This window comes from Corynebacterium sp. TAE3-ERU2, assembly GCF_019209955.1.
Taxonomy (GTDB): Bacteria; Actinomycetota; Actinomycetes; order Mycobacteriales; family Mycobacteriaceae; genus Corynebacterium; species Corynebacterium megadyptis.
Window position 1 is genome coordinate 173,014 of the sequence record NZ_JAHUTL010000006.1, and the last position, 57,671, is coordinate 230,684.

Annotated in this window: 50 protein-coding genes and 1 other RNA gene (1 of these 51 running past the window's edge); 38 read left to right on the top strand and 13 right to left on the bottom strand. The window is 59.6% G+C overall.

All coding sequences use genetic code 11. From position 1 onward, the window contains the following. The 6 genes from KRX12_RS09620 to KRX12_RS09645 all read right to left on the bottom strand — a co-directional run. Nucleotides 1-394, bottom strand: partial view of an ABC transporter ATP-binding protein gene (locus KRX12_RS09620; protein ID WP_218366476.1) — the 5' portion only. It extends 1,055 nt beyond the left edge of the window; 394 of the gene's 1,449 nt are visible here — the first part of the coding sequence; it begins with the start codon at nt 392-394; the stop codon falls past the left edge of the window. After that, nucleotides 391-1,116, bottom strand: a complete 726-nt coding sequence (locus tag KRX12_RS09625) for an energy-coupling factor transporter transmembrane component T (protein WP_218366477.1) — start codon at nt 1,114-1,116, stop codon at nt 391-393. Before KRX12_RS09625 ends, KRX12_RS09620 begins: the two co-directional genes overlap by 4 nt. After that, a complete protein-coding gene (locus KRX12_RS09630) occupies nt 1,113-1,676 on the bottom strand; it encodes an MptD family putative ECF transporter S component (protein ID WP_218366478.1) in 564 nt (187 codons plus the stop codon). Before KRX12_RS09630 ends, KRX12_RS09625 begins: the two co-directional genes overlap by 4 nt. Nucleotides 1,677-2,124: 448 nt before the next feature. Then, a complete protein-coding gene (locus KRX12_RS09635; RefSeq protein ID WP_255550201.1) occupies nt 2,125-3,849 on the bottom strand; it encodes an ABC transporter ATP-binding protein in 1,725 nt (574 codons plus the stop codon). Between the two features lie 56 nt (nt 3,850-3,905). After that, nucleotides 3,906-5,657, bottom strand: coding sequence for an ABC transporter ATP-binding protein (locus KRX12_RS09640; RefSeq protein ID WP_218366479.1), 1,752 nt, complete (start codon nt 5,655-5,657; stop codon nt 3,906-3,908). Nucleotides 5,658-6,129: 472 nt separating this feature from the next. Next, complete coding sequence (locus KRX12_RS09645; RefSeq protein ID WP_218366480.1) at nt 6,130-6,687, bottom strand: MptD family putative ECF transporter S component; 558 nt, start codon at nt 6,685-6,687, stop codon at nt 6,130-6,132. Nucleotides 6,688-7,057: 370 nt separating this feature from the next. Between KRX12_RS09645 and KRX12_RS09650 the strand changes: the two genes are divergently transcribed. The 6 genes from KRX12_RS09650 to KRX12_RS09675 all read left to right on the top strand — a co-directional run bounded on the left by KRX12_RS09650 (nt 7,058) and on the right by KRX12_RS09675 (nt 12,826). Next, nucleotides 7,058-7,660 carry a nitroreductase family protein gene (locus KRX12_RS09650; protein WP_218365187.1) on the top strand — a complete coding sequence of 201 codons (603 nt, stop codon included), beginning with the start codon at nt 7,058-7,060 and terminating at the stop codon, nt 7,658-7,660. Between the two features lie 806 nt (nt 7,661-8,466). Then, on the top strand, nt 8,467-8,697 hold the full coding sequence (locus tag KRX12_RS09655) for a hypothetical protein (protein WP_218365186.1): 231 nt from the start codon (nt 8,467-8,469) through the stop codon (nt 8,695-8,697). Between the two features lie 342 nt (nt 8,698-9,039). Further along, nucleotides 9,040-10,536 carry a methylmalonyl-CoA carboxytransferase subunit 5S gene (locus tag KRX12_RS09660; RefSeq protein ID WP_218365185.1) on the top strand — a complete coding sequence of 499 codons (1,497 nt, stop codon included), beginning with the start codon at nt 9,040-9,042 and terminating at the stop codon, nt 10,534-10,536. 45 nt (nt 10,537-10,581) lie between these two features. Next, nucleotides 10,582-12,144, top strand: a complete 1,563-nt coding sequence (locus tag KRX12_RS09665; RefSeq protein ID WP_218365184.1) for an acyl-CoA carboxylase subunit beta — start codon at nt 10,582-10,584, stop codon at nt 12,142-12,144. 35 nt (nt 12,145-12,179) lie between these two features. Beyond that, a complete protein-coding gene (locus tag KRX12_RS09670; protein WP_151550211.1) occupies nt 12,180-12,440 on the top strand; it encodes a hypothetical protein in 261 nt (86 codons plus the stop codon). 26 nt (nt 12,441-12,466) lie between these two features. After that, nucleotides 12,467-12,826, top strand: coding sequence for a biotin/lipoyl-containing protein (locus tag KRX12_RS09675; protein ID WP_151550212.1), 360 nt, complete (start codon nt 12,467-12,469; stop codon nt 12,824-12,826). A gap of 97 nt (nt 12,827-12,923) precedes the next feature. On the opposite strand, the gene hisN is transcribed toward KRX12_RS09675, so the two are convergent. Next, nucleotides 12,924-13,709, bottom strand: coding sequence for a histidinol-phosphatase (hisN, locus tag KRX12_RS09680; RefSeq protein WP_218366481.1), 786 nt, complete (start codon nt 13,707-13,709; stop codon nt 12,924-12,926). Between the two features lie 34 nt (nt 13,710-13,743). After that, a complete protein-coding gene (locus KRX12_RS09685) occupies nt 13,744-14,586 on the bottom strand; it encodes an inositol monophosphatase family protein (RefSeq protein WP_218366482.1) in 843 nt (280 codons plus the stop codon). A 107-nt stretch (nt 14,587-14,693) separates the two neighbouring features. Here KRX12_RS09685 and prfB point away from each other — a divergent pair, with 107 nt between their 5' ends. From prfB to KRX12_RS09735, 10 genes are all read left to right on the top strand, one after another. Beyond that, entirely contained in the window at nt 14,694-15,800 is a 1,107-nt protein-coding gene (gene prfB, locus KRX12_RS09690; protein ID WP_218365181.1) for a peptide chain release factor 2, read from the top strand. 129 nt (nt 15,801-15,929) lie between these two features. Further along, nucleotides 15,930-16,619 carry a cell division ATP-binding protein FtsE gene (gene ftsE / locus KRX12_RS09695; protein ID WP_218365180.1) on the top strand — a complete coding sequence of 230 codons (690 nt, stop codon included), beginning with the start codon at nt 15,930-15,932 and terminating at the stop codon, nt 16,617-16,619. Nucleotides 16,620-16,649: 30 nt separating this feature from the next. After that, complete coding sequence (ftsX, locus tag KRX12_RS09700; protein WP_151530431.1) at nt 16,650-17,552, top strand: permease-like cell division protein FtsX; 903 nt, start codon at nt 16,650-16,652, stop codon at nt 17,550-17,552. 425 nt (nt 17,553-17,977) lie between these two features. Continuing rightward, nucleotides 17,978-18,994, top strand: coding sequence for a siderophore ABC transporter substrate-binding protein (locus tag KRX12_RS09705; protein WP_218365179.1), 1,017 nt, complete (start codon nt 17,978-17,980; stop codon nt 18,992-18,994). A gap of 121 nt (nt 18,995-19,115) precedes the next feature. Beyond that, the gene (locus KRX12_RS09710) at nt 19,116-20,114 is read left to right on the top strand and encodes an ABC transporter permease (RefSeq protein ID WP_218365178.1); all 999 of its coding nucleotides are present in this window, start codon (nt 19,116-19,118) and stop codon (nt 20,112-20,114) included. Next, a complete protein-coding gene (locus KRX12_RS09715) occupies nt 20,115-21,191 on the top strand; it encodes an iron chelate uptake ABC transporter family permease subunit (RefSeq protein WP_218365177.1) in 1,077 nt (358 codons plus the stop codon). Next, nucleotides 21,188-21,943, top strand: a complete 756-nt coding sequence (locus KRX12_RS09720) for an ABC transporter ATP-binding protein (RefSeq protein WP_218365176.1) — start codon at nt 21,188-21,190, stop codon at nt 21,941-21,943. Before KRX12_RS09715 ends, KRX12_RS09720 begins: the two co-directional genes overlap by 4 nt. Nucleotides 21,944-22,012: 69 nt before the next feature. Further along, on the top strand, nt 22,013-22,513 hold the full coding sequence (smpB, locus tag KRX12_RS09725; protein ID WP_218365175.1) for an SsrA-binding protein SmpB: 501 nt from the start codon (nt 22,013-22,015) through the stop codon (nt 22,511-22,513). 119 nt (nt 22,514-22,632) lie between these two features. Then, nucleotides 22,633-23,018: a transfer-messenger RNA gene (gene ssrA, locus KRX12_RS09730) on the top strand. A gap of 206 nt (nt 23,019-23,224) precedes the next feature. Further along, nucleotides 23,225-24,388, top strand: a complete 1,164-nt coding sequence (locus tag KRX12_RS09735) for a tyrosine-type recombinase/integrase (protein ID WP_218366483.1) — start codon at nt 23,225-23,227, stop codon at nt 24,386-24,388. Here the strand turns inward: KRX12_RS09735 and KRX12_RS09740 are convergent. The 4 genes from KRX12_RS09740 to KRX12_RS09755 all read right to left on the bottom strand — a co-directional run bounded on the left by KRX12_RS09740 (nt 24,385) and on the right by KRX12_RS09755 (nt 27,342). Next, complete coding sequence (locus tag KRX12_RS09740; protein ID WP_218366484.1) at nt 24,385-25,374, bottom strand: hypothetical protein; 990 nt, start codon at nt 25,372-25,374, stop codon at nt 24,385-24,387. The genes KRX12_RS09735 and KRX12_RS09740 overlap by 4 nt on opposite strands. Further along, nucleotides 25,367-25,831 carry a hypothetical protein gene (locus KRX12_RS09745; protein WP_218366485.1) on the bottom strand — a complete coding sequence of 155 codons (465 nt, stop codon included), beginning with the start codon at nt 25,829-25,831 and terminating at the stop codon, nt 25,367-25,369. The genes KRX12_RS09740 and KRX12_RS09745 overlap by 8 nt, the downstream gene beginning before the upstream one ends. Before the next feature lie 580 nt (nt 25,832-26,411). Beyond that, nucleotides 26,412-26,801 (bottom strand): ImmA/IrrE family metallo-endopeptidase, encoded by a 390-nt coding sequence (locus tag KRX12_RS09750; protein WP_218366486.1) that lies wholly within the window; start codon nt 26,799-26,801, stop codon nt 26,412-26,414. Next, the gene (locus KRX12_RS09755; RefSeq protein WP_218366487.1) at nt 26,785-27,342 is read right to left on the bottom strand and encodes a hypothetical protein; all 558 of its coding nucleotides are present in this window, start codon (nt 27,340-27,342) and stop codon (nt 26,785-26,787) included. Before KRX12_RS09755 ends, KRX12_RS09750 begins: the two co-directional genes overlap by 17 nt. A 155-nt stretch (nt 27,343-27,497) precedes the next feature. Between KRX12_RS09755 and KRX12_RS09760 the strand changes: the two genes are divergently transcribed. After that, entirely contained in the window at nt 27,498-27,725 is a 228-nt protein-coding gene (locus KRX12_RS09760) for a helix-turn-helix transcriptional regulator (RefSeq protein ID WP_218366488.1), read from the top strand. A 434-nt stretch (nt 27,726-28,159) separates the two neighbouring features. After that, nucleotides 28,160-28,594: a hypothetical protein gene (locus KRX12_RS09765; protein ID WP_218366489.1), complete on the top strand. Its 435-nt coding sequence runs from the start codon at nt 28,160-28,162 to the stop codon at nt 28,592-28,594. Between the two features lie 484 nt (nt 28,595-29,078). On the opposite strand, the gene KRX12_RS09770 is transcribed toward KRX12_RS09765, so the two are convergent. After that, entirely contained in the window at nt 29,079-29,420 is a 342-nt protein-coding gene (locus KRX12_RS09770; RefSeq protein WP_218366490.1) for a hypothetical protein, read from the bottom strand. A 459-nt stretch (nt 29,421-29,879) separates the two neighbouring features. Here KRX12_RS09770 and KRX12_RS09775 point away from each other — a divergent pair, with 459 nt between their 5' ends. The 20 genes from KRX12_RS09775 (at nt 29,880) to KRX12_RS09875 (ending at nt 57,466) form a co-directional block, all read left to right on the top strand. Next, a complete protein-coding gene (locus tag KRX12_RS09775) occupies nt 29,880-30,242 on the top strand; it encodes a hypothetical protein (protein ID WP_218366491.1) in 363 nt (120 codons plus the stop codon). A 246-nt stretch (nt 30,243-30,488) separates the two neighbouring features. Next, complete coding sequence (locus KRX12_RS09780) at nt 30,489-30,926, top strand: hypothetical protein (RefSeq protein ID WP_218366492.1); 438 nt, start codon at nt 30,489-30,491, stop codon at nt 30,924-30,926. After that, complete coding sequence (locus KRX12_RS09785; RefSeq protein WP_218366493.1) at nt 30,923-31,201, top strand: hypothetical protein; 279 nt, start codon at nt 30,923-30,925, stop codon at nt 31,199-31,201. The genes KRX12_RS09780 and KRX12_RS09785 overlap by 4 nt, the downstream gene beginning before the upstream one ends. A 782-nt stretch (nt 31,202-31,983) precedes the next feature. After that, complete coding sequence (locus tag KRX12_RS09790; protein ID WP_218366494.1) at nt 31,984-32,775, top strand: hypothetical protein; 792 nt, start codon at nt 31,984-31,986, stop codon at nt 32,773-32,775. Between the two features lie 4,165 nt (nt 32,776-36,940). Continuing rightward, entirely contained in the window at nt 36,941-38,434 is a 1,494-nt protein-coding gene (locus KRX12_RS09800) for a hypothetical protein (RefSeq protein WP_370625578.1), read from the top strand. After that, nucleotides 38,431-39,849: a phage portal protein gene (locus KRX12_RS09805; protein ID WP_370625579.1), complete on the top strand. Its 1,419-nt coding sequence runs from the start codon at nt 38,431-38,433 to the stop codon at nt 39,847-39,849. The genes KRX12_RS09800 and KRX12_RS09805 overlap by 4 nt, the downstream gene beginning before the upstream one ends. Continuing rightward, complete coding sequence (locus KRX12_RS09810) at nt 39,821-41,128, top strand: EndoU domain-containing protein (protein WP_218366497.1); 1,308 nt, start codon at nt 39,821-39,823, stop codon at nt 41,126-41,128. The genes KRX12_RS09805 and KRX12_RS09810 overlap by 29 nt, the downstream gene beginning before the upstream one ends. A 28-nt stretch (nt 41,129-41,156) precedes the next feature. Next, nucleotides 41,157-41,441 carry a hypothetical protein gene (locus KRX12_RS09815; protein ID WP_218366498.1) on the top strand — a complete coding sequence of 95 codons (285 nt, stop codon included), beginning with the start codon at nt 41,157-41,159 and terminating at the stop codon, nt 41,439-41,441. A 170-nt stretch (nt 41,442-41,611) separates the two neighbouring features. Then, nucleotides 41,612-42,130 (top strand): hypothetical protein, encoded by a 519-nt coding sequence (locus KRX12_RS09820; protein ID WP_218366499.1) that lies wholly within the window; start codon nt 41,612-41,614, stop codon nt 42,128-42,130. A gap of 80 nt (nt 42,131-42,210) precedes the next feature. After that, complete coding sequence (locus tag KRX12_RS09825) at nt 42,211-43,134, top strand: phage major capsid protein (RefSeq protein ID WP_218366500.1); 924 nt, start codon at nt 42,211-42,213, stop codon at nt 43,132-43,134. Between the two features lie 72 nt (nt 43,135-43,206). Next, nucleotides 43,207-43,677: a hypothetical protein gene (locus KRX12_RS09830; protein ID WP_218366501.1), complete on the top strand. Its 471-nt coding sequence runs from the start codon at nt 43,207-43,209 to the stop codon at nt 43,675-43,677. Continuing rightward, nucleotides 43,674-44,042 carry a hypothetical protein gene (locus KRX12_RS09835; RefSeq protein WP_218366502.1) on the top strand — a complete coding sequence of 123 codons (369 nt, stop codon included), beginning with the start codon at nt 43,674-43,676 and terminating at the stop codon, nt 44,040-44,042. Before KRX12_RS09830 ends, KRX12_RS09835 begins: the two co-directional genes overlap by 4 nt. 748 nt (nt 44,043-44,790) lie before the next feature. Next, nucleotides 44,791-45,417, top strand: a complete 627-nt coding sequence (locus KRX12_RS09840; protein ID WP_218366503.1) for a hypothetical protein — start codon at nt 44,791-44,793, stop codon at nt 45,415-45,417. Nucleotides 45,418-45,510: 93 nt separating this feature from the next. Next, entirely contained in the window at nt 45,511-45,867 is a 357-nt protein-coding gene (locus KRX12_RS09845; protein ID WP_218366504.1) for a hypothetical protein, read from the top strand. A gap of 275 nt (nt 45,868-46,142) precedes the next feature. After that, nucleotides 46,143-51,605, top strand: a complete 5,463-nt coding sequence (locus KRX12_RS09850; protein ID WP_218366505.1) for a tape measure protein — start codon at nt 46,143-46,145, stop codon at nt 51,603-51,605. 387 nt (nt 51,606-51,992) lie between these two features. Continuing rightward, nucleotides 51,993-52,799 carry a hypothetical protein gene (locus tag KRX12_RS09855; protein WP_218366506.1) on the top strand — a complete coding sequence of 269 codons (807 nt, stop codon included), beginning with the start codon at nt 51,993-51,995 and terminating at the stop codon, nt 52,797-52,799. Between the two features lie 3 nt (nt 52,800-52,802). Continuing rightward, on the top strand, nt 52,803-54,464 hold the full coding sequence (locus KRX12_RS09860; RefSeq protein ID WP_218366507.1) for a phage tail protein: 1,662 nt from the start codon (nt 52,803-52,805) through the stop codon (nt 54,462-54,464). Nucleotides 54,465-54,475: 11 nt separating this feature from the next. Next, nucleotides 54,476-54,736 (top strand): DUF2744 domain-containing protein, encoded by a 261-nt coding sequence (locus tag KRX12_RS09865; protein ID WP_218366508.1) that lies wholly within the window; start codon nt 54,476-54,478, stop codon nt 54,734-54,736. 58 nt (nt 54,737-54,794) lie between these two features. Further along, nucleotides 54,795-55,475, top strand: coding sequence for a hypothetical protein (locus tag KRX12_RS09870; protein ID WP_218366509.1), 681 nt, complete (start codon nt 54,795-54,797; stop codon nt 55,473-55,475). Further along, nucleotides 55,475-57,466, top strand: a complete 1,992-nt coding sequence (locus KRX12_RS09875) for a hypothetical protein (protein ID WP_218366510.1) — start codon at nt 55,475-55,477, stop codon at nt 57,464-57,466. Before KRX12_RS09870 ends, KRX12_RS09875 begins: the two co-directional genes overlap by 1 nt. Nucleotides 57,467-57,671 lie beyond the last annotated feature (205 nt).

Consider the following 57,671-nt stretch of genomic DNA (forward strand, 5'->3'; position numbering starts at 1 on the left):
CCGCCGCGCGAATGCGGGCGATGGTGTCCTCGGCCGGAATCCCGAGGTTTTCATTGCCGAAGGCCAGCTCGCTGGTGACCTCGTCGGTGAAGAACTGGGTGCGCGGGTTCTGGAACACCGTGGCGGAGGTGAGCAGCGCATCGTGCAGCGGCTGGTTGGGCACATCGGTGTCGGCCACCGTGACCGTGCCGGTGAGCGTGCCGGGATGGAAATTGGGTACCAGCCCATTAAGAAGGCGTAGCCCGGTGGTTTTTCCCGAACCGGAGGCGCCGCATAGCACTGTGAGCGTGCCAGCTTCGGCGCTGAAGGTGATATCGCTCAGGCCATGCTCGGTGAGTTCACCGTTGGTGCCGAAGGTGTAGCGGAAATGAACGTCCGCGACGCTGATAGTCATAGCGGCAGCTCCCAATCGCTTTGGGCAAGGATGATCAGTGCAATAACGGCGACGATGAGGACGGCGTCGACGGGGCGGAAGCGCGGTTGCATGATGGAGGTCGGCTTGCGCGGCCCGCCGAGGCCACGAATCATGGCCGCGGCCGCGAGCTCATCGCCGGCGCGGACCACAGTGGTCAGCAGGGGGATGACGATAAGTTCCGCGGTACGTAGGGGGTGGGCCATCATGGACCAGCCGGTGGGGCGGATGCCGCGCAGCGTCATCGCATCGACGACGGCGCGCGCCTCGGTGGCGATAACGGGGAACATGCGAAAGACCACTGCCAGCGGCACCACCAGGAAATTCGGTGCGTGTAGCCGCTTGAGGGCATCGATGAGCTCGGTGGGGCGGATAGAAGATACAGCCCAGTAGGCAGCGGCGATGACCAGGCCGAATCTCGATAACCAGTATCCGATACCGGAGAGCAACGCCAGGGTGGTGGAGGCGCCGGCGTTGATGATGAGCTCGTAGCCGAAGACGAAGAACAGCCAGAAGATGAGGAACCCGAAGAAGGGTTTCGGTCGCCGCAGTGTCGCTAGTGCCGTGAATACGATGACCGCGGCGGCGATCTCTACTGTTCTCGTCGTCGCCCCCAGCACTAGTGCGTTGATTGTGATGAGCGTCAGCAGCACAGTTCGCGGGTCGGGACGAGACAGCGGCCGCGGTTCGGGGATGGGGGTCATGCCAGGCCAGCGCGCTGAAAATTACGGTGGCTGAGGCGTTGCCCGAGCAGGCCGCCGAGGACACCGACGATGAACATGCCGATAGCCCAGATGAGCAGCACGGGGCCGTTGAGCACAGCGGAGATGGAGTCGGCGTACTCCGGGTTCATCCGCTCTGCGACATCAGCCCAAAACTCGTCGCTGTTGAAAATAACGGGTAGCCAGCCAATGACCAGCCAGATGCTGAACACGCCGTAGGCTAAGGGGAAATTCTTCGTGGCCTTGAGGATCGCATCGGCGGCAAGCCCCAGCAGCGGGGCGAGGATGAGCATGGCCCACCAGTTGCCGAATGCGACGAAAAGGATACTGGTGATGAGCGCCAGCAGGGTCAGTGCACCGAATTTCGGTACTCGGGAGGCGTATACAGCCACAACCATACCGTTGGCCAGAATGCCAATGAGGATGCCGATGAACATGAACGCCGGACCGGCTAATTCGATCATGCCGGTGAGCAAGACAACCGCGATATACAACGCGGTGAATATGCCGACGTTGATGAAATCACGGGTTGTGAACTTCATGAGTCCTACCTTAGGGAATAGTTAGTGGAACCTACCCTAACTATTGTTGCTCTTCGTGCAGGGGTGTCAAGCGTGGCTTGAGTCGTGGTGGTGGGGGTGTGTGGGTCTCTGGTGAATTTCCGCGCGTGGCGAGGTGTGCTTGTCGCGTGTCGTAGTCGATGAGCAGGGAGAATGCTATGTTGATGGCGTGGCGCGTTCGGCGAGTGTGCGAGTGCTCACGGGCTCGGGTGAGTCCCTATAACGGGGGCGTGGGACATCAGACGCCGAGCCTGCCGTGCCGCGGGCGGCCGCTGCATCCTCAGCGGCGCCGAGCGAGTGGGGTGGGGCCTGCATAGTGTGACGTGCCCTCTTATAGTCTCGGTACAACCGTGTAGTAGCAGAACCACGGCACACATCGGCGGTGCCGACATGTGCCGTGGTGTAGTTACTCCGGCGTCCTGGGTGTTGTTTAGCTTTGGGTGGTGATGCTCCAGCCGGAGGCGGCTTCGCGGCGGTTCCAGAAGCGGCGGTAGGGGCCGTTGGCTGCGTAGAGTTCGGTGTGGGTGCCGTGTTCGGCGATGTGGCCGTCGTCGCTGAGTACGATGATGTGGTCTGCTTCGCGTACGGTGTCGAGTTTGTGTGCGATGACGAGTATTGTTGCTTCGTCGCGGAGCTTGTCGACGCTGGCGACGATGTTGGCTTCGTTTTCTGCGTCTAGGGCGCTGGTTGCTTCGTCGAGGAGCACGATGGGTGCTTTTTTGAGCAGGGCGCGGGCGACCGAGACGCGTTGCCGTTCGCCGCCGGAGAGAGACCGGCCGCCTTCACCGACACGGGAATCCCAGCCTTGGGGCAAATGTTCGGCGATAGTGGTGACGCCGGCGAGTTCGCCAGCGGCGCGGACTTCTTCGTCGGAAGCGTCGGGGCGGCCGACGCGGATATTTTCCATCAGGGTGTCGTCGAAGAGGTAGACGTCCTGGAACACCATGGACAGTTGCTGCATGAGCTGCTCGGTGGTCTGTTCGCGTACATCGACGCCACCAACGCGAACGACACCGGAATTAACGTCCCAGAAGCGAGAGATCAGCCGAGCGATAGTGGTTTTGCCGGAGCCGGATGGGCCGACGATGGCAACCATGTGGTGGCGGGGGACGGAGAAACTGATATCGCGCAGAACAGGCTGGTCGGCGTTGTAACCGAAGCTCACATCGGAGAACTCAACAGTACCGGGTGCCGTGATCGTCGCGGGCTGTGCAGGCTCCGGTAGCCGGGGAGCATCCATAATGGCGCTGGCCTGGTTCATAGGGGCGCGAATTGCGTCCATGCCGATGAAGAGATTGCCCAGTTCGGACAGGATCTGGGAGTAGCGCAGGGTCAAACCGATAATCGCGAGGGTTTGCAAGGGGGTGAGGGTGCTATCGATGGCGAGTTTCGCTGTACCAGTCACAATCAGTACTACGAGCAGCTGCATCATCACGCCACTCATAGCGATCGGGATGAGGCTCACCCACAGCTCCCGATTCCGAGCCTTGTCATTCTCGCGGCCGGATTGAATCAGCGGCTCGAAATTATCGGCTCGGCCGGCGGCGCGCAATGCCGGCTGGCAGGCAGAAAATTCTACAATGCGGTGAGACAAATCCTGTGTGGAAGGGACAACCTTTTCCGAGGCTTTCCGCTTAATCGATTGCGCGATGACCAACACCACGCACGTCACAAGCGCAATAACAGTGAGTGTCAGACCGAGGCCAGGATTCCACAACCAGGAACCAGCAACAATGACCACCAGCGTTGCAGCACTGGTGGCAATCTGACTGGTCATATGCGCCTGCAGCTCACCGATGAGCAAAAAGCCATCGCTGACTAGTTGCGATAGGCCGCCGGTGCGGGAGCTGCGGAACCAACCCAGTGGCAACGAGGCAAGAGCATTGCCCAGCCGGTGGTGCAGATTCCTGATCAGGTCCAAGGCCGAGTCATAGCCGGTACGCGTAGTGACGTATCGCAACACGGCACTGACGACTGCCGATATAGCCAGAACGAGCAGCCAGCCCGTCGTTTCTAAGCCCCATTCGGCCTGCCCAGTGGCCAGTGACAGAGTCAGTGGGAGGAGTGTCAGTAGAGCCACACCATCGATGACGCCAATGATGAGGGATAGTATGAGATGTCGGCGCTTCAGGGCCTGGCCTTCAGCCGTGAACATACTCCGTGAGTCCTTCAGCAGGAATGGGTCCTGCATAGTGGCGCGTAGTGATGTATTCATCGGGCGGAAACCTCCATCAGCTCAGCAACGGACTGCGGAGTGACGTCATCACCGCGCAGGACCTTATTAATACGACCAGCAGTCAAGTGAACCACCATGTCTGCTCCTTGTACCGACTCCGGCTTGTGGCCAATCACCAGCACCGTGCGACCGACAACCAAACGGTTCAACGCGGCTTGGATTTCGGCCTCGCAATCGGGGTCGGTTGCCGCGGTCGCCTCATCGAGAATGAGGATCGGGGCGTCGGCGAGCAATGCCCGGGCGATGGCGATGCGCTGGCGCTGGCCACCCGAAAGCCGGCTCGAGCCGCCCACGATAGTGTCTAGCCCATCGGGGAGCTCGCGGATATCCTCGGCGAGCTGGGCATCTGCAGCGGCCTGCCAGATATCGTCCTCGCTCGCATCTGGTCGGGCCAGAGCGATATTGCCGCGGATGCTCAGTTCTGGAAGCTGAGGATCCTGCAGCACGAAGGCCACGTGCTTATACAGAGTGTCGGCGGGAATGGAGCGAATATCGGCTCCGCCGATACTCACTGTGCCCTCGGTGGGGTCTTGGAAGCGCGCAACCATTGTCGCCAGGGTGGATTTACCCGATCCGGACGGGCCAACTAGGGCGGTAACGGTCTGTGGCTCGAGGGTGAGGTTGATATCGGAGAGTGCAGTATGTTCGCCATAGGCGAAGGACACTCCGGAGAACTGCACGGTGCTATCTGCCGGTGTTTCCGCATGCTCAGGAGCTGGCAGGGTCGGGCCACTAAGAACTTCGCTAATGCGTAGTGCCGCGTTCCCGGCGAGCTGATACGCCCACATGGACCGGCCCATAACCTGAATCGCCAAAGGCACAACTACAGCAATCAAGCTAGTCGCTAGAACATCGGCTGGGTTGACATAGCCAGCGTGGACCAAGGCAGCGCCGCCACCGAGATTGACCATAAGCAATACAGGGATGGCGATAACGGATTCAGCCAGAGCACCGATCCGCAGCATTGGCCCCACCCAGGCGTAATAGAACTCAGCGAATTTATCGGCCGCAGTTCGATAGCGGGAGTGCGCCTGACCGACTCTGCCGAAGGCCTTAACGACGCTAATGCCATCGGCGAACTCCACCGCGGTGGCCGAGACATCGCCGAGGTAGTTGTCCATTTCGGCGGTTTTTTCACCCATAGTGGACATCATTCGCATCTGCATCGCCGCATAGATTGGCACAGTGGCGATGGACAGTAGGCCCAAGCGCCAGTCCACAATGAAGGCGTAGACGATAAGCGCCAGTGGAGCGATAGCGGCAACAGTTTGTTCCACTGGAGAGTGGGCAACCAGCTGGTGCAGCGTCTTCACATCGTCTTGCACTGCCTTGCGAATACGCCCCGAGGTGCGCTCGCTAAACCACGACAGAGGGGCGGCCGAAATACGGTGGATGATTCTTTCGCGCAAGACCTGGTTGAGTTTGAGATCTGCAAAGTGTGTGACGGTCAATGCCACCATATATATGGCCAGCTGGGTCAAGAAGGTGCCGATGAGCACCATCACGATGGTATTGACACGGTCCGGGTCGGGTGTGGTGCCTGCGGCGTAGGCCGGAAGCAGCTCCTCACCGAGTCGCACCAAGGCGACATAGGGTGCGACTCCGAGAATTGCGGATATCGCAGCCAAAATCCTAGCCGTCATAATGCGGCCTTTGACCGGTTCGAGTAGTTCATTCAGGGATTTTTTGCCAGCGGCGCGTTTATCGGCGCCGGGGGATTCAGCCATGGTGCGGTCCTTAAATGGTTATCTCAATCTTTGGGTGTAGGGAATATGAATGGCGTAGGCTGCGCGTCTCTCGGTGTGCTCGTCGTCGCCCTCATAGTTCACGGGGGTGATGATGCCGAGTGCTAGCACTTCGGTTCGAGTGTTGCTGCTCTGTCGGGCCGGCCCACTGGACATTACGGCGGCTGAGGCTCTGGCCGAGCAGACTGCCGAGGACAAGGGCGGTGGGATCGGCACAACCGAGTTCCTTTGCGCTACGACGTCAACCACACGCTCCTCGCTGCTGGCAATGGTCAGCAGCGAGGTCCAGCAGTGCGGCGAGGGTGGGCATGGCTCAGCGGTTATCGCATGCGGGCAGAGCGTGTTGGTGATGAGCACCAGGAGGGTGCATGCACTGAATTTCGGTACGTGAAAGACGTGTCGCCAGAGGACAACGCGGTGAATATGCCGACGTTGATGAAGTCTCTGGTGGTCATTAGGCGAGTCCTGCTCGTTGGAAGTTGCGCTTATTGAGTTTCTTGCCGAGCAGGCCGCCGGCGTAGCCGAGGATGAAGAGCATGATGAACCAGATGGCTACGACCCAGTTGGTGAATAGTTCACGCATCTGCTCGGTGTATTCGGCGCCCATCTGTTCGGTGAGTTCGGCGTAGTAGGTGTCGGCGTTGACGATGGCGGGCACGAGGGGGCTGATGAACCACAGAGTGAAGATGGCGTAGGCGAGTGGGAAGTTTTTGTTCTTGAGGAGGTCGGCGGCGAGGCCGAGTAGCACCATGACTATTGCGATGCCCCACCAGTGGCCGGTGGCGATGAATAGGAGGGCGTTGATGAGGCCGAGGAGGGCTAGTGCGCCGACTTTCGGGACGCGGGTGGAGTAGAGGGCGATGACTGCGCCATCGATGAGGATGGAGAGGGTCCAGCCGACGAACATGAATGCGGGGCCGAAGAAGCCGATCATGCCGATGGCGAAGACGACGACGAAGTAGAGGGCAGAGAAGATGCCGACGTTGATGAAATCACGGGTTGTGAACTTCATGAGTCCTACCTTAGGGAATAGTTAGTGGAACCTACCCTAACTATTGTTGCTCTTCGTAGGGGGGTGTCAAGGTTGGCTTGAGGTGTGGTGATGGGGGAGTGGGAGTCTTTGGTGAATCCGCTCGCGTGGCGAGGTGTGCGTGTGGTGTGTCGTAGTCGATGAGCAGGGAGAATGCTGTGTTCATGGCGTGGGGCGCGCTGCGAGTGTGCGAGTGCTCACGGGCTCGGGTGAGTCCCTATAACGGGGGCGCGGGGCGGCAGAGGGTGAGCCTATCGTGCCGCGGGGACGTGGCTCGGAAGGGCCTCCACCCCAGTCCCGCGTACACGGCGAGGGCATGGAATAACAGCTGATTCTCACTGTTGTAGGGGGCATGGATAACACGTCTTCTCTCGTTCATAATTTGATTGCACAACGCCGCACCGTTCGCGCCTATGCGGACACCCCAATCCCTGACGCTGTGCTGGATCGGGTTGTGTCCTCGACGCTCGAAGCGCCGAGTGCGTTCAACCTGCAGTTGCGCGATGTTGTGGTGGTCACTGATCCCGAGCTGCGTCAGGCGCTCACGGATTCCTCGGGCCAGCAGCAATTTGCGGATGCCCCGGCGGTGCTCATCTTCGTGGGCCGCACGGAGATGTGGCCAGAGGATGCCGAGGAAATCCTCGGCGCAAAGGCGGACTATGTGCGCGGCTACAAGCAACAACAATCGGCGGGGCAGCGTCGACAAGCTGCGATTATCGACGCCACCCTCGCGGCCGGCACCGCCTTGCTGGCGGCACAGGCGGAAGGGCTGGCCACCAACCCCACCACCGGGTGGAACGATGAGGCGGTCAAGGAGATCATCGGCCTTGGTGGGCGAGACGATCGCAGCGTTGCGGTGATCGTGGCGATGGGATACCCCGACCCGCAGGCCGAGGTGCCGGCCCATCCTGGGCGCAAGGCGGACCGGCGAGTGGACAATAGCTACGCCCGCTAGCGCGCACTGGGGCAGCGGCGAGCTCCCCCCTGAATTTCTCGATTAAAACGCACAGTTATTTTTTCTTTGCCGCTCTCTCTAGCGTCACGTATTTCGCTAGAGAGGGCGGTGTTTGTAATTCTCAGCACCTGCGTGAACTCTTCGCGGTGGTGGCTAGGTGCGGCCTGTGTCGAATGGTGTTTTCTCGGCCGAGGGTCTCGCGCGACGCGCTGCCTGAGCGTCTTCCCATAGGGCCGGAGGAGGGGTGCAGATGCCAGCGGCTGCGAATGTGTCCGAAAAAAATCCGCAGCGAGGCTAACGCCGAATCTGAGGTAACCCTTTCTCGCCGCGATAGGGGACAAGACAACAAAGTTCGTCCCGAATATCTAGTGACTTATAGGTAGGAACCTGCAGCTAAGGGGCGTGGTAGAAGCATCATCAGTCGCTCACACGGGAACGGGGTGTTTTATCGAGCGGGCGCGCAAAGGCGATGCCTGGCGGAGTTATAGGCGGCTTCAGAGGAGGTTTCTGAGTGAACTTTAGGGGTGTGGGGGTAGCAAAAGGGGGTGGTTTCTGAGGTTGCCCTATCTCGACCCGCTGGAGCGGTGTGGCGGCGGACGGCTGGCGCTGCTACGCCGGAAATCCTCGCTTTAGCTGGAGGATCCTTAAAACATTTCCTAGAGAAACTAGATTTCTACTCGAAGAAAACTGAGATGAACTGGTGGTTAACGCTAGGAAAGTTATTGCAATCGTTTTGTCTGTCTCTTAGGGTTTGGTGTGTACGTAAACAGCAGTCACGCGGTGGCTACGACAAGAGGAGACGGTGTATGTCTTTCGTTCTTCAGATCCAGGAAATCGTTGAGGGGCCGATCAAGGACCTGTACGTAGAGGTCGGCAGCTCCCTGCCCACCTTCGCCCCGAACTTCGTGCCCGAGCAGGTCGACTTCGCTGAGGGCCAGTTCTCCAGCGAGTGGTTCAACGGCCAGACCTTCTCCTCCGACTGGGGTTCTGACGAGCTCATCAGCCTGGGCAACTTCAACATTGCCGGCACCGAGTAAAGCTTCTTAGGCTTTATATATTCCCCGATCCGCGCGTGAGCGCGGGTCGGGGTTTGTGCGTTTGGGGGAGTTTAATCTACGCTACCGTAACCTGAACATTGTTCAGAGGTAGGAGATTGCTCACACATAGATGGGTGTCTGTGGGGGCGCCCATGTATTCAAAGACGTGGGATGAATGTCCGGTTTTGTGGGGTAGGCTGTGTTTTACTCACTACTGGGGTGAGGGTGGGGGTATTGCAGGCAATCTTCCCTGTGTCAATGTGGGTTTCTTGCGCTATCGTGTCCGATCATTCGTGGGCTGTGATCTGCGCTGGGGCGTTAATCCCACTAGGGTGAAGCAGTATGAGCCCACATAAGATCGGCGTAACCGAAGTCGCTTTCCGCGACGCGCACCAAAGCCTGTTTGCAACTCGTTTGGCCATGGAAGACATGGTCGATGTCTGCGAGGAGATGGACCAGGCAGGCTTCTGGAGCGTGGAGTGCTGGGGCGGCGCAACCTATGACGCCTGCATTCGATTCCTGAACGAAGACCCGTGGGAGCGCCTGCGCACCTTCCGCAAGCTGCTGCCCAACTCACGCCTGCAGATGCTGCTGCGCGGTCAGAACCTCCTCGGCTACCGCCACTACGAGGACACCGTGGTGGATAAGTTCGTGGAGAAGTCCGCAGAAAATGGCATGGATGTCTTCCGCGTCTTCGATGCGTTGAATGACCCGCGCAACCTCGAGCACGCCATGCAGGCCGTGAAGAACGTGGACAAGCACGCCCAGGGCACCATCTGCTACACCGTATCCCCGCTGCATGACGTGGAGGGCTACATCAAGCAGGCTGGTCGGCTGCTGGACATGGGTGCTGATTCCATTGCGCTGAAGGATATGGCCGCTCTGCTCAAGCCCCAGCCGGCCTATGACATCATCCGCGGTATCAAGGAGACCTACGGCGAGGACACGCAGATCAACGTGCACTGCCACTCCACCACGGGCGTCACCATGGTCACCCTGATGAAGGCCATTGAGGCCGGCGCCGATGTCGTGGACACCGCCATCTCCTCGATGTCTCTCGGCCCGGGCCACAACCCCACCGAGTCTCTCGTGGAGATGCTCGAGGGCACCGACTACGAGACCGATCTGGACATGGACAAGCTCATTACTATCCGTGACCACTTCAAGAAGGTGCGCCCGAAGTACAAGGAGTTCGAGTCCAAGACTCTGGTGGACACCAACATCTTCCTCTCTCAGATCCCCGGCGGCATGCTCTCCAACATGGAGTCCCAGCTCACCGCCCAGGGTGCGGGCGACCGCATCGATGAGGTGATGGAGGAAGTGCCGCGCGTGCGCAAAGACGCCGGCTTCCCGCCGCTGGTCACCCCCTCCTCTCAGATCGTCGGCACCCAAGCCGTGTTCAACGTGCTCATGGGTCGCTACAAGGTACTAACCGCCGAGTTTGCCGATCTCATGCTCGGTTACTACGGCGAGTGCATCGGCGAGCGTAACCCCGAGCTGATCAAGCAGGCCGAGGAGCAGACCAAGAAGGAGCCCATCACCTGCCGTCCGGCCGATCTGCTCGAGCCGGAGTGGGACCAGCTCACCAGCGCTGCCGAGGAGCTCGATGGCTTCAACGGCACCGACGAGGATGTTCTCACCAACGCACTGTTCCCGTCCGTGGCACCGGGCTTCTTCAAGACCCGCCACGAGGGCCCGAAGAACGTGGGCAAGACCGAGGAACAGATGAAGAAGGAAGCAGAGGCCGCCTCCGGCTCTGCCAACGCCGTGCGGGAACCCATCAGCTACCGCGTCACCGTGGGTGGCCGCAGCGAAACCGTCAAGGTGGAGCCCGCCTAAACGCGGGCCACGTAGAAACATACGAGAAGAGGAAAGCAGTAGACAATGGCTGACACTCACGAGCCAACAATGCAAGAACGCCTCGACCACCTTGCCGAGGAACGCGAGCGCGTCTCTCAAGGTGGAGGAGCGGACCGTCTCGACAAGCAGCACCAGCGCGGCAAGCTCACCGCCCGCGAGCGCGTAGAAAAGCTGCTGGATCCGGGCACCTTCCAGGAAACCGGCATGTTTGCCAAGCACCGCACCACCCACTTCGGGATGGATAAGGCCAATGCCCCGGCCGATGGTGTGGTCACCGGTACCGGCGTGGTCTTTGATCGCCTAGTGCACGTTGCCTCCCAGGACTTCACCGTCATGGGTGGCTCCGCTGGCGAAACCCAATCCAATAAGGTGGCCCAGACCATGCGCGAAGCTGGTGTGACGGGCACGCCCTTCGTGTTCATCAACGATTCCGGCGGAGCCCGTGTGCAGGAGGGTATCGATTCCCTCTCCGGCTACGGCAAGGTCTTCTACGAGAACGTCTCCCTGTCCGGCCTCGTGCCGCAGGTGTCCATCATTGCCGGCCCCTGCGCCGGCGGTGCCGCCTACTCGCCGGCCCTGACGGACTTCATCATCCAGACCCGCAAGGCCAATATGTTCATCACCGGCCCCGGTGTGATTAAGTCGGTCACCGGTGAGGATGTCACCGCGGAGCAGCTCGGCGGCCCCGATGCCCATATGGCTAAGGCCGGCAATATTCACTTCGTCGCCGACGATGATGAGCAGGCCATTCTCATCGCGCAGAAGCTGCTGAGCTTCCTGCCGCAGAACAACACCGAAGAGCCGCCGATCGTCGATCCCGACCCCGTGGTGGAGCCCGACGAGTCGCTGCGCGATATCGTCCCCGTCGAAGGCAAGAAGGGCTACGATGTGCGCGAGGTAATCGCCCGCATCGTGGACCATGGAGACTTCCTCGAGGTCCAAGAGGGCTTCGCCCGCAACATGGTGGTGGGCTTTGGCCGCATGGTGGGCCGCACCGTCGGCATCATCGCCAACCAGCCCAATGTGGTCTCCGGCGTGCTGGACATCAACTCCTCCGATAAGGGCTCCAGCTTCATCCGCTTCTGCAACGCCTTCAACATCCCGCTGGTCACCCTCGTGGACGTGCCCGGCTTCATGCCCGGCGTGGCCCAGGAGCACGGTGGCATCATTCGCCACGGCGCGAAGATGCTCTACGCCTACTCCGCCGCATCGGTGCCGAAGGTCACGGTGGTGCTGCGCAAGTCCTATGGTGGCGCCCACCTGGCCATGTGCTCGAAGGACCTGGGCGCAGACCGCGTCTTCGCCTGGCCCACCGCGGAAATCGCGGTGATGGGTGCCGAGGGCGCGGTGAACGTGGTCTTCCGCAAGGAGATCGCCAATGCCGAGGACCCCGAGGCTAAGCGCGAGGAGATGGTGGCCGAGTACAAGCGCACCTTCTCCACCCCGTATATGGCCGCCTCCCGCGGCTTGGTGGATGACATCATCGACCCGGCTGATACCCGTGCGGTCATCGCCAATGCGCTCGAGATGCTCCGCAATAAGCGCGTCACCCGCCCGTTCAAGAAGCACGGCCTGGGGCCGGCCTAAGCCGCCGCCGAGAACGCAGCGAGGGAGAAATAAGTATGAAACCGAAAAGCAATGACGAGCTCTACCAGCTCATCCAAAAGCTCAACACTCGCGTGAGTCTGCTCGAGGATGAGGTCAAGGAGCTCCGGGCTCGCTCGGATCAGGACATTCCTGAGGATGTGCTCTTTGCCATCAGCGCGGCCGTGTCGGCCTATATGGGCAATAAGGGCAAGGTCAAGGCTGTGCGTTTCCAGCGGCACCGCACCTGGGCACACCAAGGCCGCCAGATCATCCAGACCCGCTCCACTCACCTGTAGATCAAGTTGTTAAAGGTATAAGCATCATGAAACTGAAAGTTACCGTCAACGGCATCGCCTACAGCGTGGACGTTGAGGTTGAAGAAGACAAGCGCACCCTCGGCCCGATCGTGTTCGGCGGCAGCTCCTCGCCGTCCACCGAACCGGCCACCGCCTCCGTGCAGGGTGTCTCCGCTAATGCCGTCGTGGCGCCGCTGTCCGGCTCGGTCAGCAAGGTGCTCGTCAGCGAGGGCGAGGAGATCACTGCCGGCCAGGTGCTGGTGGTTCTCGAGGCCATGAAGATGGAAACCGAGGTCACCGCGCCCGCCGATGGCACCGTGGCCACCATCAACGTGGAAGCCGGAGACTCCGTCCAGGGTGGTCAGTCGCTCATCGACTTGGCCTAAACCGGCCGCCACGCGCGCACCCACATACACGCACTGCTCCCTGCATCATCCTCCATCAGGAGGGGTGCAGGGAGCAGTGCGCTATCAGCGCTAGTGCCTAGCGGGAGAAGCGGCTGAGCAGCTCATCGTGGAGCAGGCCATTGCTGGCTAGGGCGCTGCCGCCATGCGGGCCCTCCTCGCCCTCGACCGAGGTGAAGCGGCCGCCGGCTTCGGTGACCAGCACGCTCAGCGCGGCGAGATCCCAGAGCGAGACTTCCGGCTCGAGGGCGATGTCCACCGCCCCCTCCGCGAGCAGGGCATAGGAGAAGAAATCTCCATAGCCACGCAGGCGCCACGTGTCCTCACTCAAGCGCACAAACTCCTCCAGCTGGCCGCGCTCCTGCCAGCCGGCCAAAGAGGAAAAGGACACGGACGCATCCGCGAGAGAGGCTACCTGGGAGACCTGGATGCGGCGTGGCGAGGCGCCGTGGGGCTGCGCCCACGCGCCCTGGCCAGCGCTGGCCCACCAGCGGCGGGTGAGCGCTGGGGCGGAGACCACACCCACCACGGGCTCGCCGTCGACAAGCAAAGAAATAAGGGTGCACCACACCGGTACGCCGCGGACGAAATTCTTGGTGCCATCGATGGGATCGATCACCCACTGCCGGCCAGCCATGGTGGTATCGCCGCCGAATTCCTCGCCCAGGATGCTGTCCTGGGGGCGATCGATGGCCAGCCGCTCACGCAGTGCCTCCTCGCAGGCGGTGTCCGCATCGGAGACGGGGGTGAGATCCGGCTTGGACTTCACCTGCAGGTCGGCGGCGTGAAAACGGTCGGTGGTGATGCTATCGGCGATGTCCGCGAGCTCGAGAGCGAGGGCGAGATCCTCGGCATAGGTTGGCACAACAGGCTCCTTGAGAGATATCAGTAAACGGTTTTTAAGACTCTAGGGCGGCGCGGATCTGCTCCACGGCCTGGGCATTACCGGCGATAGACCAGGTCACGCCGCCGGCCTCTACCTGGGCCGTGGCGCCGCCGTTTCCCTCCACGAGGGCGCGGCCGGGCAGCCAATCCCACGAGGGGACCGAATGCTGCATCCATGCCCCCATCGTGCCATCGGCGACGCTGGCCAGATCCACGCTGCCCGCGCCCCACATGCGGATGGTGGAGGGCAGCTGCGCCACCGCCTGCCATGCGCCGGCCACCTCGGCATTGCCCACATAGGTGGGGTGGAGATAGGTGGCTAGGGGGATGGTGGAGATATCGGCGTCGCTGAGCGGGGGAAGGGATTTGCCATCGCGGGTGGTGGGGATCTCGGGGCCGCCAAACCAGGTGTAGCCCATATCGGGGCGGTGGACGGCGCCGAAGTGCACCTGCTCGGGCTCGTCCGGGGTGCCGCTGACCAGCGCCAGGGCGGAGCACCAATAGTCGGAGCCGCGGGAGAAGTTGAAGGTGCCGTCGATGGGGTCGATTACCCAATAGCGGCCGGAGTCGGATTCCCGCGAGCTGCCCTCCTCGCCGCGCACCCCGTCCTCGGGGCGCAGCGCCTTGAGCGCATCAGAGACAAAGCTCTCGGCAGCGCGATCGGCCTCGGTGACTACATCTGAGACGCTGGTTTTGCGCTCGGTGGTAATGCCCACCTCCCGCATCCGCCACGCCAGCCGGCTGGCGTTATAGACCAGTGCCTGCGCCAACTGCTCATCGGAGCGGTCTTGTTGGGCGACAACAAAAGTAGAAGTGACGGAGGAGATCATCTCAGCTAAAGAACTCATGTCCACCATTGTGCCTTGTCTGCCGCGCGCAGGTGTGCTCACGGAGCGCAGGTGGGGGAGTGGCACGCTCTGCCCGCGTTCGGCGCGGTTAAGAGATATGCATAGAATGAACAACTATGCGCCCCGAGATTCAGCACCAGCATGCCAGCCTAGATTCCACCCTGAGCACCCTGGAGAAGGTACTTGACCCGGTGGGACTGAGTGATGCCGTGCGGGAGTTGGAGATGAAGGCCGCCGACCCCTCGCTCTGGGATGATCCCGAGCACGCCCAGAGCGTCACCACGGAGCTATCCAATAAGCAATCCCAGCTCAAGCGCCTGACCCAGTTGCGCCAGCGGGTAGACGATCTGCCGATTATGTATCAGCTGGCCGAGGAAGAGGGCGAGCCGGAGGATCTGGCCGATGAAGAGCTGCGGGCGCTGCAAAAAGAAATCGAGTCGCTGGAAGTAACCACCATGCTCTCCGGCGAGTATGACGCCCGTGAGGCCGTGATCAATATCCGTTCCGGCGCAGGTGGCGTGGATGCCGCGGACTGGGCTGAGATGCTCATGCGCATGTACACCCGCTGGGCGGAGAAGAAGGGCCACAAGGTGGATGTCTATGACATCTCCTATGCGGAGGAGGCCGGCATTAAATCCGCCACCTTCGTGGTGCACGGCGAGTACATGTACGGCACCTTGTCGGTGGAGCAGGGGGCGCACCGTTTGGTGCGGCTCTCGCCCTTCGATAATCAAAGCCGCCGCCAAACCTCCTTCGCCGAGGTGGAGGTGCTGCCGGTGGTGGAAAAGACCGACCATATCGACATCCCCGACTCCGATATCCGGGTGGATGTTTTCCGTTCCTCCGGCCCCGGCGGGCAGAGCGTGAATACCACCGACTCCGCCGTGCGCCTGACCCACCTGCCCACCGGGCTGGTGGTGAGCTGCCAAAACGAAAAATCGCAGCATCAGAACAAGGCCTCGGCCATGCGCGTGTTGCAGGCTAAGCTGCTGGAGCGCAAGCGCCAAGAAGAACGCAATGAGATGGACGCCCTCGGCGCCGGCGGCAATGCCTCCTGGGGCAACCAGATGCGCTCCTATGTGCTGCACCCCTATCAAATGGTGAAGGATCTGCGGATGAACTACGAGGTCAATGATCCCACCAAGGTTCTTGAAGGCGACATCGATGACTTCCTCGAGGCCGGGATTCGCTGGCGCATCGCCCAGAACTCCGAGGAGGATTAACTCGGCCTTTCTCCGTGGGATCGGCGCAGGTGAGCGTCGATAAGCGCGCGGCAGAAATGTGGGGGCAGACTTTAACACCAGCCAACAGCAGAGTTTTCAATGTGACTGCTGGGAACTAGGGTGGTTCATGTGATCACGTTTGATGGTGTAACCAAGACATATAAGACGTCCACGCGCCCAGCGCTGGACAATATCAACCTAGAGATTGAGAAGGGCGAGTTTGTCTTCCTGATCGGCCAATCGGGGTCGGGCAAGTCCACCTTCCTGCAGCTGCTCGTGCGCGAGGAAGACGTGACGAGCGGCGATATCTACTTCGATGACTTCCATGTCAACGCCCTGCGTGGGAAGAAGATTAATGAGCTCCGGCGCAAGATCGGCTTTGTCTTCCAGGACTTCAAGCTGCTGCCGAAGAAGAATGTCTACGACAACGTGGCCTTCGCTCTGGAAGTAATTGGCAAGGATAAAAAGGCCATCGACAAGCTGGTGCCCGAGACTCTCGAGATGGTCGGCCTCGAAGCCAAGGGCAATCGCATGCCCCATGAGCTATCCGGCGGCGAGCAGCAGCGCGTGGCCATTGCCCGCGCCTTCGTGAACCGGCCGCTGTTGCTCTTGGCCGATGAGCCCACCGGCAACCTTGACCCGCACACCTCCACGGACATTATGGTGCTGCTCAACCGCATCAATAAGACGGGCACCACCGTGGTGATGTCTACGCACAACGCTGGTGCAGTGGACGCCATGCGCCGTCGCGTTATCGAGTTGAACCTGGGCAAGCTCGTCCGTGATGACGTCCGCGGCGTCTACGGCGAGGGCAATTAAGTAGCAGCGGGACAATAAGGAGACAACATTATGAGGCTTGGAATCGTGCTGCGTGAAGCCCTGCAGGGGCTCGGACGCAACATCACCATGACCATCGCGTTGGTGATTACCACCGCAATCTCGCTGGCACTGCTGGCCACCGGCATTTTGGTGACCAACATGACCGAACGCACCAAGGATATCTACCTAGATCGGGTGGAGACCATCGTGCAATTCGACGAGGAGATCTCGGCCAACGATCCCACCTGCGAAAGCGATGCCTGCCGCGAGATCCGCGAGCAGCTCGACGGTGCCGAGGGCGTTGAGGCCGTGACCTTCCGCTCCCGCGCCGATAGCTATGAGCGCTTCGTGGAGCTCTTTAAGGACACCGACCCCCAGCTGGTGGAATCGACCACCGAGGACGCCCTGCCCGCTGCATTGCACGTGCAGCTGACGAACCCGCTCGATGATTCCCCGCTGGAGCCCATCCGCGACAAGGAGCAGGTCATCGCGATCATCGACCAAAACGATGATGTCCGCGCGGCCACCGATAACCTTGATTCGATCCGCAACGCCACCTTCCTGATCGCCGCGGTGCAGGCCGTGGCCGCGATGTTCCTCATCGCCAATATGGTGCAGCTCGCTGCCTATCACCGGCGGGAAGAAACCAAGATCATGCGCATCGTCGGTGCCTCGCGGTGGTATACCCAAGCGCCCTTCATTTTGGAGGCCGTATTTGCCGCCCTCATCGGCTCGGCACTCGCCGTCGCCGGGCTTTTCGCCGGCAAGAAGCTGGTGGTGGACCAGGCCCTGTCCGATCTCTACTCCTCCCACATCATCGCGCCCGTGCTCGACCAGCACGTGTGGGTTCTCGCCCCGGTGATTGCACTCATTGGTGTGGGTTTTGCGGCCATTACCGCAGACGTGACCCTGCGCATATACGTGCGGAAATAGTTTCCGCCGCAGCGCTTATCGACGCCCACCTGCCGCACAGTTTTCCCGCAAAGGGAAGAAACGTGTCGGCCGGTGGGCGTTCTGCTGTCAGCTGGGTACGGAAGCGTAGGGGGCAGAGCGGAGGCATGCCTACCCGATATGGGGGTAGTGAATGCGAGAATATCCTCGGTTTAGGCAGTTGAGGCAGTCCTAAGTGAGCGAAAGCTAAATTAACCCTAGGAATTGGGGGTAAGGGTGCGTTACCCTTTCTCTGTGTCGAAGCAGATCCGCCACAGAAGCGGCTGTCGCATAGGTGGCGACGTGGGCTTCGACGTTTCGCTGTCACGTCGAGTGAGACGCACTCGCACGGACTGGGCGCCGTACCTGCCGTGGTTGTCGGCCACATGCATGGTGGACGCTCTCGATGAAAGGACGATTAACCCAATATGAAGAAGCACCTTCGCTTTACTGCTCTCAGTGCCATTGCTGCACTCAGCCTCGCTGGCTGTGCCACCGGTGAGGACAGTGGGTCCTCTTCCTCTTCTTCCTCCGCAGCGGATGGTTCCGCCTCCAGCGGCGAGGTAAAGATGGTCAGCGTCACCGATCAATTCGGTGAGCACGAAGTACCGGTGGATCCGCAGCGCGTCGTGGCCACCGATAACCGCATCCTCGAGACCCTGCAGGACTGGGACATCCCGCTGGTGGCGGCCCCGCAGGACATCATCCCCACCACCATCAGCTACCGCACCGACGATTCCGTGGTGAACATCGGCAATCACATCGAGCCGGACCTCGAGGTCATCGTGGCCGCCGAGCCCGACCTGGTGCTGAACGGCCAGCGCTTCCAGCGCATGTACGAGGACATCAAGTCGCTCGTGCCCGATGCAACGGTGCTCGACTATGAGATCGAGGAAGGCGAGGATCTCGGCGAGGAGCTGAAGAACCAGACCACCGACGTGGGCAAGATCTTCCAGCGCGAGGACGACGCCAAGAAGCTCAACGATAAGTTCGATGAGTCGGTCGCCGCCGCCAAGGAAGCCTACGACCCTGATCTCAGCGTGATGGCCGTGATCGTCTCCGGCGGTGAAATCGGCTATGTGGCCCCCACCGTGGGCCGCACCCTGGGCCCAGTGTTCGACCTTCTGGACCTCACCCCGGCCCTCGAGGTGGACAACGTCTCCGATGACCACAAGGGCGATGACATCTCCGTGGAGGCTATCGCCGCCGCGAACCCCGACATCCTGCTGGTGATGGACCGCGACGCCGCTGTGAAGGCCGACGATCCCGACTACACCCCGGCCCTGGAGGTGCTCCGCAACTCTGAGGCACTCAAGGACGTCCCCGCGATCCAGAACGACGCCATCATGGTGATGGATAACGACACCTACACCAATGAGGGCATCCAAACCTACACTGAGTACTTCAACGCTATTGCGGAGAAGTTCAAGGCTCTGAAGAAGTAGCACGTGTTCCACACCCGCGTGGGCAGGTCGTGGACCACCACGCGGGTGTGGTTTGTGTTGTCCCACCTGTGCGCTCAGCCTGCGGGCTGTGCCACGCATCACTTAAGGAGCTACCACAGCGATGAGCACCCCCGCCGTTACCTCTGCCGATGGCCGTGATTCGCGGCCCGCTCGCCGCACCACCCGCCACTCGGTATGGGATTGGAAGCTCGCGGTGGGCATCGTGGCGGTGGCGGGACTGCTGGTGGCCTCGCTTCTCGTCGGGGTGCATGACACCTCAGAGATGCTCAACATCACCCGCATCCCCCGCACTATTGCGCTCGTGCTGGCCGGCGCCGCCATGGCGCTGTCGGGATTGGTGATGCAGCTGCTTACCCAGAACCGCTTCGTGGAACCCACCACTACCGGAACCACGGAATGGGCGGCTCTGGGCTTGCTTTTTGCCATGATCATCTTCCCGAACCCGTCGCTGACCGTGCGCATGGTCTCCGCGGTGGTGTTCGCTTTCGTCGGCACCGTAGTGTTCTTCCTCTTTTTGCGCCGAGTCAGTCTGCGCAGCTCCCTGATCGTGCCCATCGTGGGCATCATGCTGGGGGCGGTCATCAGCTCCATCTCCACCTTCGTCGCCCTTCAAGTCAATATGCTGCAGCAGCTCGGCATCTGGTTTGCCGGCAGTTTCACCTCGGTGCTGCGGGGACAATACGAGGTGTTGTGGCTGGTGGCCTTCGTTGTCGTGGCGGTATGGATCTTGGCGGATCGCCTCACCGCCGCCGGCCTGGGCCAGGACCTCGCCACCACCATCGGCGTGAACTACAATCGCGTCCTCTTGATCGGCACCCTCATGATTGCCTTCGCCACTGGAGTGGTGACGGTCGTCGTCGGCAACCTGCCCTTCGTGGGCCTGATCGTGCCGAATGTGGTGTCCATGATCCGCGGCGATGACCTCCGCTCCAACCTTCCCTGGGTGTGCCTGCTCGGTATCGGCATTGTCACCGTCTGCGATCTCATTGGCCGGTTGATCATCATGCCCTTCGAAATTCCCGTGTCCGTGATCCTCGGCATCGTCGGGGCCGTCGTCTTTATCGGCCTGCTTCTCTCTCATCGAAAGGGCAGAATCTAGATGGCTTCTTTTTCGCTTATCGACGCCAACTCCCAGCCTTCTCCACCCTCGGGCTCTGCCGATTCCGCCGCGCCGCGGCATCGCACACTCGCCTTCGGCTCCAAGCGCACAGCTCGGCGCTATTGGTGGCTTATGGTGGCACTGAGCGTGGCCGCCGTTGCGCTCGCAGTGCTGCTGGTTTGGTGGGACAACCCGATGGAGGTGGGCACCCGCGGCTTTTGGCTCATTGCGGAGCGGCGTGCCTTCTCGGTAGCGGTGATGGCGATTGTCGCGATCTGCCACGGGCTTGCCACCGTCGCCTTCCAAACGGTGGCGAATAACCGCATCGTCACCCCCTCCATCATGGGCTTCGAGGCCCTCTACATCACCATCCAGACCAGCTTGGTCTACTTCCTCGGAGTATCTGGATTTATTGCCTTCTCTGGGCCGATGCAATTCGGCGTGCAGGTCGTGGTGATGGTGCTGCTGGCGCTCATGCTCTATGGGTGGCTCTTGGACGGGCATGGAAGCGATATGCAGCTGATGCTGCTCATCGGCATCATCATCGGCGGCGGTCTGACATCGGTGTCCACCTTCATGCGCCGCATGTTAAGCCCTAGCGAGTTCGATGTGCTCGCCGCGAAGATGTTTGGCTCGGTCAATAACGCCGATTCCTCTTATCTGCCCATCGCGATACCAGTGATGATCGTGGCCGCCGTCATTTTGCTCGGCAAGTCCCGCACACTCAATGTGCTCGCCTTGGGCAGGGAAGCCACCACGAATCTCGGGGTGAACTACCGGCGCCACACCATCATCGTGCTCACCTGCGTGGCCTGCCTCATGGCTGTGTCCACCGCGCTCATCGGGCCCATCACCTTCCTTGGCTTCCTCGTCGCCACCTTGTCCTACCAAGCCGCGGATACCTATGACCACCGGCGGATTCTGCCAATGGCGGCCCTGATGGGCTTCGTTGTGCTGGCGGGCGCCTACTTCGTGATGAAGCACATCTTCTACGCCCAGGGCGTGGTGTCCATCATCATCGAGCTCGTCGGCGGACTGGCATTCCTCATCGTGATCCTTCGGAAAGGCACCCTATGATTCGTCTGACCAATGTTTCCAAAACCTATGGCTCGGACACAGAGATCGGACCCGTGGACCTTGAGATCCCGACCGGTGGCATCACCGCCCTCGTCGGCCCCAATGGTGCCGGAAAGTCCACGCTGCTGACGATGATCGGTCGCCTCTTAGGAATGGATAGCGGCACGATCACCGTGGCTGGCTACGATGTGGCCAGCACCCGCTCGGAGGATCTCGCACACGTGCTATCGATCCTGCGCCAAGACAATCACTTCATCACTCGGCTCACCGTGCGCCAGCTCGTCAGCTTTGGGCGTTTCCCCTATAGCAAGGGGCGGCTCACCGCCGAGGACGAAACGATCATCGAGCGCTATCTCGACTTCTTCAAGCTCACCGATCTCGAGGACCGCTATCTCGACGAGCTCTCGGGAGGGCAGCGACAGCGCGCCTATGTGGCGATGGTGCTCGCCCAAGACACCGAATACGTGCTGCTCGACGAGCCGCTGAATAACCTCGACGTCGCCCACTCCGTGTCCATGATGAAGCACCTACGTACTGCCGCCCGCGAGCTGGGGCGCACGATCATCGTGGTGCTGCACGATATTAACTTCGCCTCCGCCTATGCCGACCAGATCTGCGCCGTGCAAAACGGCGAAGTGCTCTACTTCGGCCCACCCGAAGAGATCATGACCGGAGAGATCCTCACCGAAATCTTCCACACCGAGGTCACCTGCATGGAAGGGCCCGAGTATCGCGTTGCCGTTTATCACTAATCGGTGGCGAACCCTGGAGGGGGAGGGCATAGGACTCGGGACGAGTGCACGCTAGACTGGGGAGCTGTTATGAGCAAAAAGAAGAAGAAGCAGCAGCGCGCCGGAAAAGACGCCGTGGTGGCAACCAATAGGCGAGCGCGGCATGACTTCACCATCCTGGACACCTACGAGTGCGGCGTCGCTCTCGTCGGTACCGAGGTGAAATCCATCAGGGAAGGGAAAGTCTCCCTCGCTGACTCCTTCGCCACCATCGATAGGGGAGAGGTGTGGCTGCAGCACCTCAACATTCCCGAATACTCCATGGGTACCTGGACTAATCACTCCCCGCGGCGCAACCGCAAGCTGCTCTTGCATCGCCGTGAGATCGACTCCCTCGAGGGCAAGGTACGCGATGGGAAGCGCACCTTGATTCCGCTAAAGCTCTATTTCAAAGATGGCCGGCTCAAGCTGGAGCTCGGACTGGCCGAGGGTAAGCAGGCCTATGACAAGCGCCAAGACATTAAAAAGCGCACCGAAGAACGCGAGATCACTCGCGAGCTGGGGAGGCGGATCAAGGGCATCAACGCCTGATTAGTGCCTCATCAGCGGAGCCCCGTTGTGGGGCATTGTCAGCGCCCATTCTGAGGTGTAAGATGGAGCTTCCTGTGAACGGATGAGCACAATACCCGACCGTGTCACAGGACGAACGAGGGGCTGATTTTTGGTTTCGACTTCGTACACTGATCCAGGGGAAGCGTGCCGGTGCAGACTACTGACCACCGATTTAAGCGTCGTAGTAACTAAAATAAACGCAGAGAAGACCTCTCAGCGTGACTACGCCCTCGCTGCCTAATCAGCGACGCGTGTCTGTCGGCCTAGGGTAGTTCCCGCCCTAGTTCCCGGCATCGACTTAAGGGAACTTGCCCACTGGCTGTGTTGACGGGGCCAGCGGGGACTCTTACCGACAACTGGGCTCATCATCCGGATGTGTTCGTCCAAGCCGGAGAGCCGAGTAGAGATCAGCGCACGAACTGCGCACGGAGAAGCCCTGGTGAGATGACGAAGGACCCGGGTTCGATTCCCGGCAGCTCCACTAATTCAAACCCCTGTTCCCCCTCGGGAGCAGGGGTTTTTTCGCGTTCTAGGTTATCTACCTGCAATAATGAAAGGGAAGGGAAGGGAAACAAGCGGAAACGGGAGGAGGCTCATTCCCCACGCATTCCCCACGAACCCGCCTTCATTCCCCACGTATTCCCCACGCAGCCCCCACAGAACACGCCAAGAACCAGAGGTATCCACGCCATGGCACAACGACCACGCCGTCAATTCGGAGAAGTCTCCCGCCTACCGTCCGGCAAATATCGCGCCCGCTACACCGGCCCCGACGGCCGCCGGCACAAAGCACCATCCACCTTCTACACCCGCGACGACGCAACAATCTGGCTACGCACAGAGCAACGCCTCATCGAATTCAACGAGTGGACCAGCCCCGAACAGCGTGCCCGCAAACAACAAGCTGCTCACTACACGGTAGGCGCCTGGCTCACCCACTGGCTCGAAATCCAAGACCAACGCCTTAAGCCATCCACCATGCAGAACTACCGAGCCACCCTCCACCGCCGCATCCTCGACATCGACGGCCCCGCCGGCAAACTACGCGATATCCCACTTGGTGAGTTATCGCGCCGGGATGTAGCTGAGTGGTGGGATGCGGTGAACGCTCGGTTTGGGTATCAGGAGTACAACCGTGCGGCGTATAAGAGGTTGAAGACGGCGTTAGCTGCTGCGGTTGAGAGGGGGTTGGTGGAGCATAATCCCGTGTCGTTGCGGGATACGGCTAAGGGGATTCGCGCGGAGCGTAAGCAGTTGGCTTCAACTGAGCAGTTGAAGGCGGTGGTGAAGCACTTACCGGAGCGGTATCTACTTGTGGGGGTGTTGACGTTTTTCCATGGGCTCCGTATTGGGGAGGCGTTGGCGCTGCGGCGTAAGGATTTTGAGTGGGTGGGTGAGCGCCTTGTGGTGCATGTGCGTGGCAATGTTTTTCGGGTGCCTGGGGAGGGCATGAAGTACCAGGACTCGGCGAAGACCTCGGCGGGGAATAGGGTTGTGCCGATCTTCGAGCATTTTCACCCGCAGGTCGAGGAGCATCTACGCCGGTGGGTGGGCACTGATCCGGATGCGTGGGTATTCACGACCGGTGAGGGGCGGCTGGTGATGGATACCTCGTATCGCTCGGTGTTGCAGCGGGCGAAGACGGCGGCTGGGGTGGACGTGAAGATCACTCCGCATTATGGACGGGTGTGGATGATTACCACGCTGGTGGAGGCAGGCATGACGATCCCCGCGATTGGGGAGATTCTGGGCCAGCGTGATCTGAAGACGATCACCGAGGTGTATATGCGCACCTCGGAGGAACGTAAGCGTCAGGCACTGGAGAAGGCAGGGGAGGTATTTGGCGGTGTTTAGGGACGTGGTGTGTAGTCGCAGGTGAGTTGTTTGCCTTCGGGGTATAGGGGTGTGAAAGATTCAAGCCTGCGGCTTTCGATTCTGCCGGTGGCTTGGTCTTCCTCGGCGGTGTAGTGGACTTGTATCTCGAGGTTTTTGTCTGCGGCTAGTGTGGCGAGTTCTTCCATGGTGTCCTCGTCAGTCACTTGTAGTGTCTGGGAGGCGCCGACGTGCGGCTGAATGACAACAGTGTTCTCGGATCGTTTGAACCCGTCTATGACTCCTTGAGTGGTGTGGGATCGTTCCAAGTAGGTGGTGGATTCGTCGACAGCTGTGGAGAGCCGCTTGGCTGCCGAATTGGCGAATCGTAGTATCTGTGGCTGGTGGTGCCGCTGTGTGAGGGTGCCGTCTAGTTCCCATCCAGCTTTGCTCACTGTGTGTGATAACTTGCCGAGTTCGGCGCGGCTTTTCGGGGGAAGTTTCCGAAGACTGGACAAGAGGGCAGCTGTATCTTCGTTAGTGAGATTCGCAGTTTGCAGAGTGGCAGTGATTGCGCGAAGAGCTTGCGAGTCAATGTTGCTTGCCTCGGTGGTAGGAAGCTGACCGGCTTCCTCCTCGTTTGTGGGGCAGGGTACGCGGAAGACGAGACGTACAGAGCCTGGCTGAACCCCTTCGAGTTGGAGGTTGGTTACATGCTTTTGATCAGCTAGACCTTTCGAGGCGGAGCTGACGGCGTTTGTCAATGCCGTACTGAACGCGTTGAGATGTTTGGCGCTGGTGCCGTGGCCGTCGACGCTGCTGCCGTTGATGTGGATGTCTAGGCGAGCCTGGATCGGCGCGGTGAGCCGAGCCCAGATGTCCTCGAGTTCCGGGTTGCCGTGTACGACACCGCCATAGAGCTGGGAGAGCTCAAAGTCGTAAGTCTTCGGGCGGGTGCGGGCATCTTCAATCGAGGCCGAGAGGAGCCTCTCCCAGTGCTTGACGTCTAGCGTGGGTGGGTTAGACATTCTCGATCACCTCCACGAAGCCTTTTCTATCTTCTGTGACATGCCCATCGGGTCCTTTGACTGTACTCCATTGGTCAGCCCATGTTGCGCGATTGACGGGCGTATCGGGTGCGATGTAGGCGTCGATGAAACCAAACCCGGGACGAAGTACCTCTATCTCCTCTGAGGGGCCACCTCTGCCGAGTTTGGCGTGTACATCGTGGAGTGTCCATAGAGCTAAGCCGCGCTCGCTTAGCGCTCGATCAAACACTTCGACGGGGACTAGGTAGACCACGTCGATATCGCTGGGCCTAGCCCAGTCTTTGTGGGTGAGGAAACCACCATCGAGCCACACACGAACCGAGTGCCCGTTGAAGAGGAGACGCACAAGGAAGTGATGAATCTCGAAAAGCGTCCATTGGATTTCGCGTCGTTGACGCTGCTGCTCAGGTGCCTCTTCGACGAACCGTCGGCGCACCTCCGCTAAGTCAACCCTCCACGGCGAATCGCTAGAAGGTAAGCGAGGAGGGACACCTTCAAGAGGTGGCAACGGCATACGAAACGTCCTTAACCTAGCGAAAGAGAGCATCGTGTCTGTCTTGGCTACCAACTACGCTCACATGCGAACAGAAGGAAGCAGCAACACATTTCACCTTAAGTCACAAGCCCGCCCTGTAAGAGCGTTTTCTCATCCCAAAAAATGCGCCCGACACCGAACAGAACTCAGCGGCTGGCCCATGAATAGAACCAACCCTGGGCATCGTGCCTTAGAAAACCTCTGGAGCCGCATCGTGGCCCCAGTCGACAACGCTCCGCTAGCCGGTTCGCCGTAGACGTGAGGCTAGCCAGACCGGATGAGAGCCGCAGTAGGTCTCATAGCAGGTGCCTAGATGGGTGCCGCAGGCGTCGCTACAGCCAAACTCAAAGGAGCATCCCAAACACAGGCCCGCGAGAAACACGAAAGCTCGTGCATGGATGCACGAGCCTCGGAAGTGGAGCACCTAAGTGCGTCCACGGCTAAGGATAGCGGACGGCGCCGCTGCCGTTCGAGTGACACCTCATCGCACGCGAACCTTCGATAGCTTCATCGCTCGCCACACATCAACTAGGTGCACGGTGACCTCAAGTTCGCGGGCGATCGCGCCGGGATGGGGGCCGTAGAGCGTTTCGGCGGTGGCGTATTCGCTGTCGGAGATTAGGAGGCGGGCGGCGTATCGGTCTGCTTGTGTTTCTTGTTGAGTGTTTCCGTCGCAGAGGGTGTGTCCGCGTGTCGCGTGGCCGAGTTCGTGGGCGAGGGTGCAGCGGGCGTGTAGTTCGTTGAGATCGCGGCGGAGGCTGATGGCATTGTACTGGGGCAGCCAGAATCCTTTGGCCCCGCCGATGTGACGTACAAGCCGGATGCCCTTCTCAGCTGTGATGTCTTCTAGAGCGTCAAGCCCCAGACCCATAATCGTCGTCGCCTTCCGTAGGTTCTTCCGGGCTGGTGTCTGCCACGAGGTCAAGATCCTCCCGGCCGATATCTAGGTATCCGTCTGGTGTTAGCGGTAGTTCCGAATCGGCCGTTGCCGCGATGGAGGAATGGTCGGCATTGTAGATGCGGGGCAGGACATCGATAGAACGCTTATTCGAGTGCTTGGGCTGTTCGGTCGCGCTGCTAACCGTGGCATCGAAGGTGTCCTGCCACACGCCCGGTGTTGAATCGACGCGCCGGGCAAGCTCGCGGATCAGATCCTTGTCGCTAAGCATTTGGGCGGTTGTGGTGAGTGAGACGCCAATAGCTTCCTCGCTAGATAGGTAGCCGGTCGCAGCAAGGGCCTGGACGGGACTCTCGTTGTAGGCCCGAGCAAGTGCTATCACATTTTCGGCTGATAGCCTTCCAGCCTTCAATTGTCTGTTCAGTGTGGCGACCGAGATCTCTGCCTTTTGAGCTGCCGCGCGTCCACTGGCGCCTCCTGTGAGCGTGTGTAGCCACTTCTCATGCGTATCCATGTGTCTCATTATGGACCAAACGCAGGGAATTGCGCAAGATGCGCAGCGGTATTAGCTGCGGAAACGACTAACTTTACCTAACTGCTTGCGCATGATGCGCAATGTAGATTAGAGTGAGTCACGTATCGCAAAATGAACAACCCTGGGAGGTAAGAGTGGGCTACGTGATCCGGCCGCAGATTATCGACAAGATTCGCTCCGACAGGGGATTGACCTCTGACGAGGCTGTCGCGCGAGAAATCAACGTGTCGCTAGGGACTATTCAGAACATCCGCCACGGTCGCCAGCCGAGCTTCGCAACCGCTATGCGGCTAATCGAGGCCGCCAACGTTACCGATATTCGAGCGGCAATCGCCCGCGTGGACGCCGAAGTAGCGGCATAGGGAAGGCCCCCTGCTGACACAAGGGGCCTAATGGAAAGGACTGCCAGATGCTAGGAATCCTCAATAAGTGGGTTCGGCTGATCAAAGGGGAGATACCCGTCCGGCCAGGTAGCTTTCACGGGAGTCGCGTGAGAGACCAAAACGGTTGTAGTGGACTCCGTGTCTCCGAATTCCAAGAGACCGCATCCACTGTCGGACCGGATCACCTCCAGTATGCGGGTCAGCTCCCACTCAATGTAAGCACAGGGGCCTGTAATCGTGACTCCTGCGCCGACTGTGAGTGTCGCGAAACCGAAATCGTCGTCTCTGCTGAGAACACGCTTGAATGCTTCTTTCGAAATCGGCGATGGCATAGACAATCACCTCCTTCCCGTGGCCAGCCGCCACACAAGCGAGGCTACCTGCAAGAACAGTGTTAAGGAAGAGGGAAAAGTATGGCAACGAAGATTCATAAGCTCAACATAGAGGCCGCTGATACCGGTATCGATCTCAATGTTGATGGTGCGCCAGAGGGTATCCACATCGAATACGAAATTCTCACAGCAGTGATGGCGGCGATGGCAAAGGAAGCCTACTCAGAACTACGTTTCAACGCGGTTGTGCCACCGCTGGTCTTCACACGCCGCATAGGCCTCCCCGAGCAGGAGGAGACTAAACGTACGCAGACAGCCAGCCAATGTGTGGGGAAGACCCCGCCGAAAATACCTGAGGAAGTGGAGATTATCAGTAACCAACACCTCTGGATCGACGGCGAGGAATTCCCATGGACAGTGCTAGGCGTCACTGCAAAAACATCCCCCAATGATGTTTCCATCATCGAGGTGACAATCCCAGCAATGGCGATCACCGCAGTGGCAGGGAATCACTAAGACGCGCCCCGTCAGGCTCCGACCACTCAACAACGACATGACCGGGGGCACCCCAAGCCTGGGCGAATACCTCGGAAATCCAGTCGCCCGGGTTCATTTCCTCGACAGTGTACGACCACCTGGGATTGCCCGTAGAGGTCGCAACAATCGCGCCAGAAAGGCTGAAGTGAACATCATGGACCGTCACTCCACAGTTATTCACTACACGGTACCTTCGACCACTTTCAAGAATCAGTTGCCATGAACTCATTACAAACACCTCCTTCCCGTGGCCAGCTGCCACACAAAGAAGGCTACCGACAAGAAGGGAACCGTAATGCCTAGTTCACAAAACAATCACTATCACCAACTACCAGCCCAGTCGCGCCGGGCGGTTAGTAACGGCGCCGAGAGGCCCGTAGTCGGTATGGATGCCACTGCGTCTACTTCCGGAAACCAATACTGCTTGCACTGGAGCCCGGCAGTGGTAGGACGGATCGCTGAACTATTCGGAGTTAGCAGCACCGAGCTGCGACTCAAGGTATTGAACGCGCACCTCAAGTGCCATGACGGCCGTAGCTGAGCAAGTGAACAAATTACCGATCACCTTGTGCAGGTCTGTAGCGAGACCGTGATGTTGGAGCTTTTTCAGCTCGGAATCGAAAAGCGCGATGAAGCTAGCAGTATCCACTAGTCCGGCGTCGGACGCCAGAAACTCCATATCGATATTCGTATAGCCCTCATTTTTATCCATGACGATCACCTCTTTCCCGTGGCCAGCTGCCACAAAGGGAAGGGTGCCTACTTGAAAGGAATTGTAATGCCTGTTTCGCAGTGCATCTGCCATAAATCTCAACCAGCTAGGCGCCGCCACGCCGGCGGACAAGATATGGAGACCCGAGTGGGAGGGGTGACGGTCCTCGCGTCTCCTGGGGTTCTGTCCGTGAAGTGCGGAGACACTGTTGTGGAGCTATCAGAGCAGGAGGCAGACACGCTGATGATCGTGCTCCGGTGCGGTGAACGTCTCGCGTACAGCGATAGTGCGGCGGGGGTGGTCTAGATGCGCCCATCGTTGACTTTCAGTCAGGAGGCGTTCGCTTGTAGCGGCCCGTCTAATGACGCGCGGGGAGAGCTTGAGGCGCTGCAGTTTGATCTCGAAATGTGGTTTGTCGGCTGGCAACAGGAAGCCGAAAAGGGCGCCTTGAACGAGGACGCGGCACTCCTACTTGAGGAGTTAGAAACGATTCTTCATTACCGAGACCGCCAGGGGCGGGGTCGAAATGAGATCACGCAAGGAGCGTAGACCATGAGTATTCATATTCGTAAGGGACGTAAAGACTTTCTGGCTGAGCACGGTTTTTCTCCGAGTGAGTCTGGCTCGCCGGCGCAGTTCTGGGAGTGGGCGCTTGAAGAGTTCGATGTGATCCGTGAAGCGTTCGCGGTCGAGTTCGTTGGGCATATTCGTACAGCCGAAGAGATCAATGACTGGCTCGATGATGTGCAGAAAGCGGTAGATAGAAACACTCACGTCTACTTGGTGCTTGTAGACGCCTTACGGGAAGCGGCCGCGATACTCACGGTTCTCGAAAACAATGACTCGTTAGTCAGAAGTGAGCTGCGGAAGGTCGCTGAGAGCGCGTGGAACTTGTCAGAGCAAGAGGAGAGGTAAGTCATGCAGAGCAAGAGACCTATTGATCCCGGAAGCGGTGGCCGAAGGAGGAGTGGAGGAACGATGGTGGTGGGACCGCAATTACTAACTCGGCAGCAGACAGCGGATGTGCTGGGTATTTCGACGAAGACATTAACGAAGCATCGCTTGGAGTGGGGCTTGGACGTCGTGCGTCTAACGAATCGGTCGATTCGGTTTAGGCGAGATCAGGTGGAGCGACTTGTGCGAGAGAGAAGCTTTTAGGAGGTGGCCGATATGGCTTGTGCTGGGCAGTGTGAGCGGCTTCGTGACGACGCTGGAGTTGTATGGCTCGTGGAGCCGGAAGGCTGTGTTGTTGCAGCGTTCCCGAGCGCGTACGTCACTCGGTTGTTGAGGTTGATCGGGAACGTATGCGAGATGCTGCGCGTGCCGTGGTTGTTTTTCGGGGAGTTCACCGAGGGGGAGGAAATCCCTGAAGAAGTGGAAAAGAAGTTCGTTGCGATTTTGGCGGAGCACAGGGAGGACCCGCCGGGGGCTAAGCGAGTGGCCGATGCACTGGGGTTGGTGGTCGATGCGCCGTCTGATCCAGACGAGCTCGACCTGTCGGTGCAGCAGGAGTGGCTGCGCAACCGCGTAGCTGGGCTATGCGCGGAATTGATTCATATTGGTGTTTCTAATGCGAAGGAGAGGGAGGCAGATCAATGATTCAGATTGTCGTTCTGTTTTTCGTTGCTTTTGTTTTTCTGGTTTTCATGTATGTCGTTTGGGAAATCGAGGAGTGTCGTACGGGGTTGCGTCGTGAGATGAATGATCTCAAGGCGGAGTTGGATATCCAGGCGGATGTGCTTGCGAGGCTGTCAGCTAGGACGTGCAGGATTGCTGAGAGCCAGGGGGTGCGGCTGACTGATCCTATGCGCGCCGCGCGGCTTCGTCACCCCGCGTTTCGTGGGCGTGAGGGTAAAAGCGAGGACGTGGCATGAGTTTGGTGAATGATTATGGGCTATCCCGGGCGGAAACGCTTGCTCTGCGTCGGTTAGCTGCAGGTAAAAGAATTTCGAAGGCGTGTGAGCAAGCGCTGGTTGATGCTGAGTTGGTCGAGCGTTCTGAAGATGGCGTGAGGCTCACTTCCGCTGGAGTTACCGCCGCTGGGCGGCGGTTCCTCCCCCGAGCGGTAGGTGGGGCTGAGTGATGCCGTTTTGTAAGCGCCAAGGCTGCCACCAGCCCATCAGGTGGGTGGTGACGGCTCACGGCGAAAAGATCGCGCTCATGGAGTCGCCAGACCCCGCAGGAATGTACGTCCTCGCGCATACACAACTTGGTGTTAGAGCGCAGTTCGTGCCGGAAGCCGAGCGTCAGCTTGAGCGATACAAGGGGCGGCAGTTGTTCCTGCCGCACGATTCGGTGTGCAGTGCAAAGCGAAAAGCGGGGCGTGGATGCCCGCCGGAGATAATGCGTGCTTTCACTGACAAGCGGAAGGGGCGGGTAAATGCCCAGCGTAGGTGATGGGTTCTCTGTGAAGCCTCGTGTGGAGCGGCGTGCGGTGTATCGGGATGTATTTCCGGAGGGTGTGGTGGTTGCTGAGATGTGGGTGGTCATCTGTTGTGGTTCGTCTGCCCGGTTTGAGCAGTGGGGGGACGCCATGGCTTACGTGGGGTGGTTTAGGGCTCAGATGGTGCGCCGGTGGCTGAGGGCAAGGGCGCGGGTTTTAGCTGAGCAGGTGCAGGAGTGTAATGAGCGGTTGTTGGAGATGGGAGCTAGATAGATGAGTATCGCGGAGTGTGAAGTCGGTGCTAAGGCGTTGATGAGGGCTCTGTCTGCTGCGAGGCGCTTCGCCGATAAAAAGGAGCCGTTCGACCAGGTGCGGCTTCGGATCGACCCCGAGGCTGAGCGTCTGGAGTGTATCGCTGGCGCCGTATCGCGAGCGTTCGTTACGCCGGTCGATGTTGAGTGGATGCGCCCCATGGTAGAGAGTGTGTCTTTCGAGTTGAGTCTCGGCAACGTTGATTTGGTGTTGCTAAAGGTGAAGAACCTGATTCGTGATCTTAAGGAGCAGAATGTGGAGGAGCTCATTGGGATTGCGGTCGAAGAGTCGCTTGTTCGGTTCACTGATAATTCCGGGATTTTTGACGGCATGGCACCGCTTGAGGTGGATCGATGCGAGCCGTGTTTGCCGAATACTGATATCCACTCCCGGGCTCTAGCTGTGGCCACGCCCGATACGAAGGGGAGGATGTTGCTGCCGCAGCAGTTGAAGGCACTGGGCGCGGCCGTTGGGACGTGGAATGGCGAGCTCATGTTTGCGGTAGCTGAAGAGCAGGCTGGGCGGTCTACGACGGCTGCCGTGTTGGGCGAGGACTTCTCGGCGGTGTTTGCGCTGCCGGCGGTGATCCCACTGGCTGAGGGCGAGGAAGTCACTGCCGAGGATCAGATGAGTCTATACGGCGATGATCGTGTGGACGAAGGGGACGAGCGTGGGCAGCTTGTTGAGGCTTCGCGGGACGATGGGCCGGGGCTGCGGCGGGTTGATGCGGCGCCACCGAAGGGGTTGGCGTGACGAGGATTCATGAGGACGATGTTGTCGGTTGGTGCCAAATGGAGTCGATGCAGGCCACGGCGTCGCGTCCGTCGATGTGGGACCCGCCGGCGAGTCGAGAGGCTGAGCAGGCTATTGCGACGCGGCATCGCATCGCTAAGGCGATGTGTTCGTCATGTCCGTTATTGGACGCATGTGAACGCATGTTGAGCGATGCGGAGCGTCAGAAGGTGTTGATTTCTGGTGTTGTTGCTGGGCGATACTGCGACGTAGTGGTGCCGAAGTTGCCGGAGTCTGATCCGCAGTCTAGGGCGCTGATGTGTAGGCGGTGCGGGGCGGCAATGGCGCCCCAGGCTGATCGACATGAGGCGTTGTTGGGCGCTGGGGTGCGTCATGTGGGGTGGGGCTTGTGTGACCGGTGCGCGATGGATAAGGAGGTGTTGAGGTAGGTGCCTTGGCTCAAGATTGGTGACGATGCACAGCATCATCCCCGTTTGATGGCTGTCTATGACTATGTGGACTTTGATGAGCGATTGATTAACGAGGTGTTTGGTTTTCTCGCGCGGCTCGCGGTCTCTTCGGCTGGATACATCACGGACTATGTGGTCACCAGCGGTATGTGCCACGCCGTAGGCGGCCCCCGAGCGGAGACACTAATCGCGGTGTGTGAGTTCGCTGGCCTGCTTGAGCCTGTGGAGCTTGATGGCCGCCTCGTGTGGAAGATTTGGGAGAACGACGACTTCATCCATATGCGCTTGGGCAAGGAGATCGAGTGGGAGCGTCAACGCAAGGCTGATAACTCTAAGCCCGAGCTGGTTTTGCAGGTACGTGCTAGGGACGGCGACGCCTGCCGCTACTGCGGTCATGTGGTGAACTTCAAGAATCGACGCAGCGGCCTTGGCGGCACATATGATCACCGCGTGCCTGGGGAGGAAGCAACGGTGGAGACAATGGTTGTCTCGTGTTTGAGGTGCAATGCGTCGCGCGGTAGCGACCCGTTGGCGGACCGGCGCGTTCCGCTGTTACCGGTGCCGAAACCTGCCTACTACTCGGCATCGACGATTGACTGGATCAACAACCACCCGTGGTCGATTGACCACGGATTGAAGGTAGGAAACGCCACAAAGACAGGTAAGCAAGTCCCTGTCGGCCGCGTCTGCCCGGGGCATCATTCGCATGTCTCGCAGCAGACGCAGCTCGAGGTGGACTTGAGCGATCACCCTGATGCGGAAGACCGAGGGGTGGGTCAACAGCCAGTTGATCGCGTCCCCCGCGCATCGCAGCTCCCACGCGAGGGGGCGGGGACTGATCGTGCCACCGTAGAACCGAGCCTGCCAGCTATACTGGCAGTCAAGGCCAGTGACGATGCGGAAGACCGAGGGGTGGGTCAACAGCCAGTTGATCGCGTCCCCCGCGCATCTAACCAGGGCGCACGCGAGCGCCTAGTCACTGTTACTGACATCCCTGATGTGGAAGACCGAGGGGTGGGCCAGCAGCCAGCCGGCCGCGTCCCCCGCACATCCGAGGCCGGATGCGACCGGCAATGGGATACACAACCCTCTGATGCGGAAGACCGAGGGGTGGGTCAACAGCCAGTTGATCGCGTCCCCCGCGCATCTAACCAGGGCGCACGCGAGCGCCCAGAGGGAACACCTCACTCCCATGGCACGGGCCGTGAAGATAGCCAGCGCACCGCTGGCCACGTCACACCGTTGTCTATCGCTCCAAAAATGGAGCGCAGGCGGGAGCATTCAGTCATGTCTGGACTCAGAGCGTTGGACGACGGTAAAGATCCTCCCGACCCGCCAAAGCGCACTGACCAGCGGAAACAACAATCTGACAGAAACCAGCAGATATCTGTCAGATATCTGACAGAAACCAGTAGAAAATCTACTGATACAGCAGATACCGGGTGTACAACATCTGGATATCTCGGGACGGGTCGGAACGGGACGGGTCGGTCTCGTAACGCTAAGGGGCGTGACGGGTCTGCGAAGCATGCTCGCAGTCGCGCGTACCGCCCGTCCAAGGCGAAGAGGCGGTGACGTGGTGGACATTCGTAGCGTTCTTTTACGGCTCGCGTGGTGCCTAGATGTGCTGGCTTCTATGACGATGAGGTCTCAGTCCTCCATCTCGCAGATGCCGACACATGGTGGGACTCGTGCGGGGTCTGCGCCTCCGCTACGGCTGGGGTTGCTGGATGTGCGGCTCACGCTCGAGGATGAGGTGGGTGATCTCGTGGCCCAGGTAGAGAAGGCGAGCGGAGTATCGGTTAACGGCTTGCATCAGCGTCCGGCTGCTATGCGGGCGAGGTGGTTGGCTGATCGTGTCGAGTTGATCGACGCGCATCCGGAGAGCGGGGTGATATGCGATGGCTTCGAGGTGTTGCTGCGGTGGGCTTTGCAACTGGTTGGGGTATCGCGTTCGAGACCGCCGCGTGGCCAGTGGCTGCCGGCGCCGGCTGTGGTTGCCGTGGCGCGCGAGTGTGGGGTCCGAGTGTCGCCTGAGCTTTTGAGGCAGTGGCATCGTCGGGGTCATATCACGGCCAAGCTGTGTCGTTCTGGGAGCACGGTGTATTGCGTGGACTCTGTTCTTGATCGTTTGAATGTGCGATGAGCTGGGAAATCCGTGGCTGTCACGCCGGTATTGTTAAGGTAAAGAATTGAACCCGCTGGTTCGGGTTCGGGAGCAAATCACCTCCACCAGTGTTCTGTCGCGCTCTCAAAGAAGAAGGCCCCACCCCGTGGCGTAAAGCTCGGGGGAGGGGCTTTCTTTCTGCGATGCCCCTTGGTTAAGCGGGGTGCCGTTTGCTCTTGCGTGGCGATCGCTCGCTCCGGTGATGGGCAGGGGCCGTACACTGCGGTCGTTTAACAGGCTTGGCGTTCTCATCGCTCTCCGACTGCGTCGCAGTGGGCATGGTAGGCAGGTCAGCGCCGTGCTGGTGATAGGGCAAGACGTAAGTGATCTGCGGCTGTGATTAGGTGGGAGTAGCCGCATCAGGTGCCGATCTTCGCGCCCCGGGTATTTGTGTAGCCCTCGTATGGCTGTTCGATCGGCTGTCTGATTTCATCTGTCGGATTCGGCAGTGGCGCCGTCGCTCATCGAGTGGGGAGCCGTACCGCTGTGTTGGTGAAGTGGAGTGTGTCTCCGGCGGTGATGCAGGCGCTGTGGTGCGCCGGTGGTTGGGCCGTCCTCGCGGATCAACGCTGTGCATGTTGGTGCGCGCCTATTGGTGTGGAAGGAGCAGGATGGCGTGGGTAGGACTGGGGATCGGCGCTATCGGCGTCGTCGAGCGAAGCTTTTACGTTTCGATGATTTAGTTTGCGCTTATTGCGGTTTGCCGATCGATAAGTCTCTTCGTGCTCCGCATCCTATGAGTCCATCGGCTGATCACGTGATACCGATTGCTGCTGGTGGCTCTAATCTTGGCGAGCTGCAACCGATGCATCTTGGATGTAACCAGTCTGCCGGCGCTAAGGGGGCGCGGCGTGCTAGCCGGCCTCGGCGCCATGTGCGTGAGTGGGGATAGCGGAGATGCCAAGTCTTGCTCGCCTCGTTGCGTCGAAGGCTGGCGCGGGCAGCGTGCAGCTTCGCTGTGGCGGATGGAACTCAATCCGCTCCCAGCCTTAGGGTGTCTCCGATCCATGCGTATCGGCAAGACTTGATGCCGCCGTGCGGGGTGGGGAGGGACCCCGCTGGGACAGCACGGCCGCCAAAGGGCCACGGCATAGCTGCGATACCTCCCCCAGCTCTGTGGGTAGCGGTGCCATGGATGGGGAATGAAACCGCAGGTCAGGACGTGTTTTTAGGGGGTTGCTAGCTGTGGTGGACAACGGGGACAAAGGTGTCTCTGACCAGCGAGAATGCATCGTGTGTGGTCGGCCGCTCACGGGGCGGCAGAAGATGTACTGCGGGGGTACGTGCAAGAAGCGGCGGCAGCGCCACCCAGAGCTGTACCCGGCGAATCCGCAGCCCGTACGACGCAGGGCGTTGTTTGGTGTCAGTGTCGCCGCCGCAGCAGAAACGGGAGAAGAACTCGCTCTACTCGCGGCACTGCGATCACGCCTCGCTCATGAGATTGATTCGTGTTCAGATGCCAAGGCCGTGGCCACGTTGGCGGCCAGGCTGATTGAGATTGCGGACAGGATCACCACAGTTATGTCGATGAGGGGAGGTGGAGATGTCAGTGTCCTCGATAACCTCGCGGAGCGAAGAGCTGCGCGCGAAGCGCAGAGGAGCGCAGAAGCCGACGTTTCTGGTTAAGCCGGTCAAAGAGTCTGTAGACACTTTCGACGGTGAGGACTATGTGGACCTCGCTGCAGCTTTTGGTCTGATCGCCGATGAGTGGCAGGAGGGGATTGTTACCGGCGTATGCGCCCGTGGAGTGGATGGCCGTTTGACCGCTAAGCGTGTCGGTATCTCGATTCCGCGCCAGAATGGAAAGAACGGTGCGCTAGAGATCATTGAGCTTGGTCAGATGGTGCTCGAAGGCCGGAAGGTGTTGCATTCGGCGCACGAGGTAAAGACTGGCCGGAAGGCGTTTCGTCGGCTGGCCGCGTTTTTCGAGGATCGCCCAGAGTTGTCCCGCATGGTGAAAGAGATTCGCCGGGTCAATGGGCAGGAGTCCATTGAGTTGAGTAATGGCGGTAGCTGTGAGTTTATCGCGCGGTCGAAATCGTCGGGGCGTGGATACTCGGTGGACACGCTGGTGTTGGATGAGGCTCAGCAGTTATCTGATGAAGCTTTAGAGGCGTTGATGCCGACTATCGCCTCTGGCCCAGCGGGAATGCCGCAAATCATCATGCTGGGTACGCCGCCTGAACCAACCGATATTTCTGGCGAGGTATTTCGGCGTACTCATGATGAGGCTCATACGAAGCCGGCCAGTGATCTGTGGTGGTGCGAGTTCTCAGTACTCGTCGATCCGGAGGGACCAGAGATCGATGCCGATGATGTCGATTTGTGGTACCAGGCTAATCCTGCGCTCGGCGGCCGCCTCGAGATTGAGACGGTCATGTCAGAGCGGGCGGTGATGGCCGATGCGTCTTTCCGCCGAGAGCGTCTCGGAATGTGGGAACAGGAGCGCACTGCCCGAGTTCTTCCCCTGGAAGACTGGAAGGCATGTGCTGATCCGAACCTCGCCGATTCGGGCGAGCCGGTGGTGTTCGCAGTCGACATCTCACCGCAGCGTGACCAAGCGTCGATTGCTGCCGCTGGGTTAACCACTGACGGGCTTCCATGGGTCGACGTAGTAGAGCATCGAAGGGGCGCGGTCGACTGGGTGGTGCCCAGGCTTAAGGCGATCCTTGAAACACAAGAAGCCCGCGCTGTGATGATCGATGTACTCAGCCCTGCCGGCTCACTTATCGATCCCCTCGAGGTTGAAGGAATCACGGTCTCCCGTATTGGATCGAACATTCTTGCGATGGGGTGTGGCCAGTTCTACGATGCCGTGATGGCGCACGCTATGCGGCATCTCGATCAAACGAACCTATCGCTCGCAGTTGCAGCCGCTCGTAAGCGCAAGCTCGGAGATTCGTGGGCGTGGTCCCGAGCCAACATCGATGCCGATATCACCCCGCTTGTCGCTGCCACCATGGCGATGAGTGGCCTGCGAGCCCAGAAGGTGAAAAGACCCATGAAGCGCAAACGAGAACGTAGAAAGGTGGTTGTGTGGTGAACCTCGATATCTTCAATCCAGAAGAGAAACAAGCAGTAGACAAGATGCTGGCCACGCTGCGTAACTGTGCACCCGCCAACAACACCCACGAAAGCTATTACGACGGGTCCTACGCTGCCCAGCTACTCAACATCTCCACCCCAGCCGAGTTACCCGCAATCCTGAAAACGGTCTCCGGATGGGCAGGAACGGCCGTAGACGTCCTCGAAGAACGCCTTGATCTCATGGGCTTCGCTGACGAAGACCTCGTAGACATCTTCGAAGACAACGCTCTTGATGAGGAAGCCGGCCAAGTTCACCTTGATGCCTTGATCTATGGAATAGGCTTCGTGTCTGTCACCGCTGGCCGAGATGACGAACCGCCACAACTGGTGCGCGGACATAATGCAAAAAACGCTACCGGCATATTCAACCCCCGAACCCGCCGGCTCGACTGGGGGCTGACAACCCACGTCGAAAACGGCAAAACAGTCGAACTCGAACTGTGGGGCCGAAACGAAATCGTCACCGCGCGCCGGGAGCACGATGCGGCGCCATGGGAGATTGTCAACCGTACACGCCATGGGCTTGGTGTGGTGCCGTTGGTACCTTTTATTAACCGTCCCCGTACTGGGCTACGCGGTGGAAAATCAGAGATCACCGCCCCGTTGCGCCGGCACGCCGACAATGCGGTGCGTGTGCTGATCTCCATGGATGTAAACAGAGAGTTCTTCTCAGCACCGCAGCGCTACGCGATCGGCATGAGCAAAGAAGACTTCATTGGCCCTGATGGCAGCCCAGTAAGCCCATGGTCGATCATCACCGGCAGAGTATGGTCCACCCCACCAGTAGGTGACGACGAGAAAGACCCGAAGCTAGGTGAATTTGATCCAGTCCCGCCAGGGCCATTCCTCGACCAGATTGAAGGCCTTGCACAGCTGGTGGCAGCAGAAACCGGCGTGCCGGCGCACTACTTCGGACTCAGAGGCGACCAAGCGACCTCCGCCGATGCCATCCGCGCCATGGAAGCCCGCCTAGTCAAACGGGCTGAGCGCCGGCAGAAAACTTTCGGCCGATCATGGTCAGAAGTAGCCAGACTCATCCGCGCCGGCAGAGACAACGTACCAGCCACCCAGCGCGAACCGTCTAGAACCCGCTGGGGTAACCCAGCAACACCCACCATCGGAGCCACCATGGACGCCATGGTCAAAGCCGTACAAGCCGGCCTCGCGCCGGGTAACTCGAGGGTTATTTGGGATCGTGTGGGCTTCACTCCTGAGGAGCAGCGTCTGCTGGAGCGTGATGTGTCCAACCAACGGTTAGCCCAGCGGCTCGCGGCGTCTGCTGCGGCGCCTTCGAGAAGCGTTCAGGAGGCTATGTTTTCCGATGAGGGGATAGGTGAGCTTGATGGTGGACTATCTGGAGACTCGCCGTAAGTATGTAATGGGGCTCAATAGCCTCGAGAAGCTAGCGCTGCGCAATTGGGCGGCGTGGTGGGACGAGACCGAGGGCACACCGTTTATCAAGCGGCGCAAGCTGCTTGAAGAGCCCTTCGCTGCCATTGCTCAAACCTTCGGGGAGCAAGCCGCAGCCCATGCCGCTGACTACTTGTTTGTCCAGCGTGGATTGGATGAGACCCTCGCCGGCATGGCCTATCCAGAAGTAGCAGACCCAGTGGGATATGAACAGGCGGTTGCCGCGTTTCGTGCTAGTAGCCGGCTGAGTGAAGCGGACTGGAAGAAGCTTCAAGACAGCCGTGTTCCAGCAGGAATACCGGAGTTTAATGCGAAAACGTTCAAAAAGCTCAGCGGCGCCTTGAACCGGCTTGTGCTGCAGCCAGCTCGGAAGACGATTCAAAGCAACATCGCTGACGGGATGATGTTTGCTAGGGTTCCGGAGCCGGGGGCATGCGATTTTTGCCTCATGCTGGCTTCTCGAGGCGCGGTCTACAGCGCGGATACGGCTGGCATGACTGAGGCCTCAAGGTTTCACGACCACTGCCGGTGTATTGCCATGGAGGTAGGGCCGTCCGCGCCGCTACCCCGGGTGAATCAAGAACTTGAGGCGGCGTGGAAGAAGGCTATGGACCGCACTCCCGAGGGGCATGATGCTACCCACGGGGACGGATACAGGCTGTGGAAGAACTACCTTGATCGGCGATCACTGGTGTTGCAGTCCCAAGTGCGCTTTCCTCCTATCCCCGGGGTGAAAATCCCCAAGTATCGGGGCAAGACCGAGATTAAGGGACGAATAGACAACACTAAGGGGCCGGACGGCGTCGTTAAGCTCCCGTTGCCGTCGCTTCATCAGATGCCAGGGCATGTGCTCTACGGGTGGACTACTAGTGCACCGTGGGGAAAGAAGATACGGACGGGTGATGGGCGAGCGAACCATCATCCTCCTGGTGTCTATAAGCTTGATGACTCCTTCGGGCACCGCGCGGTATCGAAGGTTGCCAAATCTAAGTTTCCGGATTCATGGTCGAATCAGAAGATTGCGAATGCTGTCCGGGATGTGCTCGAATCCGATGAGGAAGCGCATGTCACAGAGTATAAGATGAACTTGGATCCCAACAGTAGCGGAAACAAACTGGTCCCAGTCAAAGACTACAGTGTGAGCAAGAAAAAGGAGATCGATGGGGTGGAAATCAAAGTAAAGTATTGTGTGGTTGACGGTGTTGCTGTCCAGCCCTACGCCTACCCAGTGAAGGGATAGAGGCGAGAAGCGAGAAAAGGAGGCTAGCGTGGAGTACCCCAAGTTCGACGATCAAAAGAGCGTGTACGACTACATTGTTTCGGTAGGTCCTCAGCTTTCTCCAGAGAAAATGGCTCGGGTTCAAGAGGAAGCAGATGACGGTGACTACACCTTCGCCGTGGAACTCTACATGCTTATCGCGAAAGACTACGGCATGGATGACCACATCCCCTATACCGTGCGGGAAAACCTGCGGCTTTTCAGAGGAGACTACGATTTTCCCACGCTTGCTCAGGTGTTGTCTGTTGATCCGGACACCATGATGGTGCTTTAGTCCATCTCACGTGTACGCCACGTCCTTTTTAGGTGGTGGTGTTGGCTTCCTGGTTGGGTGATGCTGGGTTCGATTCCCAGCGTGGCCACTAACCCCGCATTGGGCAGTCCTTGAAGGACTGCTGGTGTGGGGTTGTGTTATGCCCATTTTTTCTACTCCCAGGAGGAGTTATGAATAACGATTCTGTTGCTCACACCCCAGAGAACACCGAGGAGGCTGCTTCTACCGCTGAGCACTCGAGTTCGGATCAGGTATCCGAGAACAGTGCAGCGAGCGATGCTAGTTCTGATACGTCGAGCGAGACAGAGATGTCTGTCGAGCAGCTGCGTAAAGAGCTGGAAAAGACGCGCCGGGAGGCGGCTGGGCATCGTGTAGAGCGCAACAAGTTGCGTGAGCAGCTGGCAGGCTCTCAGAGCCTTGAAGAGCGCGTGAAGCTGCTTGAGGCGGAGAAGGAGCAGGCCCATGCTCAGGCTATGTCTGCGACTCGGGATGCGATCGCGTCGAAGGCTGGTGTGCCGGCGGATTTGATTGTGGGAGACACGGCTGAGGATATGCAGGCGTTCGCTGACAAGCTGGTGCAGTTGCTTGAGCAGCGCGCACCGTCGGGGTTGCCTGTTGTGGGTAGTGCTGGTCGTGTCGAGGAAGAAAGTGACGCGGATAGTCTGGCTCGCCGGATTCTTGGTGTGTGAGTCGGTCTAGTAGCTGATTGTTGTGGCGTCGACAGGTGTGAACCTGTGGCGTCTTTTTTGTTGCGAAAAAGGAGGTTGCTGTGGCAACTAAAACTAATGAAACGCTGCTTGGTGGTGCTGGGGGTACCCAGCTTTTACCGCGTAGCGTGTCGAACGAGATTTGGAAGGAAGCGACCGAGCAGGCGGTGGTTCCGTCGTTGGCGAAGGCGCATCCGATCATTCTGGGAGAGAACATCATCCCTGTGGTGACGAAGCGCCCAGCTGCGTCGATCGTCGGCGAGCTTGGTAACAAGCCGGATTCCGATCTGGAAGTTGGTGCGAAGTCCATCAAGCCGGTCAAGGCTGTGGTGGGTCTTGAGTTCTCGATGGAAACTCTTCACTCGAATCCGGCGAATGTGTTGGATTTACTGCAAGAGGAGTTGGCTGCTGCGCTGGCTCGTCAGATCGATCTGGCTGTGTTGCACGGCCGGCAAGCGTCTGATGGTGCGCAGCTGTCGGGCGATCAGGACTACATCAATAAAACCGCCGTGCGGGTGGAACTGACCGATGATCCGAACGACGTCGATACTGCGCTGTGGGCCGGCTACCGCAAGATCGTCAACGCCGCCAAGGCTTTTGACTTCACTGGCTTCGCTTTCGATTCTCGGTTGGTGTCGGACTTGGCGGATGCTCGCGATAAGGAGGGCCGTCGCCTGAATCCTGATATACCGATGGGTGGTGGTTTGACTTCGTATTCGGGCCAGCCGGTGGCGGTGTCTCGCACCGTGTCAGGGCAGCTGGACGCGTCCGAGGACACTAAGGTGCGTGGGTTTGGCGGAGACTGGAACCAGCTGCGGTTTGGTCGCGCGTTGGATATCTCGATGCGCCGGATCGAATACGGTGATCCGTTCGGTAACGGTGATCTGCAGCGCCGTAACGCTGTCGCTTTCCTCTCTGAGGTGATTTTCGGATGGGGAATCCTCAACCAGGACGCGTTTGTCGCGTATCAATTGGGGGAAGACTAGCCCCCTCGTCGGTAGCGCAACCGGCGAGGGGAAAAGCACCTAGCCGCAGAACTGGGCGAGGAGGTGGGGTAGATGGCGGTGAAGCTGACAGCGGATGACTTGCTGCGCTGGGACTCGTCTCTGACAAAAGAGCAGGCAGAGGAGCTCGTTGAAGAGGGGCTCGCTATGGCTGCGTCGATCGCTCCGTGCATCATGGACGATGACTTCGCTTTTGCCCAGGCGGCGAAGGCGATTATTCGTTCGGCCTGCCTGCGGTGGGCCGCGTCTGGGTCTGGCGGTATCTCAAGCGAACAGAAGATGGCTGGCCCGTATCAGACGCTCACGAGTTACCAGTCGTCGTCTCGGCGCTCGCTTTTCTACCCCTCAGAGATCACTGCGCTAGAGAAGCTGTGTAAGGACAACACATCGCAGGCGTTCGCCTTCGACACGATCGCGCTGCCTAACCCTCGCTGCGGCGCGGATTGTGGATACGGCTTCGGATCGACGGGTAGTGCGTGCCCTGACTGTGCTAACACCTTGAACCCGACGTGGAGGCGGCAATGAGTCATCTTGATTTCGTTTTCCCAATCACCCGCATCCGCCGCTGTGCTACCGAGCGCGATGCGCTTGGCAATCCTCACGTAGAGGAGGAGCGGGACATTGTGCTGGCTGCTGGCTGGTATATGCCGCAGTCATCCGAGGGGCCCGAGGGTGGACATCCGCTCGTCGATGTTGATCTCAACGTGTTCCTTCCACCACAGACCGTGACGGAGACTGACGCCCTGGAGGTTGAAGGAACCGTCTACGAGGTGGTGGGAGTAGCTAACTATGACCACAACCCTTTCGGATGGTCGCCGGGGGCGGATGTGGTGTACGCGAAAAGGAGGAGTTCTCATGCGCCGGCTGAGAGTAACCCACGGAGCGGATGACACTGACCTAGTGCCATGTCGCCGTTTCCGGATCGAACCATCGGGGGCTTTGGTGCTCTATGCAGACGATGACGCCCTTGTCGGGGTGTGTGCCTACGCGCCGGGAGTGTGGGGCACCGCGTCGTGGGAGGAGATGGGTTGAGTGGAGATCAAGTGGAATCCGGCTGGGTTTGACGAGATTCTGCGTTCGGCCCCAGTCGCTGCTCGTGTTGAGCGCGAGACGATGATGCGGGGACGGCTGGCGGGTGCGGGCTACTACGCAGGGGTAAGGCAGGGGCGCTCCCGTGTTCGGGGGATTGTCTACGCGGAGTCGTGGGCTGCGTTGGAGGATCAGGCGAAGAACAACACGTTGTTGAGGGTCCTCGGATGATTAGGTATCCAGCACCGCAGCGTATTGCTCGTGAAGCGCTTGAACAGGCGTGCGGCGTCCCGGTGTCTACGCAGCTACCGCGTACTCCGCCGGAGCGGTTCGTCGTGATCAGTCGTGTCGGGGATTCATCGTCCACGTTCGCTACTGCCGATCCACGGTTTTTGATTGAGGTATATGCACGCGGTGAGCTCGATGCCGAGGAGCTAGCCGAGCAGGTTAGATACGCGTGGACCACGATGCGGTCTCATGGCGTGTTGTGGTCACACGATGACAGGAACTTGGTGCGTATGCGTAACCCCGACACGTCGGGGCATCACAGATTTCAATTCACTGGCGGGCTGAGGATCAGCCTGTCTTTTTATGCCTAGGAGGAACTCAATGGCTGTCAATGTTAAGAATGCGTATGTGGGCACCCCGCCCATGGACGGCGGGGTGTATTTCAACGCTCCGTTAGGCACGAAACTGCCTGAGACCGCAACGGAGAAGCTTGATCCGGCGTTTCAGGATCATGGCACTGTAGGCGAGGAAGGTATCACCGTCGCCCAGAGCCGATCTTCGAACGATATCAAGATGTTCGGCGGTGGAACGTTCATCGATGTACAGGAGTCCTATGACGAGACCGTGAAGTTGCGGCTGCTCGAGGATGACAACGATGCTGTGCTCGCGACTGTGTTCGGCGAAAACAAAGTGGTGAAGAAAGAGGCTGAGAGCGATCACGGTGTCCTGCGGACGGTGTATCACTCGGATCAGCCGCTGCCGATCCGCTCTCATGTTGTCAAGACCGTGTCGGGCGATAAGTCGAAGACGTATGTGGTCGAGCGTGGCCGTGTCTCTGAGGTTTCGGAGACCCAGGATGTGCACTCGAATGTGACGTCTCGTGAGATCACGATCAAGACCTTCAAGCCAATCACCAAGGAGTTGAAGGGCGGCTACGTGGTGGAATACCGCGACGATGGTGAGAACACCGCGCCGGCTGAGGAAGAAGACCCTGATGGCGATGCCTAGGCCGTAGCCAGATGGTGGGGATGAGCTGGGCGGCTACCCCGTGATGAAAAAGGCCGCCCCCTTTTTTTGTTTCAGATTGTTTAAGGAGTTGCGATGAAGCCAGTGAAGATTGTTACCGCCCTTGAGCCGGCGGGGTCTATCCCCGTGGAGTTCCCTGAGCACACGGGCATCGAGCCGTTTACCGTGCCGATCATTCCTCTGATTGATAAGGCCACGATGGAGGCAGTCGACAAGTGGATGGCCGATGAGAACGCCCGCCGAGAAAAAGACGGGCGCTCTGGCGTGACCAACTACGAGATGTGTGAGCAGCTACTCAAGCATGTGGTGGATGATGAGACTGCGGCGAAGGTAGCGGAACGTCCGCTGGGGGAGCGACTGCAGCTGTGGGATGCGTGGCTCTCGGCGGCGTTGGACGGTGACGATGAACTGGGGGAATCTTCGGACTCCTAGCGCTGATGCGCAAACCAGGAGTCGCCGCCGCTATCCGGTTGGACCTGATCGATACGGGCCTGAGTTTCGAGTTCTTAGGAGCGAACTTCTCGTGGCTGGATGTGAAAGCACTGGTGCGTAAATGGTGCGCAGTACCAAGCAGTCACACGGCCCAAGCCATTGCTGCTCTCACTCTCGAAAGCCCAGCGCCGGCCCGTAGTAGTGCGTTGTCGGCGTCGCAGATACGCGCGGCAGTGATGTCACGTGAAACCTAGAGCGTAGGAAGTGAGATTGCCATGGCTGAGCTTGGTGTCGGATATATCAGCATTGTTCCGTCGATGAAGGGCGCCCGTAAAACGATTGCTGCCGAACTTAAGGGGGTCGAGGTCGAGGGGGATAAGACTGGTAAAGGTCTTGGGTCTCGTATCTCGACTGGCATCGGCGGGGTGCTAAAAAAGTCTGCGGTGGGTGTGGGAGCGGCCACCGGCGCCGCGATTGGTGTCGGCCTAACCAAGGGACTCGGGCGGCTTAACGGTATCGAGCAAGCCGAAGCCAAACTTCGCGGATTGGGTAATTCAGCGCAAGATGTTGAGGGCATCATGGATAATGCCCTCGCTTCGGTGAAGGGCACTGCCTTCGGCCTGGAGGAGGCTGCTACCACCGCCGCAGCAGCGGTGGCTTCTGGTATTAAGCCCGGCGAGCAGCTTGAGCAAGTCTTGAAAACGGTCGGTGATACCGCCACGATTGCCGGCACCACTATGTCGGAGATGGGCACTATCTTCGGCTCAGTGATGGCTCGCGGCAAGCTACAGGGCGATGACATGCTGCAACTGACATCGCGTGGCGTGCCGGTACTGCAGATGCTTGCCACCGAGCTGGGTAAGACTTCCGAAGAAGTCTCGAAGATGGTCTCCGAAGGAAAGATTGATTTCGAAACCTTCGAGAAAGCGCTTCGTAAGGGCGTCGGCGGGTCCGCATTGGAGGCTGGTGCCACGGTCCAAGGCGCCATGCGCAATATGGGTGCCGCCGCTGGCCGCCTAGGAGCGACGATCGCTGGTCCCTTTTTCAACCAAGCAGCTAAAGGCTTCGGCGGAGTCACCGATCTTCTTGACTCCCTCAACGCCAAGGCCAAGCCGACGATGCAGGCATTGGATGACTGGCTTAAGTCTCCTGCTGCCGAACAATGGGCTGGGCGTATCCAGCGCGCCGGGTTGGCTGTGGGGGAGTTCGCTCGCGATGTGTTTGATGCGACGGCTGGTTCGCAGTCGTTTACATCGGCGATGGAGTCGTTGTGGGAGTTGGTTTCTTCTGCTGCGCCGGCTGTGGTGCAGCTTGGTAGCGCTGTGGGGAAGGCTACGGCTGCGCTTGGTGTGTCGAGCTGGCAGCTTTTTGCGACTGCAGTGGATGCTTCCGCCTCGGTGTTGAATGCTACGGCGGTGCCGGCGTTGGAGTTGGTGGCTTCGCTTGCGGATTCTAATACGACTGCGGTTGCTGCCCTGTTGGGTGCGTGGATGGCGTTTAAGACCCTGCCGTCGGTGCTTAAGCCGGCGTCGTCTGCGTTGGTTTCGCTGAAGTCGGCTATGGAGCCGGTGAAGGATTTCAAGGAGTACGCGGCCGCTACTGGCCGTGAGGTGTCCACTTTGGGCGCGTCGTTTATGGCTATGGGGTCCTCGTCTAATACGGCGTTGGCGACGTTTGGTCGGGCGGCTTCGAGTGGCTCGGCGAAATTGGAGGAGCTTGCTGCGTCGCATCGTCGTGCTGCGGTTGCTGCCCAGTCTCAGGCTTTGGCGGCTAAGGACATGGGCGCCACTGTGGATGCGATGTTGCGGCAGATGGGGCATACCGGTGTGGCATCGTTTGCCACTATTGGTGCCGCCGCGAAGGGCGCTGCCACCGGCGGTGTTGGCTTGTTGAGGGCCGGTATCGGTGGTCTGGTCACTGCGATGGGCGGCCCCCTCCTCGCTGGTATCACGGCGGTGACGATGCTGCTGGCTGATCAGAAGGCTGCTGCTGAAGCTACTCGACGGGCGCAGGAGAACATCACTGAGGCTACTGCGGATGGTGCAGTGGCGCAGAGGGAACTAGCGGCGGCGCTCGCTGGCACCAATGGATCGTTGAAAGACAACGAGGAAGCCTTTGATGCTGCATCGAAGATCGTGACTGCTTCGATGGCGGAGTTCGTCGAAATGGGATCGCGGCAAAGAAGTGTGGTCGAGAAACTCGACGAAGCGACGGTGGGTTTCGATGAAGCGATGTCTCGTATTCCGGGCATGTTGAGTGATACCGGCAAGGCCCAGGTAGAGGTCACGCGTGAGGCTAAGAACCTGCGCGAGTCGTACGAGGAGCTGGAGAAGCAGGCTGCTGGGTTGGGTATCCCCATGTCGAAGCTCAACGATGTGGTCGCTGAGGGTGGCCCGAAGTATCAGCATCTTATGCGAAACCTGCGTGAGTCTGGTGAGGCGGGTGATCGCGCCGCCGATCAGCTGCAGCAGGCTCATGATGAGCTTCGCGAGCTGCAGAATATCGCCCGCAATGCCTCCCCGGCGTTCAAAGCTGCAGCCGAGGGAATGGAGAAACTGAGTGATGCCTCCGCCTCGGCGGGTGATCACTTGAGTGCGCTTGAATCGACGATGAAGGCGCTCGGGCTAGCTCCTAGGGATGCAGAGCAAGCGATGATGGATGCCGCTGATGCAGTGGACCAGCTCGCTGGCGAGATCACCGAGCTTGTGGACACCTCGGCCCCCGCTGGTGATGCGTTGTTCGACATGAACGGGCAGCTCGATCCGACGAACGTTAACGCCCGCCGACTCGCTGAGACGATGAACGGCATGCGCGAGCAGCTACAAAACGTCGCAGTGGAAGGCGGGGATACAGCTCAAGCGTTCGCGTTGATGCAACCGAATCTCGAGCAGTTGCAAAACCAGTTCGGGCTTACTGATGACCAAATGCATCAGCTACTCGGAACGTTCGGGTTGATGCCAGATCGCATCTCTACCTTGGTGGCCTTGGATGGGGTGGATACCTCGATCCAAGAGATCATCCAGGTTGCTGGCGCACTAAAGGATGTACCCGAGGGCGAGACGGTGCAGGTGGATGCTCTCACTGAGGAAGCGGTAGCCAAGCTGGAACAGCTCGGCTATAAGGCAGAGGAGGTCAAGGGCGCTGACGGCGAAGTTCACGCCATGACGATCACTGCCCACACCGAGGACGCGCAGGCGAAACTGGAGCAGTTCGGCTGGGTTGCTGCTGAACTGAACAACCTCAACATCGACCCGAAGGTGGTGCTCAACACCGAGCAGGTGCATGTTGAGGCCGGTAACGTCAAAGCGTTGCTGGATGGGCTGAATCTCGAGCACCCCACTCCGCAAGCCTCGCTACTCATCGGCTCACTGCAGGCTAACAACCAGCTTGCTCTCGGTGAGCTTGCTGTCCTCGCTGCCCAGTCCCCAACCCCGACTGCCGACTTGAACAAGGTTCTCCTGGATGCAGGGGTGGATCAAGCCACCATCGATCTGATGGGGCTGGATACAGCGTCGGTGACATCGAAGGCGGACCTGAGCAAAGATGACTTTCAGAAGAAGTCTGACAAGGTCAACGAGGACCTAGACAAGCTGGATAAAAAGACTGCGAAACCGAAGATCGACCCGCTAACCGATCAAGCCCACCGCGAGATCGAATCTGTGCGGAAAGACATCGGCTCGCTTCGCGACCGCGATATCAACATCCGAGTGCACTATTCCTCGATTGGGCGACGGCCCGCCTCGGGCGCATCCACCGGAGGCCGTTATCGCCAAAGCGGGTTCGCCCGCTACGCCGCCGGCGGATACCACGACGGCTACCGGCTACCTCACACCGGCCCAGGCACCGAGATCGAAGACGGATTCACCGCCATCGACCGTCACGGCATGGCCATAGCCCGCCTCGACAAAGACGAATGGGTCATCAACCGACGCTCCTCCGAGCGCTACAACAAAGAGCTCGCGCAAATCAACAACGGAACGTTCCCGAAACTCCCCGGCTACGCCGAGGGAGGGCGCGCCGGGTTGGATCGGGCATTGGCTGAGGCTCATTCGTCGCACGATATGGGAGCGCGGTACCTGTGGGGTGGAATCGCACGCGATGCTGCTGACTGCTCGGGGTTTGTTGGCCGTGTGGCGTGGGCTGCGCAAGGGTTCGATCCGGATACCTCTGGGCGGATGGGTACTACTCATACGATGTTGGCTGGTATGTGGCCAGGGTTTTCTCCGGGTGTGCATGGCCCATTCGTGGTGGGAGTTAACGCTGCACATATGGCGGCCACTGTGGACGGTATCCCTGTGGAGGCTGGTGACGATGTGGGTGGCCCGTCGGTGGGTGTGGGAGATGGCGCGTTCGATCCTCAGTTTTCTCAGCACTACTCGCTGGACGATGATGCTTTCTCTCCTCCGTATTCCGAACAGGATCCAGCAGATGAGCAGTGGACCCGTTACACCACCGATGCCGGTGGTAGTTCGTCGTACAGCTCGGCGCCGGATTATCATTCTGAGCCGCAGCGCTGGTCGGACTGGGTTGGTGAGCAGATCGGCGAGGGCGCTAAGAAGTGGATCAAGTCGACCTCTAGCGCGTATATCTCGGACACTCTTGGGGTGTTCGGGCTCGCCGATGAGATGCCCTCCTATGCTAAGGCCGGCTTCCAGCTGCGGTCAGCTGTTAAGGAACGCGACGCAAAGGCCGCCGAGGAACGAGCCAGTTCGAGCCGTGAGACTGCCCCTGCGACGGCATCGGAATCATCATTGCCGTCGGGTCACACGTCGGTGCCGGCTGGTTCCGGAGACACGGGAGTGAGATACGATCCGGCGGCAGGAGCCGAGCAGTGGGCGCCGGTAGTGGCCGATGCACTGCACCGTACTGGCCGCCCCTCAGCGGACTCGGATCGAACTATCGAGCAGATTCGCATCGAATCGGGAGGAGACCCGAATGCCATCGGGCCTGACTCGGCTGACGGCAACCCACGTGGCTTGCTGCAAGTTAAGCCGGCGGTCTTCGGCGCGAACCGAGACCCTGATCTGCCGGATGATGTCACGCATCCGTTGGCTAATGTCGTCGCCGCGATCCGCTATGCCTCGAAGCGCTATGGTTCTCTCGACCAGATTTGGCCTACAGCTGCAGGCTATGCGCGCGGTGGCTGGGTGGATGAGCGCAACCGGCGACATGAATCGTCTGATACTCAGCCCGCGTGGCTGACCCCAGGAGAATTCGTGGTCTCCAAGGACGCAGCCAATCAGCATGGCTCACTGCTCGAAGCAATGAACAACGGGCTGGTGGAACAGGCGCCGAAAATTGCGCGTGACGTCACGAAAGCATCGTCTCGCGCTGTGCTGTCAACAACTGTTTCAGCGGCCCAAAGCGGCGCTGGAATGCTGGCAACGATTCCAGCGCTAGCCCCAGCAGCCGCTGCCGGCAGCGCAGCAATCGGTGCCGGCGGGGCACTACTTACCGAGATAGGTAGTGATATCGCGGCCGAAATGGTTGGCAGCATCGCCGACACTGGGCAGCGAATGCTCGGCGCAGGAGTGAAGACCTTAAGAGCAAAGGTTCCCACGATCACCCCTGCCCAAATCGAGCCGAGTCGAACCATCCGGCAGGCGTCGCCGCAGTCTCTTCCGGCGGCGACCTCTAGAGGGTCAGAGGTGCATCTGCATTATCACGTTGCTGAGTTCAGTGACGCGATGAGGCAGTCGCAGGCGGAGTGGGCTCAGTATTCGAAAGCACTTGTATGAAAGGAGTAGATGATGAGCTACGAGGCGTCTGTGATCACCCTGTATGGGGTGAATGGTGATCGTCTGATTCTGCATGGCCCTGGTGCTGGTGCGCAGGGCATCGCATTAGGGGAAGAGCCTGACGGGTTGTATGACTCTCCGTTTGATACCCGGTGGGATAGCGGTGCCTCGCAGGTGGGTGCTACCTATCGTGGGATCACTCGCCAGCCTCGAGATATCTCGGCGACGGTACATTTCCATGGAGACTCATCGGACGAGATCAGGAGAGCATCGGCGAGGTGGCGTAAGGCTCTCGGGTCTGATGGGCGTAGGCCGGCGCGTCTGGAAGTTACAACAGCTGAGGGGCGTCGAACCTTGCATGTGACGCCCCTTAAGGACGCGAAGACTGTGGCGAAGCATGACCCGAATGTCACTGGCTATCTGGCTAAGGTCGTCTCGCTGCGTGCTGCTGAGCCGGATTTCAAGGGCCAAGAGCTAGCGTCGAGTTGGCGTTTCGATGGTCGTTCATATGTGGGAGAAGTCGTGGTGGCTAATCCTGGGGATCAGCCGGTGCCGCTGGCGTGGTCGCTGACGTCTCCGGCGTCATGGATTCTGCCGGATTTCTCGTGGGCAACGACCCCCGAGCATCCGGATTGGCGGCATCGTGAGCGTGTGGTGGCGTTGCCATTTCAGCGCTGGCACCACGACCCTGCCCGCCGGCAGGATGCGTTAGTGCGTACCGGTGTGAACGATCTGCAGGGTATCGCTCTCGACGGCCACCAGTTTCAGGCCCGCTGGGCCGGGCAGTCGTTCCTCTACATGGTGCCACCTGGCACGCCCCCGACCACGTTGCCGGTGGCGATCAATCCTTTGCCGTGGTCGGCCGATATATGGCGCAAGCTGAAACTGCCTGGGGCGTTGCCGGCGGATGTGCTGTTCAAGCTGGCGCGAAGTGTGTCTACCGTGCTCGAGCCTGTGCCTGAGGAGACGGTGTTGTCGTGGTCTCCAGAGAGGCTGGTGAAAAAGATCGATGATGCAGTGTCGATGATTGTGCCTGATGTGCTTGAGACGTGGACTGAGGCTATTCGTACTGCGCTGAGCCTGCCGTCTGCGGGAGAGCTGATCGCCACTACTTACGGTTCGGTGGCGAACATGGCTGGTGCTACCTGCAAGGTGTACACAACGCCGCTATATGAGACTCCGTGGGAGGTGTAGCAGGTGACCATCGCTAGGCTGACTGCGGAGTTATCGGAGGACGAAGAGCAGCGTCTCGACGAGGTACGCCGGCAATGCTTGGCCCTCCACGACACAATGCGAGAGCTTGCAGACCGGCCTCCGGTGACACGGCTGTGGGACGGGAACTTCGCCGGCGGAATCGTGGTGCACGGCGAGATCGAGCAGCACTGGCCTGAGCCGTACAACGAGAGGGCTGTTGGCGAGCTGGTTTTACCAGCTGATCACGGTCTCGCTCAGTGGGTACTGAACAATCGCACTCGCGGTGCGGAGAACGTCTTTGCCACAGTGGATCAGGGACGGTGGCGCTGGTCGGGGATTCTCACTGAGTATCAGGTCACTGTAGATGACAAGGGCCAGCAGCGGTGTGTGCTGACCTTTGAACATGACATCTACCAGTTAGAGAAGATTGTGTGTTGGCCGAACCCGTTTATGCCTGCTTCCGGGCCACAGTTCCCGAAGGTGTGGCCATGGATCGGGCCAAGCGTCTACGGGCTGAAGCTTATGCTGTTTGTCAATCTGCTCCGCTACTCCGGTAATCTCTGGCAGCTCCCCGACAACCCGTTAGACCCCACTACATGGACAGAAGGGCTTAAGCCATGGACGTGGCCGATCATGGTCAAGCCATCGAGCCTGCTTCTCGACGGCTCGGAGTGGGCAGCCTTTGATGCCCGCATGGACAGCTGGCTGGAGGTCGCTACTCCGATTCTCGAGGACTGCCAGCTGATGGTCCAGACCCGCCGGTGGCTCGACGGGGACCCGCCACCGTGGGAAGGTGCGCTTGTCAGCCATGGCCAGCTCATCGTGGACATAGTGGACAAATCTGGGGTGTGGGATCAAACCTCCCTTGGCGGCACTCTCGCCGGCGGACTTGTTCGAACTGTCACGAGCCACGCTGACAACCTTGTAGACGAGGTAGTCAACACCGTCACGTACCCGAAAGAACCAGCCGAATACACGGTGTCCAGATTCTTCGGCACTCACCCATCCCAGCCGTGGGTGATCTACCGCGATGGAGAGCACACCAATATCAAAGCATCGAACTTCACCCACCGCATGGCAGGCCCCGTGCAGATAACTGCCGGCGGCAAATCCGCGCCGGGAGTGAATGAAGCTCAGTCGCTAGCGATCCAGCTCACGGGCAATATCCTTGGCTCAATCTTCCGGCTGGATACATTGGGCACGATTGTGGATACGGCGGTGAAGCCACTGTATGAGGATGTGTGGGCGGCGTTTATGTCGTTTAAATCGCCGCTTCGTACTGCGCGGCAAGGCCGGTTTTATCTGCACGAGGAGTTCGTTCCTGGGGCGGATCAGGCATACATGCTTTCGAGTGTGCTCGCGTTTCGGCGCGGGTTCTTTGATACCCGTGAGGTGAGCACGTTCGAGCTGGAGGTAGGTAATGGCGCCCCGTATTTCGTGGGCTGGCATTTCGGTCTGGGAGACCGCATTGCTGCTACCAACCGGTTCCACGGAGAGCGGCTGTTTGTGGAGCAGGTGCGGCGTTTAGAGCTGCACATCACTCGGGACTATCAGGGGTTCAAGATTGTCTGCGGAGACCCGCGCGCTACCGAGTTTCCGTGGGATCGCGGTTTGCGCAAGATTCAACGCGTGACGGGGCTGTTGCGGCGTCTCGCGGTTCTGTAGAAGGAGGCTTCGTGTTTCAACCAATCATGCAGTCGGACTGCGATCCGACTGATCCAGCCCAGGCTGCAGCGTGGGCGATACAGTTCATCCCGCGTCCTGTGGGTGAGCCGGTGATGATTCAGCCGCAGTTCACCCCGTTCTTTTCCCAGCTTTTACATGATCTGGGTTTTAGGCATCATCCCGAGCTACAGGTGAAGAAGCAGACCACGGATGGACGCGGTTGGGTAGATATCGACGATAGTGAAGGGGGCGACGATGACGGCACCGGATAAGCCTCAAGCCCCATCGGGCTGGTTGACCAGTGGGGCCCAAGCTCGATCGCTTCAAACCATGACCGACGAGTCTGCGAAATCCGCGATTCGCGCTCCCCTCGAATCGGCGTTTACCCAAGCCCGGTCAGCGTTAAAGCAGAACCTGCTCGGGGGGATCGCTGCCGCTCTACGTGGCGTGGTTAACCCCGGATTCGAAGATATCGCGGCGGCCTACTCGGATGGGCAAGCAGAGCTGAACGATCGCTACGATCTGCTCAGCCCCATCCAGGACTACGGATCGGTGTTTATGCCCAGCGGCCGTGAGCTTGTGTCGGCCCAAATCCTGCCGTTTACGCAGCAGCTTGGGCCGATGCGTAATTGCTCTACCTTCAACGGTGGGCTGAAGCTACACGATGTAGGACTGTGGGACATTCGGGCGCAGATAACCGTCTCGTGGGTGAGGCTACTGACTAGTGACGTCAGCTGGGCGGTAACAGTTTACCGCCCTAACGGGCAAGTGTTCTCTGAACAGAAATCCGAAATGTCCGGAACCGGCGCGCTATCGGGAACGATCATCTCATCTGTGGTCGTCGAGGAGCCGGGCTGCTACGTGCAAGTACGCATTGATTCAATCGCTACCGGTCGAGGTATCCTTGGCGGCCCTCGCTGGACACGGCTAACTGCGCAGCACATATCCCGTGAGGTGACCGGCCCGTGGGGCGCAGGTAATGAACGTTCAGACGAGCTAGGGGAAGCATAATGACGATCCTTGTATGCGATTTTCGATCTGTGCTCGGCGCCGGAGTGAACGGAACAGTAACTATTGAATCAGCTGTCTCGCGTCCGGCGCACGCGATTCCAGGCGCCGTCATCACACAGGTCAGAGAGGAGCACGCTCTCACTGAGGGACAGTGCGTAATCACTGATATTGATCCAGGCCCTGTGATCCTCGAGCTCGCTGGCGATGACGTGTTCAAGCAGTGGGAGATCAACGTTCCGGAGAATGGTCGGCACCAATTCTCGGAAATGCTCGAGCAGCAAGTGCAATGGACACCTGCAGTGGTATCCCGCGTTGCCGCTCTTGTCGCGGAAGCATCACGATCGGCAACCACTGCCGGCAAAGCAGCGTCCGCAGCTACCCAAGCTGAGAAGCGAGTCGCCGAAGTAGTCGCCGACGGTGCAGGGGCGCTGCGCATCGAGATAGCCGGCTCGCTACGCGAGGTAGACGAGCGCCTATCCGCAGCCACGCGCATGAGGGACCAAGCACAAAGCTCGGCCGAAGAAGCCGAGCGCCACGCCAGTCGAGCAAATGCTGCCGTGACTCGAGCTGCAGAGGAAGCCACCACGGCCGTCTCGCCCCTGGTAGAGCAATCCCGTAGCGACCGAGCGGCCGTGGAAGCCTCAGCTGAGCGAGTGGATGCGGCAGCTATCGCCGCCGCAGCCGATGCTACCGCAGCGGAGGAGGCAAGAGACGAGGCTAATGCTGCTGCGAGGCGCGCCGGGTATTCGGAACAAGCAGCGGATCGGCATCGCGCCCGAGCGATGGAGTCTGCGGATGCTGCAGAGGAGTCAGAGCGGAGCGCGTCCGGTGCTGAGTCACGGGCCGTAGATGCCCGTGACGCCGCCGAGGAGGCTGCGCGCCGGGCTGAACGCCGTGCCGATACCGTTGATGTGCATGAGGCAAATGCCGAGCATTTGGGGTTGGTGAGACTAGCCGGCGATCTTGCAGGAACCGCCGATGAACCAACCGTTCCTCGACTCGCTGAGCTAGATGGTAAGGCGCCGATCTCTCACGGGCATGCGGTCTCTGAAGTAGAGGGGCTAGCGGCAGCTTTGGCTGAGCGGGCGCTTCGTGAGCACACGCATTCTACCTCGCAGATAAACGGTCTGGATGAAGCTCTAGCCGGCAAGGCCGCCACTGGCCATAAGCACGGTATGTCGGATGTGAATGGGTTATCGGAGGCTATTGCTGGTCGCGCCGCGCGAGTACATACCCATCCCACCTCGCAGATCATAGGGCTAGATACAGCCTTGGATGGTAAGGCGGAGGTAAAGCATACGCATCTCAGCTCCGAGATATCGGATGCGTCCTCGGCTGTCAGTCCCGAGGGCAACGGCAGTCTGTTGCGGGTGAGGAAGTACCAGGGCACTGGCTATTTAGATGTCGAGCGCGATGGCTGTCTGTGGATCAAGGACGGGGGCAGGCTCGTAGTGAACGGGGGCGCTTCGGTGAAGCTGCTGTACGCTCCCCAATCTGGCGTCGATGTTGCTAATAAACGCTACGTGGACGAGGCAGTGTCAGCGGCCCCGTGGCGTACAGACGGTGTCAGCCTACGAGACGATGGAAGCATCTCGGTCGGATCGGGTGGCGCGATGAAGTTTAAATGGCGTGTCGACCGGGGGGCGTTCACGGTCTTCTACTACATCAGGTGGGGGTCGCGGCCGCGCTCTAGCGGTGGAGCTTTGCGTCTTCGGCTTCCGGTAGCCGCTCCAGCAGATCAGGCGATCACCGGTACTGGCACTTACTACTGCTCGCAGGAGCAGTGGGTGATGGACGCGATACCAGAGGTAAAGCAAAACGCGGATACCGCGTACTTTTGGGTGCCGCTGAATGGAGCTGACTCCACGCGCCGGGTGATGCGTATCTGGGATGGAACGACCACTGCGGGGACCGGTGTGCCGCAGAATCCCGGCTTTCAGATTGATGCACCGTACTCGACGCTGCAGGGCATGATTACGTTCCCGGTATAGAAAGGGCATGACGATGACGGAGCTTGACTGTGATGTGCGAACAATTCTTGGGCGCGCGGTGGCCGGCGAGGTGGTGATCCGCGTACCAGAGGTGCGGGGGCAGGCTGGTGGGTCTGGCGTCGTGGTGCCTGTGCGGGACTCGGTGCCGCTGGAGGAGGGGAGGTGTGTGCTGCATGGAGTGCAGCCTGGGCCAGCTGTGGTGGAG

What these genes read in the sequence shown, in the direction of transcription:
- KRX12_RS09625 (WP_218366477.1), bottom strand. Translation starts at nt 1,116, where the DNA reads ATGACCCCCATCCCCGAACCGCGGCCGCTGTCTCGTCCCGACCCGCGA.
- KRX12_RS09630 (WP_218366478.1), bottom strand. Translation starts at nt 1,676, where the DNA reads ATGAAGTTCACAACCCGTGATTTCATCAACGTCGGCATATTCACCGCG.
- KRX12_RS09635 (WP_255550201.1), bottom strand. Translation starts at nt 3,849, where the DNA reads ATGTTCACGGCTGAAGGCCAGGCCCTGAAGCGCCGACATCTCATACTA.
- KRX12_RS09640 (WP_218366479.1), bottom strand. Translation starts at nt 5,657, where the DNA reads ATGGCTGAATCCCCCGGCGCCGATAAACGCGCCGCTGGCAAAAAATCC.
- KRX12_RS09645 (WP_218366480.1), bottom strand. Translation starts at nt 6,687, where the DNA reads ATGAAGTTCACAACCCGTGATTTCATCAACGTCGGCATCTTCTCTGCC.
- KRX12_RS09650 (WP_218365187.1), top strand. Translation starts at nt 7,058, where the DNA reads ATGGATAACACGTCTTCTCTCGTTCATAATTTGATTGCACAACGCCGC.
- KRX12_RS09655 (WP_218365186.1), top strand. Translation starts at nt 8,467, where the DNA reads ATGTCTTTCGTTCTTCAGATCCAGGAAATCGTTGAGGGGCCGATCAAG.
- KRX12_RS09660 (WP_218365185.1), top strand. Translation starts at nt 9,040, where the DNA reads ATGAGCCCACATAAGATCGGCGTAACCGAAGTCGCTTTCCGCGACGCG.
- KRX12_RS09665 (WP_218365184.1), top strand. Translation starts at nt 10,582, where the DNA reads ATGGCTGACACTCACGAGCCAACAATGCAAGAACGCCTCGACCACCTT.
- KRX12_RS09670 (WP_151550211.1), top strand. Translation starts at nt 12,180, where the DNA reads ATGAAACCGAAAAGCAATGACGAGCTCTACCAGCTCATCCAAAAGCTC.
- KRX12_RS09675 (WP_151550212.1), top strand. Translation starts at nt 12,467, where the DNA reads ATGAAACTGAAAGTTACCGTCAACGGCATCGCCTACAGCGTGGACGTT.
- KRX12_RS09685 (WP_218366482.1), bottom strand. Translation starts at nt 14,586, where the DNA reads ATGGTGGACATGAGTTCTTTAGCTGAGATGATCTCCTCCGTCACTTCT.
- prfB (WP_218365181.1), top strand. Translation starts at nt 14,694, where the DNA reads ATGCGCCCCGAGATTCAGCACCAGCATGCCAGCCTAGATTCCACCCTG.
- ftsX (WP_151530431.1), top strand. Translation starts at nt 16,650, where the DNA reads ATGAGGCTTGGAATCGTGCTGCGTGAAGCCCTGCAGGGGCTCGGACGC.
- KRX12_RS09705 (WP_218365179.1), top strand. Translation starts at nt 17,978, where the DNA reads ATGAAGAAGCACCTTCGCTTTACTGCTCTCAGTGCCATTGCTGCACTC.
- KRX12_RS09710 (WP_218365178.1), top strand. Translation starts at nt 19,116, where the DNA reads ATGAGCACCCCCGCCGTTACCTCTGCCGATGGCCGTGATTCGCGGCCC.
- KRX12_RS09715 (WP_218365177.1), top strand. Translation starts at nt 20,115, where the DNA reads ATGGCTTCTTTTTCGCTTATCGACGCCAACTCCCAGCCTTCTCCACCC.
- KRX12_RS09720 (WP_218365176.1), top strand. Translation starts at nt 21,188, where the DNA reads ATGATTCGTCTGACCAATGTTTCCAAAACCTATGGCTCGGACACAGAG.
- smpB (WP_218365175.1), top strand. Translation starts at nt 22,013, where the DNA reads ATGAGCAAAAAGAAGAAGAAGCAGCAGCGCGCCGGAAAAGACGCCGTG.
- KRX12_RS09735 (WP_218366483.1), top strand. Translation starts at nt 23,225, where the DNA reads ATGGCACAACGACCACGCCGTCAATTCGGAGAAGTCTCCCGCCTACCG.
- KRX12_RS09740 (WP_218366484.1), bottom strand. Translation starts at nt 25,374, where the DNA reads ATGTCTAACCCACCCACGCTAGACGTCAAGCACTGGGAGAGGCTCCTC.
- KRX12_RS09750 (WP_218366486.1), bottom strand. Translation starts at nt 26,801, where the DNA reads ATGGGTCTGGGGCTTGACGCTCTAGAAGACATCACAGCTGAGAAGGGC.
- KRX12_RS09755 (WP_218366487.1), bottom strand. Translation starts at nt 27,342, where the DNA reads ATGGATACGCATGAGAAGTGGCTACACACGCTCACAGGAGGCGCCAGT.
- KRX12_RS09765 (WP_218366489.1), top strand. Translation starts at nt 28,160, where the DNA reads ATGGCAACGAAGATTCATAAGCTCAACATAGAGGCCGCTGATACCGGT.
- KRX12_RS09770 (WP_218366490.1), bottom strand. Translation starts at nt 29,420, where the DNA reads ATGGCAGATGCACTGCGAAACAGGCATTACAATTCCTTTCAAGTAGGC.
- KRX12_RS09775 (WP_218366491.1), top strand. Translation starts at nt 29,880, where the DNA reads ATGAGTATTCATATTCGTAAGGGACGTAAAGACTTTCTGGCTGAGCAC.
- KRX12_RS09785 (WP_218366493.1), top strand. Translation starts at nt 30,923, where the DNA reads ATGATTCAGATTGTCGTTCTGTTTTTCGTTGCTTTTGTTTTTCTGGTT.
- KRX12_RS09790 (WP_218366494.1), top strand. Translation starts at nt 31,984, where the DNA reads ATGAGTATCGCGGAGTGTGAAGTCGGTGCTAAGGCGTTGATGAGGGCT.
- KRX12_RS09810 (WP_218366497.1), top strand. Translation starts at nt 39,821, where the DNA reads ATGGTGGACTATCTGGAGACTCGCCGTAAGTATGTAATGGGGCTCAAT.
- KRX12_RS09820 (WP_218366499.1), top strand. Translation starts at nt 41,612, where the DNA reads ATGAATAACGATTCTGTTGCTCACACCCCAGAGAACACCGAGGAGGCT.
- KRX12_RS09830 (WP_218366501.1), top strand. Translation starts at nt 43,207, where the DNA reads ATGGCGGTGAAGCTGACAGCGGATGACTTGCTGCGCTGGGACTCGTCT.
- KRX12_RS09835 (WP_218366502.1), top strand. Translation starts at nt 43,674, where the DNA reads ATGAGTCATCTTGATTTCGTTTTCCCAATCACCCGCATCCGCCGCTGT.
- KRX12_RS09840 (WP_218366503.1), top strand. Translation starts at nt 44,791, where the DNA reads ATGGCTGTCAATGTTAAGAATGCGTATGTGGGCACCCCGCCCATGGAC.
- KRX12_RS09845 (WP_218366504.1), top strand. Translation starts at nt 45,511, where the DNA reads ATGAAGCCAGTGAAGATTGTTACCGCCCTTGAGCCGGCGGGGTCTATC.
- KRX12_RS09850 (WP_218366505.1), top strand. Translation starts at nt 46,143, where the DNA reads ATGGCTGAGCTTGGTGTCGGATATATCAGCATTGTTCCGTCGATGAAG.
- KRX12_RS09870 (WP_218366509.1), top strand. Translation starts at nt 54,795, where the DNA reads ATGACCGACGAGTCTGCGAAATCCGCGATTCGCGCTCCCCTCGAATCG.
- KRX12_RS09875 (WP_218366510.1), top strand. Translation starts at nt 55,475, where the DNA reads ATGACGATCCTTGTATGCGATTTTCGATCTGTGCTCGGCGCCGGAGTG.